Raw genomic sequence first — 57,324 nt, 5'->3', positions numbered from 1 at the left:
CCACCGCCGCCGCGGCCTCCCGCGCCGCCTCCAGGGTCTCCGCCACGGCCGCCGCCACGATCTGGCCGTGGTGCGCCACCTCGGGGGACTGCAGGACGAGCATGTGGCCGCCCGCGCCCAGGAGCTCCCCGGAATCGGCGAAGTCCGCGCGCAGCCGGGGTGCGTTGGTGTGGTCGAGCACCGCCAGGGCGCCGGGGACGGCGAGCGCCGCCTCCGCGTCGACGCCGGTGACCCGGCCCCGGCCGACGGTGGCTCCGACCGGCCAGACGTACGCGGCGCCGGACACCGGGAACTCGTAGGCGTACCGGGCCGCGCCGGTGACCTTGTCCAGGCCGTCCACGCGCACCAGGGGAGTGCCGATCGCCGGGGTGTGCGCCGCCGGAGCGCGGTCCGCCCGGGGCGCGGCCGGCGCGGCCGGGGCCGTCGTCCGCCCGGTGGCCGGTGTTCCGGCCGGTGCGGTGGCGCCGGCCCCGGCGGCCCGGGTCCCGGCGGTGGTGTCCGTCGTCATGACTGCTCCTCCCCGTGGCCGCCGGCGGCGGGATCCGCGCCGGTGACGAGATCGCGCACCGTGGCCGCGACCAGATCGGTGATCAGGCCGAGTTTGAAGGCGTTGCCGGGCAGCGGCCGGGCGTCCGCGAGTTCGGCTCCGGCGGCCGCGCGCAGCAGCGCGTCCTCCGGGCGGTGCCCGAGCAGCCGTTCCTCGGCGGCCCGCGCGCGCCAGGGCCGCGGGGCGACGCCGCCGAGGGCGATCGCCACCCGGTCCAGCGTCCCGTCGTCCGCCCGCCGCACCGACACCCCCACGCTCACCAGGGCGAAGGCGTACGACCAGCGGTCGCGCACCTTGCGGAAGCGCATCACGGCGCCGGGCGGCGGCGCGGGCAGCTCCACGGCGGTGATCAGCTCGCCGGGCGCCAGCACGGTCTCCCGGTGCGGGGTCCGGCCCGGCGGCAGATACAGCTCCTCGACCGGCACCGCGCGCTCCGCGCCGCCGGGGGAGCGCAGATGGACGGTCGCGTCGAGCGCGGCCAGCGCCACCGCCATGTCGGAGGGATGGCTCGCCACGCAGTGCTCGGACGTGCCGAGCACCGCCAGCTCGCGGTGCGCGCCGGCGACCGCCGGGCAACCGGATCCCGGCTCACGCTTGTTGCAGGGCTTGGTGACGTCCTGGAAGTAGCCGCACCGGGTGCGCTGCAGCAGGTTCCCGGCAACCGTGGCGGCCGTCCGCAGCTGCCCGGAGGCGCCCGCGAGCAGCGCCTGTGACAGCAGCGGGAAGCGCCACCGGATGCCCGCGTCCCCGGCCAGGACGCTGTTGCGCACCGCCCCGCCGATGAGCACCGAGCCGTCGGAGCGGTGTTCGACGCGGTCGTAGGGCAGCCGGGAGACGTCGACGACGAGGCCGGGCCGGGCCACGCCGAGCTTCATGAGATCGACGAGATTGGTGCCGCCGCCCAGATAGACCGCGTCGGGGCGGTCCGCCACCAGGGCCGCGGCCTCATCGGCGTCGGTGGCCCGTACATAGGCGAACTCCTTCATCGCGGGCTCCTCCGGGACGGCGCGGCGGATCCGGCGGGGCCGGCGGATCCGGCCGGCGTGGCGGGGCCGTGCTCACCCCGGTCCGCTCCCGCGGCCTCCAGGACGGCGGCCACGATGCCCTGATAGGCGCCGCAGCGGCAGAGGTTGCCGCTCATGCGTTCGCGGACCTCCTCGGGCGTCAGCCCGGCGGTGCCGGCCACGCCCGCCACCGGGTCCCCGGTCACCCGGCTGGGCCAGCCGCGGGCGGCCTCGCCGAGGGCGCCGATGGCGGAGCAGATCTGGCCGGGGGTGCAGTAGCCGCACTGGAGGCCGTCGTGAGCGAGGAAGGCCCGCTGGACCGGGTGGAGGCCGTCCGCCGCGGCCGTTCCGTCCGCCGCGGCCGTTCCGTCCGCCGCGGCCACCCCGTCCGTCCCGTCGGCCGTTCCCGCCGTTCCCGTACCGGCCGCCGTTCCCGCGCCCGCCGTCCCGTCGGCGAGAGCGGCCACACCCTCGATCGAGACGATGTCGCGCCCCTCGGTGGTCACGGTGAGTGTGAGGCAGCTGTTGATCCGCTCTCCGCCGACCAGGACCGTGCAGGCGCCGCACTGTCCGTGGTCACACCCCTTCTTCGCGCCGGTCAGGCGCAGTTCTTCGCGCAGCGTGTCGAGCAGCGTGGAACGGTTGTCCACGGTCAGATGGTGCTCCTCCCCGTTGACGCGCAGCGTGATCTCGCTGGTCGAGGCGGTATGTAAGAGGCTCATACATGGCAATGTATCATCCTCTTACATTGCGGGAGCCGGGCCTCGGGAACCGGGTCGGGCGCCGGGTTGCGGCAACCGGATGGGAGATCGCGCGTGCGGGACGTACTGGAGGACCTGGAGCGCTGGTGGCGGGCCGGGGAACCGGTCGGGATGGCCACCGTCGTGGGCACGTGGCGCTCGTCGCCCCGGCAGCCGGGCGCGACCATGCTGGTCGGCCCCGGCGGCACGGCGGCCGGGAGCGTGTCGGGCGGGTGCGTGGAGGCGGCGGTGCACGAACTCGCGGCCGAAGTGGCGGCCGGGGCCCCGCCGTTGCTCCAGTCCTACGGGGTCGCCGACGACGACGCCTTCGCGGTCGGGCTGACCTGCGGCGGTACGGTCGAACTCTTCGTCGAGCGCGTCGACCGGACGACGTTCCCGGAGCTCGGAGAGGCGGCGCGGGCCATCCGGGCGGGGGAGCCGGTGGCCGTGGTCACCTGCGTGGCGGCGCACCGCACCGGCGGCGGTGACGCCGGCAGCGACGGCAGTGGAGGTGACGGCAGCGGAGGTGCCGGCGGTCGTGGTCCCGACGGCAGTGGCCGCGGTGCCCACGGCGGCGCCCGGCCGCGAGGGGAGAACCGGGGCCCGGACCCGGAGGGCCGCCTCGGCCGGCATCTGGTGGTCGGGCCCGACCGCGCCGCCGGCTCCCTCGGCAGCCCGGCCCTGGACGCCGCCGTCACCGCCGACGCCCGCGCGATGCTGGCCGCCGGGCGCGGCGGCACCCTGGGTTACGGCTACGACGGGCGGTGCCCCGGCGAGGAGCTGCGGTTCTTCGTGGCCGTCCACGCCGCGCCTCCCCGGCTGATCGTGTTCGGCGCCGTCGACTTCGCCGCGGCCCTGGCCCGGATCGGGGCGTTCCTCGGCCACCGCGTGACCGTCTGCGACGCCCGGCCCGTCTTCGCCACCCGCCGCCGCTTCCCGGACGCGCACGAGGTGGTGGTCGACTGGCCGGACCGCTATCTGCGCGCCGAGGCGGCGGCCGGACGGACCGACGGGCGGACCGCCGTCTGCGTCCTCACCCACGACCCCAAGTTCGACGTCCCGGTGCTCGCCGTCGCGCTCCGCCTGCCGCTCGCGTACGTCGGCGCGATGGGCTCCCGCCGCACCCATCTCGACCGCCTGGACCGGCTGCGCGCGGCCGGGCTCGCCGAGCCCGAACTCGCCCGGCTGGCCTCGCCCATCGGTCTCGACCTGGGCGCGCGGACCCCGGAGGAGACCGCCGTGAGCATCGCCGCCGAGATCGTCGCCGATCGCACGGGCGCCACCGGAAGCCGCCTCTCCGGCCTGACGGGCAGCATCCACGCCCCGGAACCCGCCCCCGGCCCCGCCCCGGAGCCCGCGTCCGCCTCCGCCCCCGAACCGGTGCCCGCCCCCGCCGCCGTGCCCGTCACTACGCCGCAGGGGCAGCCGGGCCCCGGGGGCAGGCCGCGGGCCTGAGGGGATCCGCCGCCCGGACCGAGGGTGTCGGTCCCCGCGCCCCGGACCGGTTGACCGGCCCCCGCGCCCCGGCCGCGCGGCGTGCGAGGGCGCGCGGCGCCGGCGGCGCGGAGTTACCCACGGTTTCCAGACGAATTCCGTTCGCACACCATGTGACGACCGTGTGTGCGCGGGCAACATCTTGGTGCTACCGCCCGGCCGGGTGCAGACGTTCGATAGGGTCGGCGCCGCCGACTCTCCGAAGTTCCGTTTTTGCCTCGGAGGGTCGCCAACTTGCCTCCTTGGGGGCAATGTTGACGTTTTTCTTCCGAAGGCCGGACCCGGAGCAGGGGGAGCGTGGGGAGCGTGACCGCCATGCCAGGGCGCCCGCCGCCGTCTCCGGCGGCCGGTGCCCCGTGTCCGCCGTCCCGTTCACCCGTTCAAGGACGTCAATGATCGAATCCCACCTCTTACCGGAGCTCTTCCTCGGTGGCGGCCTGGCCGCCACCCTGGCGGCGCTGGTGCATCAGACCCGTGGCAGACAGCGTCTGAAACAGGCCAAAGCAGCCGTGGAAGAGCAGAGCGAACGGGCCCGGCAGCGGGCCGAGCTGGAGCGGTACGCCAACCGGGCGGCGGAGTCCGAGGCCCGGCACCTCGTCGAACGGCGGCTGCCCGCCGTGGTCGACGTCGAAGCGCGCGGACACCCGGGTGTCGTCGTCCCCGGCCTGCTGGAGCCCGACCTCAAGGGCACCCCCGTCGACAGCGCGTACAGCGCGGCGGAAGACCTGGTGCGCGAGGCCGTGGCGATCACCCGGGAGAGCATCGGCCGGGACGCGCGCGCCGGGGTGCGGGGGATCGCCGACGAGGCGCAGACCTACCTCGTCCGGCTGCAGATGAAGATCGACGAGGAACTGGACAAGTATCCGGCCGCCGGCGCCTACCACCAGAGCCTCACGGACATCGACCACTTCGCGACCCGCGCCCTGCACACCCTGCAGCGGCTGCGGATCCTCGCCGGCTCCTGGCCCGGCGTCCAGCGCGCCAACTGCACCTTCCGCGAGATCGTCGAGAGCGCCCGGGGCCGGATCGACGCCTACGACCGGGTCTCCTTCACCTATCTCCCGCGCACCGCCGAGCTGTTCGTCGAGGGCCGGGTGGTCGAGCCGGTCACCGTCGCCCTCACGGAGCTGCTGAACAACGCCACCTCCTACTCCAGCGACCAGGTCACGGTCTATGTCCAGGAGGTGCAGAGCGGCTACAGCATCGTGGTCGAGGACACCGGCCTCGGCATGAACGTCTTCCAGCGGGAGGAGGCGGAGCGGCTGCTGCGGCAGAGCACCGTCATGGATGTCACGAACCTGCGGGACGAGCGGCAGCTCGGGTTCGCGATCGTGGGCCGCCTCGCGGGCGACTACGGATTCCGCGCCGACGTCGGGGCCCCCTCCGCGGGCGGCGGGGTCAAGGCAGTGATCCTGGTGCCCGGCGCGCTGATGGGGGACGCCCCGGACGACACCGGGGCGGTGCGCATCGGCCCGGACGCCGGGTCCGCCGGACGCGCCGCGGCAGCCGTCCGCCCGGAGACTCCCGGCCCGGCCGCCCCGGACCCGGTCCCCGTGCCGTCCCCGGCCCCCGTGGACGGCCGCGGCACCCCGGCCGAGCCCCCGCTGTCCACCGAGTCCGGCCTGCCGAAACGGCGCCGCCGCGGCCGCACCCGGACACCGGAGGGCCCCTCCCAGGAGGCGGCCTCCGACACCACCGACCCCGACACCCTCGCTGCCGGCTTCGACCAGATGCGACGCGCACTCAGCGCCGGATACGCCGCGCCCGACACCGGAGGAACCCCCACCGATGACTGAGCACACCGCCGACACCGTGGACATGACCTGGGCCCTCAACGAACTCGCCCGGGAACGCGGGATCGTGAACGTCCTGCTGTTCACCTCCGACGGCCTGCTGCTGGCCGCCTCCGACGGGCTCTCCCGGGAGGACGCCGAGCGCGCCTGCGCCGCCTTCTCCGGGATGAAGGCGCTCAACCAGGACCTCTCCGGCTTCTGCGGCCTGAACGACGGCGACGCCGACGGCGACGGCCGGCTGACCTGGCGGCACATCGTCAGCGACATGAAGGACCACACCGTCCTCGTCTTCGCCGCCGGCCGGCGCACCGGCGTCGGGGTCTCGGTGCGGGGCGACTCCATGAGCCAGGAGGTGGCGGTGGCCATCACCGCCACCATGAAGATGATCAGAGGGCTCCGCCCGGTCCTGGAAGCCCGGGAACGGCCGGCCCCGGCCCGGACCTCATGACGCCCCCCGCGCACCGCCGCCGGGGGATGGTGCGGTCGTACACCGTCACCGGCGGCCGCGCCACCCCCTCCCGTACCAGCCTCGACGAGGCGACCCTGCTCATCGCCGACCACAAGATGCCCCTGACCGGTCTGAGTTCCCACGCGCACCGGGTGATGGACCTCTGTCTGCCCGGAGTGCTCTCCGTCGCGGAGGTCGGCCACCACCTGCAACTCCCGGGCGCGGTCACCAAGGTGATCGTCTCCGGGCTGGTGGACAGCGGCCACCTGGTCGCCCGCTCACCCGTTCCCGCCGCTCAGCAGCACGACATGGCACTGCTGGAGAGGATCCTGGATGCACTCCACGCGCTCTGACCGCTATCTGCCCGCCGACGCACAGTCGGTGAAGATCGTCATTCTCGGGCCCTTCGCCGTAGGCAAGACCACCTACGTCGGCTCCGTGTCGGAGATCCGGCCGATGCGCACCGAGGAGCAGATGACCCGGGCCGGTGAACTCGTGGACGACCTCCGCGGGATGGAGGGCAAGGACACCACCACCGTCGCCATGGACTTCGGCCGCCTCACCCTCACCGAGGACATCGTCCTCTACCTCTTCGGCGCCCCCGGCCAGCCCCGCTTCCGCGCCATGGTGCGCTCGCTGATGGAGGGCGCGCTGGGCGGACTCGTCCTGGCCGACACCCGCCGGCTCGACCAGAGCTTCGACTCCATCGACCTGCTGGAGGACACCGGGCTGCCCTACACCGTCGCCGTCAACGAGTTCGACGGAGCGCCGGACTACAGCGACGCCGAACTGCGCGACGCCCTCAGCATGGACGAGGACACCCCGCTCGTCCGGCTGGACGCCCGCTTCCGCGACTCCGCCAAGCAGGGCCTCATCTCCCTCGTCACCCAGATCCTCCGCCGCCCCAGCCTGGAGCCCGCCCGATGAACCGGCCGTCAACCCCCCGCTGCCCCGTGCTGCACGGCGCGGACTTCGCGGCCCGCCCGCAGGACGCCTACGACGCCCTGCGGGAGACCGCCCCGGTCGCCTGGGCCGAGATCGCCGACGGGGTGCACGCCCTGGTCGTGACCGGCCACCGCGCCGCGATCGACTTGCTCAACGACACCGAGACGTACGCCAAGGACTCCCGCGCCTGGGCGGCGCTGCAGCAGGGGCAGGTCCCGCCGGACAGCCCCGTCCTCGCCCTGATGGCCTGGCGTCCCAGCCTGCTCTACGCGGACGGGGAACGGCACGAACGCCTCCGCCGGGCCATGGACGACTGCCTCGCCCGGATCAGCCCGCACCAGCTGCGGGAGACCACCCGCGCCCACGCCGCCGCGCTCGTGGCCCACTTCGCCCCCGAGGGGCGGGCGGACCTGATGACCCAGTTCGCGGACATGGTGCCGCTGTTCGTCTTCGCCGACATCCTCGGCTGCCCGCCGGAGTTCTCCAACCGGATGGTCACCGCCTGCCAGGGCATGATCAACGCCGGGCCGGAGGCGGGACGGGCCGCGGCCGACCTGGCGGCCTGCCTGGCGGAACTGCGGGAGTTCCGCAAACTGCGCCCGGGGCAGGACTTCACCTCCTGGCTGCTCGCCCACCCCAGCGGCCTGACCGACGACGAGATCCTGCACCAGCTCGTCGTGGCCGTCGGCGCGGGCACCATCCCCACCGCCGCCTGGATCGCGCACGGCCTGCGGCTCCTGCTCAGCGACGACCGCTACGCCGGCGACCTCACCGGCGGCGCCGTCACCGTCGCCCGCGCCCTGGAGAAGGCCCTGTGGACCCATTCCCCCATGGCCAACTTCTCGGCGCACTACGCCCGTTACCCCACCCAGCTGCACGGGGTGCCGATCCCGCCGGGCGTGCCCATCCTCATCAGCCACGCCGCCGCCAACACGGACCCGGCCCTGGCCGGCCTCGGCTACGAGAACCGCTCCCACCTGGCGTGGTCCGCCGGACCGCACCGCTGCCCGGCCGCCGGCCAGGCCACGGTCATCGCGCGGACCGCCATCGAGACCGTCCTCGACCGGCTCTGGGACCTGGAGCTGACCGAGGACTCCGTGCCCAACCGGCACGGGCCGTTCCACCAGTGCCCCGCCTCGATGCACGTCACCTTCCGGCCTCAGCAGGAAGACGTACCACTCCCTGCCGCCGCATTCTCAGGAGGTACCGCGTGACCAGCACCCCCGTCAGCACCCCGGCCGCCGACACCACCCCCGCCGCCACGGCCGGCCCCGCGGCCCGCGCCGAACCCGCCGCACCCGTCACCCTCGACACCAGCGGCCGCCGGCTCTACGCCCAGACCGACGAGCTGCGCGCCGCCGGGCCGGCCACCCCGGTCCTGCTGCCCGGCGGCCTCACCGCCTGGTCCGTCACCCGCGGGGAGACCGCCAAGCACCTGCTGTCCCACCCCCATATATCCAAGGACGCCCGCAAGAGCTGGCCCAGCCACCGGCCCGGCTCCCACCCCTGGCTGACCTCCTGGGTGGACGTCGTCTCCATGTTCACCAGCGACGGGGACGACCACAAACGGCTGCGCTCCCTCGTCGGCAAGGCGTTCACCCCGCGCCGGATCGAGGCCATGCGCCCGGCCGTGGAGGCGATCGTCACCGCTCTCCTGGACGATCTGGAGGCGCTGGACCCGGGCGAGCACCCCGTGGTGGACCTCCGCGCCCGCTTCTCCTACCCGGTGCCCACCCGGGTGATCTGCGACCTCTTCGGGGTGCCCGCGGAGCAGCGCCCCGAGATGCTCCGCGTCATCGACGCCGTGCTCGACACCAGCGCCACCACCGAGCAGGCCATGGCCACCCGCCGCGACCTGTTCGCCGCCATGCACACCCTCATCGAGAGCAAGCGCACCGCGCGCGCCGAGGACATGACCGCCCTCCTCCTCGCCGCCCACGAGGAGGACGGCGACCAGCTCAGCGAGGAGGAGCTGGTCAGCACGCTGATCCTGATGATCGGCGCCGGCAGCGAGACCGCCGTCTCCCTCATCGACCACGCCGTCGAGGCGATGCTGACCCACCCGGAGCAGCTCGCCACCGTGCTCGCCGAGCCGGACCGCTGGGATGATGTGATCGAGGAGAGCCTGCGCCTGCACCCTCCGATCATGAATATGCCGCTGCGCTACGCCACCGCGGACATCGACCTCGGCGAGGGCGTCGTCCTCCGCCCCGGCGACCTCGTGCTGATCGGGTTCGGCGCCCACGGGCGCGATCCGGAACTCCACGCGGAGCGGGACGCGTTCGACATCGACCGGGCGGACAAGCAGCACCTGGCCTTCGGCCACGGCATCCACTTCTGCCTCGGCGCGCCTCTGGCCCGGCTGGAGGGGCGGATCGCGCTGACCGCGCTGTTCGAGCGCTTCCCCGGACTGAGCCTGGCGTGCGGGCCGGACGATCTGCGACCGCAGCCCTCCTTCATCGGCAACGACTACCGGGAACTCCCGGTCCGCCTGCGGGCCGCCGGGGACGAGGCGCCCGCGGCGAGCTGAGCCCGCCGCTCCGTACCACCGGCCCCCGGCCCCGTCCGGGGGCCGGTCAGTGCTCGTGCCCCGGGTCGTGGCCGGGATCGTGGCCGGGGATGGTGCCGTCCTCCTCCGTCACCAGGAAGAGGCCCGCCATCCCCGTGTCCGCGTGGCTCTGGACGTGGCAGTGGTACATCCAGGCCCCGGCGCCCACACCCTCACCCGCGATCACCTGGAAGCCGAAGGAGTCCGCCGGCCCGGTGATCTTGTTGTCGACGACGGGGGTGTGGTCGTCGGGGCCTGCGAGCAGCCCGGTGCGGTTGTCGGCCCAGCGGTGCCCGTGCAGATGGAACGTGTGGTAGTACTCGCCGTGCGTGATCGAGATGAACTCGACCCGCTCGCCGAGCTTCGCGGTGACGTCGTACGGGTCGTCGGCGGCGCGGTTGTTGACCGTCATGTCGTTGAAGACGATGGTGAACTGCTTGTCCGGCAGGACGTCCCCCGCGCGGCGCACGACCAGCGGGCCGTAGAGGCCCTTGCGGACACCGGCCGTGCCGTGGACGGTGCCGACCGCGTGGTCGTGGTAGTGCCAGTAGCCGGCGCTGCCGGGGTCCCAGGTGCCGTCCGCGCGGCGGCGGGGTTCATGGGTGCGCCAGGTGTACGTGCGCCGCTCGCCCGGCGCCACGGTGCTCCTGCTCAGCGGGGAGCCGTCGCTGCCGAACTCGTAGTCCACACCGTGCGGGTGGAGGCTCAGGGTGACGTCCGCCAGATTCACCAGCTCGATGTGCAGGGTGTCGCCCTCGGTCATCTCCAGCAGCGGACCGGGGACCGTGGTCTCGCCCGGCTTCAGGCCGTATCCCAGCCGGCCGCCGGAGAGATTCTCCGCGTAGAGGGTGAGATGCCGGACCTCGCCGCCCGCCTTCGCGGTGGCCGCGCTCCGGGCTCCGGCCGTGCGCCGTAACGACGTTGGTCCGCTGGCCGCGGCCGCGGCGGGGGAGAGGGCCGCCGGAGCCGCCAGGGCGGCCGCGGCCACCCCGCCGGTGAACGACCGCCGTGAGAAGAAGCGCCGCGCCGTGCCGCCGCCTGCCTCGGTCATGGGTCTCCCATCCCCCGCGGGCCGCCGCCCCGGGTCGTGTGTGGTCTTCTGCGGGTCGTCCGGGGACCGGTCCGGTGGTCGTCGCGCCCGTCCGGGAAGGACCGCCCGGCCCGGTGCCGCGAAGGCCGCGGGGCCGGGAGGACTGCGGGGCCGGGAGGGCTGGGACGGCATCAAGGTAACGGCCGCCGGGGCGTTCTTCCAGTGCCTGGACAAAGTTTGTTGATGTACGGTCATTTGTATTGGCGGACCGTCAAAAGCCCTCTAGCTTCGAGACATTGCTGCGATCGCAGAGGGGTGTGAGAGCTATGCGGGCCAATCCGCAGCCGGGACCCTCGGCAAGACGAGGGCGCACCAGGGGCCGCGCGTGGACGACAACAGCGCTGGCCGCCGGAATGACCGTGACCATGCTGGGAGGGCCCCCGGGGGCGGCGGCCGCTCCCCCCGATCCGCGGCCCGCACCGGCGACGCCGCTGCCGCCGGCCGTCACCGCGGCGGACTCCTTGTCCGCGGCCCCCTTACCCGGGGGCTCGGCCGCCGGGGACGTCCGCGTACTCGTCTTCCACGACTCCGGCGGGCAGCCCTCGGGCAGGACGGCGGCCGGGATCGAGGCCCTGGAGGACACCGGCCGCCAGGGCCCGGTCGAGGAGCGCTTCACCGTCGACGCCACCGACGACCCGGCCGTCTTCACCACGCGGAAACTCCGCCAGTACAACGCGGTCGTCTTCCTCTCCACTCCCGGTGACGTCCTCAACCACGCCCAGGAGGACGGCTTCCGGGCCTACGTCGAGTCCGGCGGCGGCTTCCTCGGGATCCACGACGCGGCCCGCACCGAGCCGGACTCCTCCTGGTTCACCGGCCTCATCGGCACCCGGCCCGCCGGCGACGGCGCCGCCGGGGTGCAGCGCGCCACCGTCGAGACCGGCGACCGCGGCCACCCGGCCACCGCGGAGCTTCCGCGGGAGTGGTCCCGCAAGGACCACTGGCTCAGCTGGAAACCCAACCCCTCCGGCGAGGTGCACACCGTCGCGCGGGTCCGTGAGCGCACCTACGACCCCGGCGCGGACGCCCTCGGCTGGGACCACCCCGTCTCCTGGTGCCGCGACTACCGCGGCGGCCGCTCCTTCTACACCGGCATGGGCGGCACCGAGGCCGCGTTCGCCGAGGAGCGGCTGCGCGCTCATCTGCGCGGCGCCCTGCTGTGGACCACCCGTCTCGCCCGCGCCGACTGCCGGGCCACCATCGCCGCCCACTACGAGGCCACCCGCCTCACCGAGCCCAACACCCCCGGGCAGGCCGACCGGATCGGCGAGCCGCACGGCCTCGTCACCGCCGAGGACGGCCGGGTGTTCCACATCGGCCGCGGCGGCGGCGCGAACGGCGACCCCGTCGTGACCGACTGGAACGACCCGGACGTCGGCCTCGGCATGGGCACCGTCCACGTTTGGGACCCGCGCACCGGGAAGAGCCGGCTCGCGGGCGTCGTCGAGGTCTTCGGCAACAAGGGCGGCGGCGGGGAACTCGTCAAGAACGAGGAGGGCCTGCTCGGGATCGAACTCGACCCGGACTTCGCGGAGAACGGCTGGATCTACCTCCACTACACCCCGCACGCGGAGATCGACCGCGAGAACCACCTGGCGCGGCGCCGGGTCTCCCGCTTCACCCTGGACCACGCCACCAACCGCTTCGACCCCGCCTCCGAGAAGGTCCTCCTCTCCTGGGAGGTGCAGATCCACAGTTGCTGCCACGCGGGCGGCGGCATGGCCTGGGACTCCGGGGAGAACCTCTACATCGCCACCGGCGACACCAACTCCTCGCAGTTCAGCGACGGTTACTCGGGCAACAACCCGGAGCCGGCCTTCCGCGGCGTCTCCTTCGCCGACGCCCGCCGCACCGCCGGCAACACCAACAACCTCAACGGCAAGATCCTCCGCATCCACCCCGAGGACGACGGCACCTACACCGTCCCCGAGGGCAATCTCTTCACCGGCGAGGAGGAGGGCGGCGGCAAGACCCGCCCGGAGATCTACGTGATGGGCGTGCGGAACCCCTCCCGCATCTCCGTCGACCGGGAGACGGACACCCTCTTCGCGGGCTGGGTCGGCCCCGACGCCGGTGCGCCCAGCCCCGTGTGGGGTCCGGCCAAGTACGACACCTTCGCCGCCATCACCCGGGCCGGCAACCACGGCTGGCCGTACTGCATGGGCAACAAACAGCCCTACCGCGACCGCAACCTCCCCGACCCCTCCCAGCCGCTCGGCTGGTACGACTGCGACCACCTCAAGAACGAATCCCCCCACAACGACGGCCTGGTGGACCTCCCGCCGGCCCGCTCCAACACCATCTGGTACTCGCCCCAGGGCGGCGCCCCGGACTTCCCGCGCGACGGCGACGGCATCCCCAGCTACGAGGCGGAGGAGGCCCGCTATCTGCTGCCCTGGCTCAAGGGCGGCTCCCAGGCGGCCATGAACGGCCCCGTCTACCGGCACGACGCGGGCAGTGACAGCTCCGTCAAGTGGCCGGAGTACTGGGACGGCAAGTGGTTCGTCGGCGACTTCTACGACGGCGACCAGCCGCGGCACGCCGTCGCCCTGGACCCGGACACCGCGGACAAGGGCGGCCTGCCCGTCCACGCCGAGAGCCTGGACGGCATCATCCCGGCCGGCCCGGACGGCATCCGCAACCTGATGGACTGGAAGTTCGGGCCGGACGGCGCCCTTTACGTCCTCGACTACGGCCGGGGATTCTTCACCTCCACCGACGAGTCGGCGCTGTGGCGCGTCACCTACCGGGGCGGGCCGCCCACGCCGCTCCCCGGCGACCTGGTGACCGGCGACGCCGCGGCCCGGGACGGGAGCGACGGATGAACGGCGGAAGAGGGGCGCGCGCGTCCCGGCGGCTCACCGGATCACGCGGCCTGCTCACCGCCCTGGTGGTGACCCTGCTGGCGGCTCTCGGCCTGACCGCGCCGCCCGCCGCGTACGGACAGGGCGGGGCGTACGGTGAGGACGGCGCGCGCCCCGCCACGGCCGCCGACCAGGTGCTGACCTGGACCGCCGGAAACCCCACCGACCGCTATCTGACGGCGCCCACCGAGGCGGTGGCCGGCCCGGCGACCATCGTCTTCAGGAACAGCGAGGCCACCGGCAACACGACCGGCATGCCGCACACCCTCACCTTCGACACCTCCGACCCCTCGCGCTACAACGCCGACGTCGATCTCAACCTCCTGGCCAACCCGGCCGACGGCAACGGCGGCCGGCACACCGCCGAGGTGACCCTCACCCCCGGCACCTACCGCTACTACTGCACCCTCCCCGGGCACGGCGCCATGCAGGGCACCCTCGTCGGGCGCCGGTGGCGGTCGATGCGGTGGGTGCGCACCGGCTGGTGTACCGGGCGGCGGACCGGGCGGGGAACGTATCGGCGGAGCGGTCGGTGGAGGGCGCCGGTGGCGGTCGATGCGGTGGGTGCGCACCGGCTGGTGTACCGGGCGGCGGACCGGGCGGGGAACGTATCGGCGGAGCGGTCGGTGGAGTTCACCGTGGTCGCGCCGCCGGAGGACGACACGACGCCGCCGGAGACCTCCCACGAGATCAGCGGTGAGCGGGACGCCGACGGCGCCTACCTCGGCTCCGCCACCGTGACGATCAGCGCCTCCGACTCCGGCTCGGGCGTGGAGCGCGTGCAGTACTCCCTGAACGGCGGTCCGTATCTGGCCTACACCGCACCGGTGACCGTCGCCCGGGCCGGCGCCCACCTCCTCCGCCATCGCGCCACCGACAAGGCCGGCAACACCTCGGCCGCGAAGACGGCGCACCTCACGGTCGTGGAGGAGGACACCACCGAGCCCGACTGCCCCGAAGCCGACAACCGGCGCACCGTCATCATCGGCACCGTCGACACCGGAGTCCCCAACCGCGTCACCGGCAACGGCTGCACGATCAACGAGCTGATCGAGGACGAGCGGGGGTGGGACGGCGAGAACGACTTCCTCCGCCATGTCGCCGCCGTCGCCGACGGCCTGCGCGAGGAGGGCGTCGTCGACGAGCGCGAGCACGGCCTCCTCACCCGGGCCGCCCGCGAGTCCGCCATCGGCACCCCCGGCCACACCGGCGGCTACCGCACCCTGTTCGACGGATCGGCGGAGTCCTTCGCCGACTGGGAGCACGTCGGCGGCGGCGCCTTCGGCCTGACCGGCGGCGGTGCGATGACCAGCAGCACCACGCGCGACGGCCTCGGCATGCTCTGGTACCCGGGCCGCCGGTTCGGGGACTTCTCCCTGAAGCTGCGGTTCCGCGACGACGCGCCGGGCTCCGGCCGCGCCAACAGCGGGGTGTTCGTCCGCTTCCCCGATCCGCACTGGCACCCGGGCGAGTCCCGCCCCGAGTGGGTCGCCATCAAGTACGGCCACGAGAACCAGATCCTGGACCGCGCGGACGGCGACCTGTACAAGACGGGGTCCGTCTACGGCTTCGACAAGGTGAACCTCGACGGCGCCGGCGTGGAGGAGAAGGGCGTCTGGAACGACTACGAGATCCGGGTGGTGGACCAGCGCTACTGGATCTTCCGCAACGGCGTGCTGCTCAACGTCTTCGACAACGACCCGGGCCTGGTCTTCAACCCGCCCCGGACGGACGACCCGGGCACCGCCGGCCGGCAGTACGCCGACGGCTTCATCGGCCTGCAGACCCACGGCACGAGCGACGTGATCTCGTTCCGCGACATCCGGATCCAGGAGCTGTAGCGGTCCCGGAGGCGGAAGCGCGACCGGCCGCCCCGGCACGGGAGTCCCGTGCCGGGGCGGCCGCTGATCGGGCCCGGTTCAGGCGCGGATCAGCTGTGGGGGCAGTTGCCGCGGAACTCCTCGATCTGCAGGCTCGGCCGGGGCAGCGGGCAGAGGAACTGCTCGTAGCGGGTGTCGTTGTCGACGAACCGCTTCAGCCAGGAGATGGAGTACTTCGCGATCTCCGTGTTCGAGACGTTCGGACTGAAGTGGTTGGCGTTGTTGAGCTCCATGTAGGCCCGGTTCGTGGAGGACCGCAGGCTCTCGTAGAACGGCTCGGCGTGCGAGCGGACGGAGGCGATGGAGTCGCCGTCCGCGCCGATGATGAAGGTCGGGACGGTGACCTCGCCCCAGGTCTTGTCGAGATTCCACGGGGTCAGCGGAATCGACGCCTTGAGCGACGGCCGGTCGCTCGCGGCCTCCAGCGCACCGCCGCCGCCCATGGAGTGGCCCATGACGGCGAGCCGGCTGCGGTCGATGCGGCTGCGGACGGCGCTGTCCTCGACGAGGTAGTCGAGAGCGGCCAGCAGCTGGTCACCGCGCTGGCCGGGCTGGTCCAGCCGGGTGTTGGTGTCGATGGTGAAGACGACGAAGCCCTGGGAGGCGAGCCGCGGCCCGTACCAGGCCATGCTGCCCTCGTCGGCGGTGTACCCGGGCGCGATGGCGACCGCGCCGAAGGTGCCGTCCGAGGTGGTGGTGGGGTAGTAGATCGTGCCGCCGCCGAAGCCGACGACGAGCGAGGAGACGTTCCGCTCGGACACCGAGTACGGGCCGCGGCTCGCCTCGATGCTGCTTTCGGTCGGGGCCGGGCCCCGCTCGTACGGGTTGGCCGCGGCGGCCTGGACGGTGGTCTCCGGGGCGGCCTGGGCGGTCGGCATCAGCGCGACGCCGGTCCCGGTGAGGGCCAGGGCCAGTCCGGCCAGGCTCAGCCGGAAGGCGCGGGAACGGGGCTTGCGGCGGTGCCGGCCGGTCTCGGGGGCGGAGGTGTCGTGGTGCAGCGGCTCCATGAGCGTGTACTCCCTGAAGTCAAGGGGGGTGTGGGGTGTGGGGGAACGTGGGTCATCGTTCAACCGACACGCGTCCGTCACATCGGTGAAATCACCGGTCTTCGTCGCGTCTTGGAGCCGTGCCCTCTGAATTCCCAGGTCACGGAGGTGGTTTGACATGTCTCCTTCGCCGGAACGATGCGTGCCCGCCCGGTGAACCGCGATCATGGCGGGGTGTCCTCACTCCCGAACCCTCCACGGAACGCGCCCCCGGAGCCCCGGATGGTGGTGTGCGGCGACGACGCGCTCGCCCACCGGCTCGCCGCCGAACTCTCCGGGATGTACCAGGAGCCCGTGACGCTCGTCCTGCCGCCCACCGGGGAGGGACGCCGCCCGCTGGCCGGCATCCCGGGCCGCCGGGAGCCCGTGGCGCCCGTACGGGTCGTCGAGGCCCGCTCCCTGGAGGACGAGGTGCTGGCCGGGGCCGGGGTCGCCACGGCGCAGGCGCTGGCCCTCGTCCACGACGACGACGAGACCAACATCCACGCCGCCCTCCGCGCCCGCCGGCTCAACCCCCGGGTGCGGCTCGTCATCCGCCTCTACAACCGCAAACTGGGCCGGCACCTGGAGGAACTCCTCGACCGCTCCGTGGAGATCGCCGCCCCCGACCTGGACCGGGCGGCCGTCGACGCCTCCACCACGGTGCTCTCCGACGCCGACACCGCCGCACCCGCCCTGGCCGCGGCCGCCATCGTCGGCACCAGCAAGGTCGTCCACGCCGACGGGCTGATCCTGCGCGCCGCCGAGCGCCCGCCCGCGGCCCGCGGGGCGGAGGACGCGCGGCCCGCCCTGTGCACCCTCGCGCTGTACTCCGCCACCGACAGCCCGGACGCGGGGGAGGGGTCGGAGGACAGCGGCGACGAGGGCCCGCGGCTGCTGCCGGACGACGACCTCGCGGCGGGTTCCCCCGAGCGCGGGCGGGTGGTCCTGGAGACGGTCAGCCACGACGGCGCGCAGCCCGCGCCGCGCCGCCTGGGCCGGACCCCGCCGCTGAGCACCCTGTTCTCCCGCCGGATGCGGCTGTCGCTGCTCGGCCTGGTGACCGCGGTCGGGGCGCTCGCGGTGGCATCCGTCCTGCTGACCGGCGACGACCCGCTGCACGCCGCCTATCTGTCGCTGCTCGACCTCATCGCCATCGGCGACCCCGCCGAGGGGGAGGAACCCGCCCGGCAGATCCTCCAGCTCCTCTCCGGCATGGTCGGGCTGCTGCTGCTCCCCGTCCTGGTGGCCGCCGTGCTCGAAGGGCTCGGCACCTTCCGGTCGGCGAGCTCGCTGCGCCGGCCGCCGCGCGGGCTCTCCGGGCACGTGGTGCTGCTCGGACTGGGCAAGATCGGCACCCGGGTGCTGACCCAGCTGCACGAGATGGGCGTCCCCGTGGTCTGCGTGGAACACGATCCCGACGCCCGCGGCGTGGCGCTCGCCCGGCGGTACCGGGTGCCCACGGTCATCGGGGACGTCACGGAGGAGGGCGTGCTGGAGGCGGCCAAGGTGCACCGCAGCAGCGCCCTGCTGGCCCTCACCAGCCACGACAGCACCAATCTGGAGGCCGTGCTGTACGCCCGCGGGGTCTCGGACCGGCTGCGGGTGGTGCTGCGGCTGTACGACGACCGGTTCGCCGCGGCCGTCTACCGCACGCTCCGCGACTCCCACCCCGGGGCGACGACCCGCAGCCGCAGCGTGACCTCGCTGGCGGCGCCGGCCTTCGCCGGGGCGATGATGGGCCGCCAGGTGCTGGGGGCGATACCGGTGGAGCGGCGGGTGCTGCTGTTCGCGGCGGTGGAGGTGAAGGACTGCCCGGCCCTGGAGGGCCGCACGGTCCGGGAGGCGTTCCGGCCCGGCAGCCGGCGGGTGCTCGCCCTGGACGTGGCCGCGCCCGCCCACCGCCGTCCCGATCTCGCGGCCCTGCCGCCGGGCTGGCAGACCGTGGAGCGGGAACTGCTGTGGCAGCCGCACCCCGGCTATGTGCTGCGACCGGAGGACCGCGTGGTGCTGGCCGTCACCCGGCAGGGCCTCGCCGAACTGCTGGGCCGGCACCCGCGGTCCGCCGGGAACTGCCCGGAGGACGGCCCCGGGGACGGCCCGGCCCCCGCGGCCCGGAGCTGAGCCGGGGACACACGGGGCCCGTGCACGGTGAGGGCCCGTCCGCGGCCACCGTGCGGTGGTGCGGACGGGCCCTCGGGGCTCACGGCGACGGGGCGCCGCGCTCGTGGATCAGAGCTTGGCGGGCGTCTCGCCGACGCCGTCCCCACCGGTGCCGTTCCCCCCGGTCCCGGACGCGCCGGCACGGCGCTCGCGGAGGTGCTGGAGGAAGGAGGCAAGCTCCCGCTTGACGATGGGCGCCAGCAGGTAGAGGCCGATGATGTTGATGACGGCGGCCAGGAAGAGCATCGCGTCGGCCATGTCGATCAGCGCGCCGAGGGTGAGCAGCGAGCCCGCGGCGACGATCACGCTGAAGAGCACCTTGTAGATGTTCTCGCTGGTGCGGCTCCGGCCGAAGAGGTACGTCCAGCACTTCAGGCCGTAGTAGCTCCAGGTGATGATCGTGGAGAAGGCGAAGAGCAGCACCGCCACGGTCAGGATGTACGGGAACCACGGCAGGACGGTCTCGAAGGCGTCGGACGTCAGCGTCACGCCGTCGCCGGGGCCCTCGCCGGCGGCGGCCGCCTCGCGGGCCTTCTCCCAGCTCGGGGTGGAGGCGATGACGATGGTCAGCGCGGTCATCGTGCAGATGACGACGGTGTCGATGAACGGCTCCAGCAGCGCGACCAGGCCCTCGGTCACCGGGTGCCGGGTCTTCACGGCGGAGTGCGCGATCGGCGCGGAGCCGATGCCGGCCTCGTTGGAGAACGCGGCCCGCTGGAAGCCGACGATCAGCACACCGATCGCACCGCCCGCGACGCCCGTGGGGTTGAAGGCGCCGGTGATGATGCTGTTCACGGCGTCCGGGAGGGCCGGGATGTTGACGCCGATGACGATGAGGCAGGCGGTGACGTAGATCCCGGCCATGGCCGGGACCAGCCGGCTGGTGACATTGGCGATCGACTTGATGCCGCCGAGGAGGACCAGGGCGACCAGGGCGGCGAGCAGCACACCGAAGAGGAGGGCGCCGGCGGAGTTGCCGAAGATGCCGTCCTCACCACCGGTGACGGACTTGAGCTGGGTGAAGCTCTGGTTGGCCTGGAAGAGGTTGCCGCCGAAGAAGGTGAAGAAGAGCAGGGAGATCGCGACACCCACGGCGAGCACCTTGCCGACACCGCTCATGCCGCGCTCGGCGAGGCCCTTGCGCAGATAGTGCATCGGGCCGCCGGAGACGGTGCCGTCCTCGTGGATGTCCCGGTACTTCACGCCCAGCGTGCACTCGACGAACTTGGTGGCCATGCCGAGCAGACCGGCGACGATCATCCAGAAGGTGGCCCCCGGCCCGCCGATGGTGACGGCGACGGCCACACCGGCGATGTTGCCGAGGCCCACCGTGCCGGAGACCGCGGCGGTGAGCGCCTGGAAATGGCTCACCTCACCGGGGTCGTCCTTGTCCTCGTACTTGCCCCGCACCAGATCGACGGCGAGCTTGGCGCGGCGGGCCTGGACGAAGCCGAAGTAGACCGAGAAGACGATGCCCGCGACGACCAGCCAGCCCACGATCCAGGGGAAGGGGGTGGGGAAGACGCCGAAGTCGGTTTCGTAGAAGACCCACTTGACCAGGAATGCGGCTACGGGATCGAAGACGCCGTTGACGGCTTCCTCGATCGTCGAGGTGACGGAGTTGCTTGCCATGAAGGGAACCTCTGGCTGGTGTGGTGCTGAGGACGAGGGCTCATCATCCGGCGGTCGCCGATGATGCGCTGATAAGACGGATTGGGAGTTCCTATCACGGAGAGCGACCGCACCGGTGTGACGTAGCTCACTGGGGCGCGACGGCACGGCAGTCTTTATGTGTCTGTAACCGGACAAAGGTGCGGGATAGATTCGCTATACAGGAACCACGACCCGGTGAGCGGTGCGAGGTCGCGACGCACCGTTACATGATCGCAATGCACGGCCCGGCCCCCCGCCGCCCCGTCCGGACGGTGGAGGACCGGGCCGTACGCCGCCGCGAGCCCGTCCGCGCCGCGGGCGCGCCGGGAGGGTCCCTCAGCGGGTCACGACGTGCCGTTCGTCCGGGACGCAGTGCGTCATGGTGAGGCCCGAGACGTCGCGCGGCGGGTTCTTGCCGAGATCGGCCAGCCGCCGCTGGTCCTCCTCGGTCAGCTGCTGGCCCGGCAGCGGCTGGAGATGGGCCACCTCCGGGGTGTCGATCCCCAGCCCCTCGCCGACCCGCAGCCCCAGGTCGTTCTCCACCAGCAGGAAGTGCCAGAGCATGCGCTCCTGCACCGGGCGGTCGCACTGGGAGAGCAGGGTGACGAAGTTCCGCACCAGGTCGTCGCGCTCCCACTCCTCCAGCAGCAGATAGCGCTGCCCGGCCTGGAGGTAGTCGTTGGTGCGGGGGATGCGCTTGCGGGTCAGCTTGCCGCTGATCTCCGGGCCCTGGTCGTCATGGGTCGGGAAGGCGGCCTCCTGCAACCCGCCCAGCACCGACGGCTCGTAGTTGATGTGCGTGTTCTCCGCACCGCCGTCGATGTGGTACGTCATCTGGCCGTCGCGCTGGTTGGTGCGCACCGGGGCGTTCTTGGCCTGGTTCACCGGCACCTGCAGGTAGTTGGGACCCACCCGGTAGCGCTGGGTGTCGCTGTAGGAGAAGGTCCGGCCGACCAGCATCTTGTCGTCCGAGAAGTCCAGCCCGTCGACGAGCACGCCGGTGCCGAACGAGATCTGCTCGTTCTCGGCGAAGTAGTTCGCCGGCATCCGGTTGAGCACCATCCGGCCCACCGGCTTGGGCGGGAAGTCCTGCTCGGGCCAGGTCTTGGTGTCGTCCAGCGGGTCGAAGTCCAGCTCCGGGTGCTCGTGGTCGTCCATCATCTGGACGAGCAGCTCCCACTCCGGGTGGTCGCCGCGGGCCACGGCCTCGTAGAGGTCCTTCGTCGCGTGGCCGGTGGCCTCCGCCTGCACGTTGGCGGCGTCCTCCTCCGTCATGCTGCGCACACCCTGCTTGGGCATCCAGGTGTACTTCACCAGCTTGGTGCCGCCGTGGGCGTCCACCCACTTGTACGTGTTGACGCCGAAGCCCTGCATGTGGCGGTAGTCCGCCGGGATGCCGCGCGGGCTGAACAGATTGACCAGCATGTGCATCGATTCCGGCGTCTGGCTCATGAAATCGAAGATGCGGTTCGGCTGCTGCTCGAAGGTGATCGGGTCGGGTTTGAGCGCGTGGATCACGTCGGGGAACTTGATCGCGTCGCGGATGAAGAAGACCGCGAGGTTGTTGCCCACCAGGTCCCAGTTGCCGTCCTCGGTGTAGAACTTCACCGCGAAGCCGCGCGGGTCCCGGGCGCACTCCGAGGAGTCCCGGCCGCCGATGACGGTGGAGAAGCGGACCGCGACATCGGTGCGCTTGCCGCGCTCCTGGAAGAGCTTGGCGCGGGTGTAGCGGTCGATCGGCTCGTCGCCCCAGGCGCCATACGCCTCGAAGTAGCCGTAGGCGGTGACGCCGCGGGCGTGGACGACGCGCTCGGGGATGCGCTCCCGGTCGAAGTGGCTGATCTTCTCCAGGAACTGGTAGTTCTCCAGGGTGGCCGGTCCGCGCGGACCGACGGTGCGCTGGTTCTGGTTGTCGTAGACCGGGTGCCCCTGCCGGTTGGTGAGCACCGGCCTCTCGTCCCCCCGGCCGGCGCCCTTCTTCTCCACGTCCGTCACGGTGCTGGGCTCCTTCGCTCGTCGGTGCGCCGCGCCGCGCCGGATCGCCGCGAGCGGCTGCGTGTGCGTACCCCGATGAGCGGGGGGCCTAACAGCAGACGGGAGGGCGATCCTCCGGTTCCACCACGAGGACGTCGCCGTAATTGCAGATGTACTTGCAGTGACGGGTGATCCGGGGCGAGGATGGTCCGCCGGGCGATCCGCCCCCTCAACCGCCCCTCGGACGCTGCGGAGCGCGCGATGACAGCACATCGGCCACGGCGGAGCGGCCTTGACCCCGCCGGCTTACCGCACGCGGACCGGGGCCGCGCCGATGTGCCGCGCGGAGTCCCCTCCACCGCCGATCCGCTGCCGGACACGGGGACGGCCGGCGGGGCGGGGACGGTGGGGACGAGGCCGGGCACACCCGGGCGGACCGCCGGCGAGGCCGACCGCGAGTGGGACCCCTTCACCCGGCTGCTCCTGCTGCTGGAGGTCTCCGGCCGCCGCTCCTGGCTGGAAGGCCTCGGCTCCTCCGACCACAACTGACCGGCCGCCGGGGTCGGCCCGGCTCCGGCCGCTCGAGCGCCCCGGTGGCCGGGGGCCGGGCGGTGGAGTAAGCCGGGGAGACGGGGTACCTGCGACACAAGCGCACCGGCGGGTTCCGTGCACCGGTGCGCCGTCCGCCGCGTACCAGGAGGAGTCACCACCATGGCCATCGCCACCGTCAACCCGGCCACCGGCGAGACGCTGAAGACCTTCGATCCCCTCGCCGACGCGGAGATCGGCGAGCGGATCGAGCGGGCCGTCCGGGCCTTCCACACCCACCGCCTCACCGGCTTCGGCGGGCGCGCCGAACCGATGAACCGGGCGGCCGACCTGCTGGAGGCGGAGCAGGAGGACATCGCCCGGACCATGACCACCGAGATGGGCAAGACGCTGGCCGCCTCCCGCGCCGAGGCCGCCAAGTGTGTCAAGGCGATGCGCTGGTACGCCCGCAACGCCGAGGGGCTGCTGGCGGACGAGGAGCCGGCGGCCGCCGACGTCGAGGACTCGGGAGCCGTCCGCGCCCACGTCCGCTACCGCCCCCTCGGCGTCGTCCTCGCCGTCATGCCGTGGAACTTCCCGCTCTGGCAGGTGATCCGCTTCGCGGCACCCGCCCTGATGGCGGGGAACACGGCCCTTCTCAAGCACGCCTCCAACGTGCCGCAGACCGCGCTCTACCTGGAGGACCTCTTCCGCCGTGCGGGCTTCCCGGAGGGCTGCTTCCAGACGCTGCTGGTCGGGTCCGGCGCCGTCGAGGGCGTTCTGCGCGATCCGCGCGTCGCCGCGGCGACCCTCACCGGCAGCGAGCCCGCGGGCCGTTCCGTGGCCGCGGTCGCGGGGGACTGCGTGAAGAAGACGGTCCTGGAGCTGGGCGGCAGCGACCCGTTCGTCGTCATGCCGTCGGCCGACATCCCGGAGGCGGCGAGGACCGCCGTGACCGCGCGGGTGCAGAACAACGGCCAGTCCTGCATCGCCGCCAAGCGGTTCATCGTGCACACGGACGTCTACGACGACTTCGTGGCCCGCTTCACCGCCGCGATGCGGGAACTGACGGTGGGCGACCCGATGGACGAGTCCACCGATGTCGGCCCGCTCGCGAGCGAGAGCGGCCGGGCGGATCTGGAGGAGCTGGTCGAGGACGCGCGGGCGGGCGGGGCGAGTGTGCTGTGCGGCGGCCGGCGGCCGGAAGGGCTGCCGGACGGCTGGTTCTACGAGCCCACGGTGCTGGCGGACGTCACCCCCGGGATGCGCATCCACCGCGAGGAGGCGTTCGGGCCGGTGGCCTCCGTCTACCGGGTCTCCGGCACGGACCAGGCGGTGCAGCTGGCCAACGACACCCCGTTCGGGCTCAGTTCCAACGTGTGGACCCGGAACCCGGAGGAACAGCGGCGCTTCGTCCGCGATCTGGAGGCGGGAGCCGTCTACATCAACGGCATGACGGCCTCGCATCCCGCGATGCCCTTCGGCGGCGTCAAACGGTCCGGCTACGGGCGCGAGCTGGCCGGGCACGGCATCCGCGAGTTCTGCAACGCCACCACGGTCTGGTACGGGCCGTCGCGCGCCGAGACCGGAGCCGGCGCCGCGGAGTGAGAGGCCCGGGAGGCGCGGAGTGAGAGTTCCGGGAGGTGCCCGGGAGACGCCCGCCCGGGGCCACCGGCGCCCGGGATGCGCCCGAATGGGGGCAGCGGCCGGGGTGAACGGCCCCGGGCCGGGTACGCGTCCCCCGTCCCCGGCGGCGGGCCGCCGCCGGGGAGCACCTGCCGGACCACGAACTGGGAGACCTCGATGACGAGTCCGCACCCCGACCCCGTACCCCCGGCGCCGACCCCGCCGCCCGGGCCCGGCCCGCACCCCGTACCCGACCCGGTGCCGCCGGCCCCGACACCGCCGCCCGGCCCCGGCCCCGGACCGGCCCCCGGGCCGACGCCCGGGCCGACCCCGGGGCCCACGCCCGTCCCGGAGCCGGACCCCATCCCTCCGGTCCCGCCCGGTCCCAACCATCCCGAGCCCACACCGGAGCCGCAGCCCAGTCCCAGCCCGGTCGGCGGAACGGCGGAGAACTGACCGATGGATCTGCTCGACGCCTTCGACACCGCCTGGCTGGAGTTCGACCGCCGGGTGCACCGGATCCGCGAGGACCAGTGGGACGACCCCACGCCCTGCACCGAGTGGACGGTGCGGGACCTGGTGAACCACCTGACGGGTGAACACCTGTGGGCCCCCTGGCTGCTGCGCGGAGCCACCCTCGCCGAGGTCGGCGACCGCTTCGACGGGGACGTGGTCGGCGACGACCCGATCGCGGCCTGGGAGCGGGCCGCCGCGGAGTCGCACGCCGCCTTCCACCGGCCCGGCGCGCTGGACGGCGGGGTCAACACCAGCGGCGGGGAGACCCCGACCACCGACTACGGATGGCAGATGACCACGGATCTCACCGTGCACGCCTGGGATCTGGCCCGGGGCATCGGGGACGACGACACCCTCGGCGACGATCTCGCCGGGACGGTGTACGACCGGGTCGAGCCGGCGGCCGCCGGCTGGCAGGGCTCCGGGCTCTTCGCCGCGCCGGTGCCCGTGCCCGACGGGGCCCGGGCCCAGGACCGGCTCGTCGCCCTGCTCGGCCGGAAGCCGTAACGCGCGGCGGGCGCGGGCCGCGTACGGCCCCGGCCGCGCCGGCCCGCGCCGGCGCCGGTCTCCGCTTCGGGGCCGGATCACCCCCGTCCGCCGCCGCTCCGGTGCCGCCCCCGTCCGGGTGCCGTCCCGGCCCCGTCCCGCCACGGCCCCGGTACAAGCCCCGGCGCCGGTCCCTCCGACCCGCTGTGAGGGACCGGCGCCGGCCCATGCCCGGAGGCCGGGGGCTCACCCCGGTCCGCCGTCGCCCCGGTTCCGCCCCCGCGGGCCCCAGTACCCGTCCGCGAAGGCCGCCCGCCGGGCCCGCCGGCGGCGCAGCAGCGGCCGCAGGGCCCAGGCCAGCGCGGCGCAGAGGACGGCCGCCGCCCCGGCGTACGGCAGCAGCCGTCCGGCACCGGACGCGGTGTCCTCCGGCACGCCGGCGGTGCCGGCGCTCCGTACGGCCGCCTGCGGCCCGTGCAGCGGCTCGGCGGTGCGGGCCGGTGCCGGGTTGAGGGTGCCGACCGAGGGGGCGTCGTCGGCGATGGAGAAGCCCCAGTCCAGGAGTGAGCGGGCCTCCTCGTAGACGGCGTGGGGGACGCCGGACCGGGGGTTCATGACGGTGACCACCAGCGTGCGGCCGTCCCGTCGCGCGGCCGCGGCCAGGGTGTTCCCCGCGTGGGTGGTGTAGCCGTTCTTCACGCCGATGAGCCCCGGGTAGGGCTCCACCCCCGGTCCGCCGCTCAGCAGCCGGTTGGTGTTCTGGACCGCGTAGGTGCCCAGCGGCCGGCCCCGCTCGTCGCGGCCGGTGGGGAAGCGCGTGGTGGCCAGGCCCGCGTAGCGCGCGAAGTACGGCTGCGCGAGTCCGGCCCGGGCGAGGAGGCTCAGGTCGTACGCCGAGGACACCTGGCCCGGGGCGTCATAGCCGTCCGGCGAGACCACCCGGGTGTCGTGCGCGCCCAGCATCCGCGCCCGGGCCCGCATCTGGCGGACGGTGTTCGCCACCGAGCCGTTCATCGCGGCGAGGACGTGCACCGCGTCATTGCCGGAGGCGAGGAAGACTCCGCGCCAGAGGTCGGCGACCGTGTAGCGGTGGCCCGGCCGGAGCCCGACCATGCTGCTGCCGGCGCCCACGGCACGCAGGTCCGCCTGCCGCACGGTGCGCAGCTCGTCCTGGGGGAAGCGCGGCAGCAGGGTGAGGGCGAACAGCATCTTGAGGGTGCTGGCGGGCGGCAGTCGGAGATGGGCGTTCTTCGCGGCCAGCACCCGGCCGGTGCGGGCGTCGGAGACCATCCACGACCGGGCGGACAGGTTCCGGGGCAGGGTCTTCGCCGCGGGGCCGGTCGGCAGGCGGAGGCCGGGGGCGGACAGCGGCCGTGCGTCGCGGACCGCGGAGCGGGGGCCGTACCGGCCGTCCCGCCGCTCGTCCGCGGACGCCGCGGGCAGGGTGCAGCCGGCGAGGAGGGCGAGGAGGACGGTGGCCGCGGCACCGGTCCGCAGAGTGATTCCGGGGGACTTGTCCATGTCTGCACCGTAGGAACGGTTCGCCGGATCTGCCGCGTGTTCCTGCTCCATCCGGGCAGCGCCTCTGACGTGCGACCAACTCTGTTGGTGAGCAATGCTTTTGACGGCACGGCGGTCCTGATCGCGCGCCGTCCGGGCGCCGTGAACCGAGCCCGCCTCCGCCGTCCGCGCGGCCCCGGCGGCGCGGACGGCGGAGGCGGGCCGGGGAGGTCCCGGCCGGCGGCGGTTCGGGGAGGACCGGTGCGGCCGCCGTCGGCCCGTCGGCCCGTCAGCCCGCCTGCGCGACCGGGACGACGAACACGACCCCGCGGCCGGCCGCGGTGCCGGTGCGCTGCTCGCCCGGCGACATCAGGACGCCCGGCTCACCCCCGCAGTCGGCGGCCGGGTAGAGCTGGGCGGCCAGCTCGGTGTCGTTGCGGAACGCCGTGGGCACGACGCCGTCGAGGGGGTAGCAGATGCCGACCCGGGGGGTGCCGATCTGCTGCTCCGGCTGCTTCTCCCCGTAGGCGAAGGACAGCGGGGCGGGCAGCTCGGAGGGTACGGAGGCGGACGGCTTGTCGCTCCCGTGGGCGGCCGAAGTGTCCTCGGACGACGCCATCTTGGCGCCCACGAGTACCGCCGCGATGATTCCCGCCGCCGCCGCGACGGACAGATATCTGGTCAAGACGCGCATGGGTCCTCCAGGGCCGGTTCAACACGTTCTCGTGATGCACCTTGGCCCCCGGTGAAGCACCGCCCCGTCAGGCATACCGATAAGTAACCCGATAAGCCTATTAATTGGGTCCGCGGGTCCACGGCTCCTGGGCCGCCCGGGGGAGCACCGGCCGCGAACGGCCGGTGGCCAAGGGATGCGGCCGGTCACCCCGCGCAGCACAGTGGGCGCATGGACAAGCTTTCGCTGAGGGCAGCGGCCGAGGACCAGCTCGGGGCGGCGTACCGGGAGGAGGGCGGCCGCGCCGCCGTCACCGTCTTCCCCGGGCGCGGCCGCCGGCTGCGGCAGACCGTCATCGCGCTGCGCGGGGGAGCGGGGCCCACCGAGCACGACAGCCCGGGCGAGGCGACCGTGCTCGTGCTGACCGGGCGGGTCCGGGTGAGCACCGGCCCCGGCGACGTCACGGAGGGGACCAACGGCGATCTGATCCTGCTCCCGGAGACCCGCCACGAGCTGGAGGTGCTGGAGGACTCCGTCCTCCTGCTCAGCGTGGCCGGAGGCTGAGCCGCCGCCGCCGAAGTTTCTGCCGCGGACATTGAACACACGGGCGGTCACCGTCCGTACCTCCTGCCGTCAGAGGCGCACACCCGCGCCGGACGGGAATGCGGATCGCAGGAGTAAAGATGAGGAAGTGGCAGAGCGCCTCGATCGCGGTGACGGCGGCAGCGGTGATGCTGTTGACGGCCTGTGGCCAGGAGCCGGGCGGCGCCGGTGCGAACGCGGCGCAGCCGGCGGGACAGGCGGAAGCCGCCGTCCCGCAGGACCCGGGAGGTGGTTACGGAGGAAACGGCAGCGCCGGCGCGGCACAGAAGGCCAAGCCCGCGGGGCAGCTGACGATCGGCGACAGCGAGGAACTCGGCCCGGTCCTGACCGACAGCGCGGGCTTCACCCTGTACCGCTTCGACAAGGACACCGCGAACCCGCCGAAGTCCACCTGCGAGGGCGACTGCGTCAAGGCGTGGCCGCCGGTCCCGGCCGCGGACGTCTCCTCGACCAGCGGCATCGACGCCGCCCTGCTGGGCGAGGTCACCCGGCCGGACGGAACCAAGCAGCTGACCGTGGACGGCTGGCCGATGTACCGCTACGCCAAGGACACCGAGCCGTGGCAGACCAACGGCCAGGGCGTGGGCGGCACCTGGCACGCGGCGGCCCCCGACGGCAAGAAGGCGCAGCCGGGCAGCGAGACGGGCGGTGAGCCCGCGGGCAGCGCGCCCGCCGGCGGTTCCGGGGCCGGTGCGGACCTGCCCGCCATCTCGGCGGTCAAGGACGCGAAGCTCGGTGAGATCCTGCGCGATGCCGAGGGCCGCACGCTCTACCGGTTCACCAAGGACAGCGCCTGGCCGATGAAGTCCAACTGCGTCGGCAAGTGCGAGGAGCTGTGGAAGCCCGCCCGGCCGGTCGACCTCAAGGACGTCGAGGACGTCAACCCCAAGCTGCTGACCACCTTCAAGCGTGCGGACGGCAGCAAGCAGCTGTCCATCGACTGCTGGCCGCTGTACTGGTACACGGGTGACGAGAAGCCGGGCGACACCAACGGCCAGGGCGTCGGCGGCACCTGGTTCACCGTGGCGCCCAGCGGCAAGCTGATCAAGGACTGACGGCCCGCTCCGGCTGCGCCACCCGCCCGGGCACGCCACCCGCCCCGCCCTTCCGGGCCCCTCGCGCCCCGCCGGACTCTCCGGCGGGGCGCCGGCCGTCACGGAGGCGTCACCGAGACGTAAACGCTCGGGCACCTCACCGGTCGTGCATCGGGACGAGAAGTGCCACAGTGGCCTTGGAGGTCGTACCTGCGAAGCCGGCGCACCGCCGACGGCGGTCGACCGCGTCGGGAGGCCACATGGTGGAACGAGACGCGGCCCCACGTGCGGGGCCGCCGGGCGGCGACAGCCGCCTGCCCCCCGGCACCGCCGAGAATCTGGCGCTGAACCGCATCGGCCTCTTCGAGTGGGACCTCGAGAGCGGCCGCATGCAGATGGACCGGGTGGCCCTGGACCTCTTCGACCTCCGGCCGGAGGAATACCCGGGCGATGCCGAATCGCTCATCAACCGGCTCACCCAGGAGGAGTCCGACCGCCTCGACGCCGTCGTGGACGACGCCGTGGCGAAGGGCCGGGAGGCCCACGGCACCTACTTCCGCATCCGCCGGCGCGACGGCTCGCTGCGCTGGGCCCACGGCCAGGGCCACTTCCTGGAGGACGGCCCAGGGCAGCGGAAGCGCATCGTCGGCATCATCCGCGACGCGACCCACGAACTGACGGACGCCGTCGAACGCGGCGCCGTGCAAGTCGGACACCGCCCGCCGGGCATCGGGGTCGAGATGACCTCCGCCGCCCTCAGCCGCGCCCTGAGCGTCCGGGACGTCATCGCGGTCCTGGAACGCGTCGGCGGCCCCGGCCTGGGCCCGAAGAGCCCCGTCACCCTGATGCTGGGGCTGGTGGAGGACGACGAGCTCCATCTGGTCACCCGGGGCCGGATCAGCGTCGCGCCCGCGCCGGAGCACTCGAAGATCGACGACGAGAACCCGATGTGCGAGGTGGTGCGCACCGGCGAACTCCGGCTGATCGGCTCCCGCCGGGAGTACGCCGAACGCTATCCGCGGGTGTGGCCGAACCTGGAACCGGTGGAGTTCGGCTCGGCCGCCTATCTCCCGCTCGTCGCCCAGTCGCAGACGCTGGGCGTGCTCGGCATCCTCTTCCGCGAGGAGGTGCCCTTCACCCCCGAGGACCGCGGCACCTACATCGGTTTCAGCACCACCCTCGCCCAGAGCATCCAGCGGGCCAAGCTCTTCGACCACGAGCACGAGGTCGCCGAGAGCCTGCAGCAGACCATGCTGCCGCGGATCCCGGCCGTCCCGGGCGCCGAGGTGGCCGTCCGCTACCGCGCGGCCCGCCTCCGCCGCGAGCTGGGCGGCGACTGGTACGACCTGATCCCGCTGCCCGGCGGGAAGGTCGGCGCGGTCGTCGGGGACGTCACCGGGCACGACATCAAAGCGGCCGCCGTGATGGGCCAGCTGCGCATCGCCCTCCGGGCCTACGCGGCCGAGGGGCACTCGGCGGCCACGGTCATGGCCCGGGCCTCCGTCTTCCTCGGCGAACTGGGCAGCGACCGCTTCGCCACCTGCCTCTACGTCGAGGCCGACCCGCTCGCGGGCGAGCTGCGGATCGTACGGGCCGGACATCTCGACCCGCTGCTGCGGCAGGCCGACGGCACCTGCCGCCCCCTCCCGGTGGCCGGCGGGCTGCCGCTCGGGCTGTCGGCCGAGTTCGACGCCTTGGAGTACCCGGTGACGCCGGTGGAACTGGGCGCGGACGAGATGCTGGTGCTGTACACCGACGGGCTCATCGAGAAGCCGGGCACCGATCTGGACGAGGGGCGCCGGGAGCTGATCAAGGCCGTGACCAACGGGCCGTACGACGTGGAGGAGCTCGCCGACCACCTGCCCCGCGTCCTCGGCGAGCGGATCGGCGACGACGACACGGCCCTGCTGCTGATGCGCCGGCTGGGAGCCCCGGCACCGCACCTCCGGCGCCGGCTCCACCAGCACGTCGCCCCCGCGGACCCGGAATCCCTGGCCACCGCCCGCCACATGCTCCGCGAAGCGGTCCGTGCCTGGGGCGTGACCGACCGGGCGGACGACATCGAACTCGTCGCGGACGAGCTGATCACCAACTCCCTGCTGCACACCGACGGCGGTGCCGTGGTCACCGTCCTCATGCTGCCCGGGCCCGAGAGCCGGCTCCGCCTGGAGGTACAGGACCGCTCCAGCGGCTGGCCGCGCCGCCGCCAGCCCGGTGACGCGGGGACCTCCGGGCGCGGGCTGCTGCTGGTCGACATGCTGACCGACGTCTGGGGCGTGGAGTCCCGCGGGCCGGGCAAGGCCGTCTGGTGCGAGTTCGGCACCGCGGCGGGACACTGACCGGCGAGCGCCCCGGGTCCGGGCAGCCCTCCGGACCGGCGAGCGCGCCCGGACAAGCGAGCGTGCCCGGACCGGCCACCGCCCCATGGACCGGCCACCGCTCCCGGACCGGCGAGCGTCCCCGGACGGGCCGCCCCCCGAACCGGTCACCGCCCCCCGAACCGGTCACCGCCCCGTGGACCGGCCACCGCTCCTGGTCCGGCGAGCGTCCCCGGACGGGCCACCCCCCGAACCGGTCACCGTCCCGTGGACTGGCCACCGCTCCTGGTCCGGCGAGCGTCCCCGGACGGGCCACCCCCCGAACCGGTCACCGCCCCGTGGACCGGCCACCGCTCCTGGTCCGGCGAGCGTCCCCGGACGGGCCACCCCCCGAACCGGTCACCGCCCCATGGACCGGCCAGCGCCCCCGGACTGGCGAGCGCGTCTGAACCGGTCACCGCCCCATGGACCGGCCACCGTTCCCGGACCGGCGAGCGTCCCCGGACCGGCGAGCGTCCCCGGACCGGCCACCGCCCCATGGACCGGCCAGCGTCCCCGGACCGGCCGCAGCGCCGGTCACGGTTGCCCCGGGGCCCGCGTCCGTCCGGGGCGGGCGGGCGCCCGTGAGCTTGCACGGGCGCGCCCGCCCCGGGCCGCTCCCGCGGGGGCGGGTCAGAGTTTGCGGAAGGTGCGGGCGTCGTCGGCCGCCGACAGCACCAGGTCGAGATCCGCCCCCGCGGAGGCCGTGACCACGGCCGCGACCGCGCCCTCGACGAACGGCGCGTCCGCGATCCGTACGCCCTCGGGCAGCGCGTCCGGTCCCGTGTCGGCCAGCAGCGTCTTGAGGGTGAGCACCGCGCTGCCCATGTCGCAGAGCACCACGACCCCCGCGCCCTCGTCGGCCCGTGCGACCGCCCGGCGGACGAGCTCCGAGCTGGTGCCGATCCCCCCGGCCTCCGCGCCGCCCGCGGGGACGACCGGCGAGGGGTCCCCGGCACCCACCAGATCCCGGGCCAAGTCGGCGGTGGATTGCGCCACTTCACGGCTGTGCGAGACGAGCACCACCCCGACCCGGCCCGGGCCGCGGCCGGCGCCCGCCCGAGCGGCCCCGGCGCCGCTCCCGGTTCCGGCCTCGGCTCCGGTTCCGGTTCCAGCCCCGGCCCCTGCCCCGGTTCCGACTCCGGCCCCGGTTCCGGCCTCGGCTCCGCTCCCGCTCCTGGTTCCGGTTCCGGCTTCAGAATCGGCTTCAGCCCCGGCCCCGGCCTCAGTTCCGGTTCCGGCCTCGGCCGCTGCCCCGACCTCGGTTCCGGCCTGGGCCCCGGCCCCGGCTCCGCTTTCGGCCCGGGCTCCGGGCTCGGCCTCGGTGCCGGCCCCGGTGCCGGACCCGGCGCCGGTCTGCCCGCCGGTTCCTGTGCCCGCACCCGTGGCGGTTCCGGTGGTGGCCCCGGCCTCCGGGGCGGGGCCGGTGGCCGCCTCGTGCAGGGCGGTGAAGAGCAGGGCCGTGGAGGTCGCGCCCGGATCCTGGTGGCCGATGCTCCGCTCGCCCAGATAGCTGGCCCTGCCGCGACGGGCCCGCATCGGGATCGTCGCCTCGGCCCCCTCCCGGGCGGCGCGGGCGGCCGCCGCCAGCGCGCCGGGCAGCGGCGTGCCCTCGGCGAGCGCCCGCTGGTACGCCTCCGCAGCCGGGGCGAGGGCGTCGACCATGGTCTTGTCCCCCGGGCCGGAGTCGCCGAGCCTCCGCACTCCGGCCACCGCGGCCGCCAGCGCCTCACCCAGCGCCTGCGGCGATACGGTCTCGTCCCCGCCGAGTGCCTTCGCGGCGCGGCGCAGCACTGTTCCGTAGAGCGGGCCGGACGCGCCGCCGACCTTGCCGATCAGATGGGTGCCGAATTCCTTGAGCAGGGCGCCCGGTGTCGTGGCGGCCGTGTACGCCTCGGAGGTCGAGGCGGAGTCGAAACCGCGCCGCATGTTGGAGCCGTGGTCGGCGTCTCCGATGGCCGAGTCGAGATCGGTGAGGTGGTCCGCCTCGCGCCGGATCGCGGCGGCGGTGAGGTCCAGCCAGCGGCGGAAGAAGGCGGTGTCGAGAACGGGGGCGGGGGAGTCCGGGGACGCGGTCATGAGTGGAAGGAACTCCTCGGTTCGCGGCGGCTGGTGCGGACCGGGGAGCCCGGCCCGTACGGAACCCGTCCAGTCTGGGGGCCGCGGGCCCGCCCGTCGACGGCGTTGATCGGCTTGTCGGCGCGCGTGTCGCGGCGCGCGCCGCCGTCGCGCGCCGCGCGGGTCCGCGAACGCGCCGCTTTCCGCGGCTGCTCCCCGGTACCGCTTTCGGCACCCGGCACCCGGCACCCGACGCCCGGCTCCCGGCACCCGACGCCCGGCTCCCCTCGCCGGCCCGAGCCCTCGCCGTTCGTCCGTCCGGCCGGCGTCATCCGCGGCGGCGGTCTTCGACGGGGTGGGCTTCCGCCCACCCGCCGGACCGGGGCGGATGAGGCAGCCGGTTCCGGTGAGGACCGTTGCCTTGCGCCGGGCGCGTTGGCGGCACCCGGCGCAGGTGCACCGCCGCGCCGGGTGAGGACCAGGCCCGTCCCGGCCGGCAGCCCGGTGCGCTCGGCGCCTCCTGGTGGAGAAGGTCCCACGGGTCGAGGCCGAGCTCCTGCACGGACCATCGGCGCCACGCTCACCCGTACGGCACCAGGCCGGCGGGGAGCGTCATACCGGCGGCCGGGCGGGCGCCGTGACGGGGCGCCCGCCGCAACGGGCGACACAGGACTGACGAACTGGCGGGCGGACACGTCGCCAAGGGTTGACGGAGTCGGGCGGGCGCATGGTGCCGGGCGCGCACCGACAGCAGTCAATTCCTCGTACCCGCAAGGGAGTTCACGATCCCGACGGTGCGGCTTTCGTCACGGCTCGCCACGCCGCCGGCGCCGGGTGTCCGCACAGGAGCGCGCACGCCGCGGCCGAGACCCGCGTACGACGCGTCCACCGGGGCGCGGGCGTCACGGGGCTCCGGCGGGAACGGTACGGGGACACGGCGGAGGCGATCGGGCTGCCGCGCGCCGGAGTGACCGGCGCGGGCGGTATGTGCTGCGTACGGTGCGGGCGGACGGTCCGGACGCATGGCCCGGGCGGTGCCCGGAGGGTCAGGCCCGGTGCCGCATCGGGGGCAGGCGGAACGGGCGCGAGCCGGGTCCGCCGATGTGCGAGAAGGGCTGGGTCCGCCAGTCCAGGCTCTGAGGGAGCGTCAGCAGCAGTGCGGCGTCCTGCTCCTGGGCGTCCAGCGAGTCGTCGGCCGGGGTCGCCTCGGTGATGTTCCGGCCGGTGCCCGGGCAGACGGTGAGACCGAAGGGATTCCACGGGCTCGGGCAGAGCGCGTGCTCCGGAAGGACCTCCTCGTCGGCGAGGAGCGCGATGGGCCGCGCACAGTCCGGGCAGGTCACCCGGAACATCTCGTAGGTCTCGTGGGTACTGTCCTCGTCGCCGTCGTCGGCCGCTTCGAAGTCCTGCGGCTCGAAGTCGGCGGCGACGGCGGTGGTTCGGTCGCGGTTGCCGCGACCAGGGCGCTTCAGGCTGCGCATATGTTCGTCTCTCCCCCTCGATGGGACGGTGAGGCACTGTGGCCTCGACCACAGCAGACTTTTCCCGCGCCCCGGCACGGGTAATCGCGGCACTTCCGCGGACCCGGCACCAATGGTGTGGTCTTCGTCACACGGGGCGGGCGCGGGTGGCTGACCTGCGGCGCAACGCCCCTGCGCACAGCGGGAGTCGGGGTTGCCGAACGCGGACGGGAACACCACGGGCGCACGCCGGGGCGCCGGCCCGCCCGCCTTTCCGGGCCGCGGCGTACGGGAGTCCGGGACGCCGCGCCGCCTCCCGTATGCCGGGAGGCCCGAACCGGGGCCGGTGAACCTTCCCGGCAGCGGAGCCGGCGCCGTGGCCGGGCATCGTGCCGCCGAGCGCGGGCGTGCGGCGGCCCGGGCCGCGCGGCTGCCACCGCACGCGTGCCCGAAAGCCGTGTGTCTCGCGGGGGCGGTGACGCTGTAGGTTCTAGCGCTGTGGAGGAACTGGACCGGCAGATCGTGGAACTGCTCGTCAAGGACGGGCGCATGAGCTACACCGACCTGGGCAAGGCCACCGGCCTGTCCACCTCGGCGGTGCACCAGCGCGTCCGCCGGCTGGAGCAGCGGGGGGTGATCCGCGGCTACACGGCGGTCGTCGACCCCGAGGCCGTCGGGCTGCCGCTCACCGCGTTCATCTCCGTGAAGCCCTTCGACCCCAGCGCGCCCGACGACATCGCCGACCGGCTCGCGGGCGTACCGGAGCTGGAGGCCTGCCACAGTGTGGCGGGGGACGAGAACTACATCCTCAAGGTCCGGGTCGCGACCCCCCTGGAACTCGAGCACCTGCTCAGCAGGATCCGCTCGCTGGCCGGGGTGTCCACCCGCACCACCGTCGTCCTCTCCACTCCGTACGAGGCGCGCCCGCCCCGGATCTGACCCCCGGGGCGCGCCGGGCGCCGCCGTGGGGCGACACTGGGAGCCGATTCCGCCCCGACGCGACCATCCGGTGAGGCAGCCCCAGTGAACGACCGCTCCCCCCTCCAGGCCGGCCGAGCCGGCCGGGCCGACGACGACCGCACCGTGCTGCTGCGCGGAGGGACGGTCCACAGCCCCGCCGATCCGTTCGCGACCGCGATGGTCGTCGAGCGCGGCCGGGTCGCCTGGGTCGGCTCCGAGGGGGCGGCGGACGCCTTCGCCGACGGCGTCGACGAGGTCGTCCGGCTCGACGGGGCCCTCGTCACCCCGGCCTTCACCGACGCCCACGTCCACCTCACCGCCACCGGGCTCGCCCTGACCGGGCTCGACCTCTCCGGCGCCCGCGGCCTCACCGAGGCGCTCGACCTCGTGCGCGCCCACGCCGCCGCCCGCCCCGGCGACCGGGTCCTGCTCGGCCACGGCTGGGACGCCGCCGCCTGGCCCGAGGGCCGGCCCCCGTCCCGTACGGAACTCGAGGCGGCGACCGGTGGCCGGCCGCTCTACCTCAGCCGCGTGGACGCCCACTCGGCCGTCGTCACCGGCGCCCTGCTCGACCGGGTCCCCGGCGTCACCGGCCTCGCCGGCTTCCGGGACGACGCGCCGCTCACCGAGGACGCGCACCACGCGGTGCGGCGCGCCGCCCTCGCCGCCGTCACCCCCGGCTCCCGCGCCGACGCCCAGCGCGCCGCCCGCGCCCACGCCGCCTCCCGGGGCATCGGCTCGCTCCACGAGTGCGCCGGGCCCGACATCTCCGGCGAGGACGACTTCACCGCGCTGCTCGGCCTCGCCGCCGCCGAGCCCGGCCCGCGCGTCGTCGGCTACTGGGCCGAACCCGTCGCGAACGCGAAGGGAGCCGAGAGGATCCGGAGCCTGGGGGCCGCCGGCGCGGCCGGTGACCTCTTCGTCGACGGCTCCCTCGGCTCCCACACCGCGCACCTCCACGAGCCGTACGCCGACGCCCCGCACACGGGTGCCGCCCACCTCACCGAGGCCGAGGTCGCCGCCCATGTCACGGCCTGTACCGAGGCCGGACTCCAGGCCGGCTTCCACGCCATCGGCGACGCCGCGCTGAGCACCGTCGTCGCGGGGATGCGGGCCGCCGCCGCGAAACTCGGGCTCGACCGGGTGCGGGCCGCACGGCACCGCGTCGAGCACGCCGAGATGCTCACCCCAGAGACGATCGCCGCCTTCGCCGAACTGGCCCTCACCGCCTCCGTGCAGCCCGCGTTCGACGCCGCCTGGGGCGGCGAGGACGGCATGTACGCGCGGCGGCTCGGCGCCGGACGGGCCCGGACCCTCAACCCGTACGCCGCGCTGCTGCGCGCCGGGGTGCCGCTCGCGTTCGGCTCCGACAGCCCCGTCACCCCGTTCGATCCGTGGGGCACCGTGCGGGCCGCCGCCTTCCACCGCACTCCCGGGCACCGCATCACCGTGCGCGGGGCCTTCACCGCCCACACCCGGGGCGGCTGGCGGGCGGCCGGACGCGACGACGCCGGAGTCCTGGTCCCCGGGGCGCCCGCCGACTACGCGGTGTGGGAGAGCGGCGAACTCGTCGTCCAGACCCCGGACGAGCGCGTGGCGGCCTGGTCCACCGACCCCCGCTCCGGCACCCCCGGCCTGCCCGAACTCCTGCCCGGCGGACCGCTGCCGGTGTGCCTGCGGACGGTCGTGGGCGGGCGTACGGTCTACACCCGCCCGAACGAGTGATGTGCCGGGGTGCCGTCCGGGTGCCGCGCGGCGAGGCGGCCCGGGCCGGTCTTTCCGCCACTACCTGCGGATCTTCCCCGCTGACCTGCTGGGTTGTCATAACGACGCAAGTCGGACGAGTGTTGACAGCAAGCGGTCGGCGGCCGGTAGGTTCGGCCGCGTCCACCACAGGACGTCCGACCGGGGAATCTCCGCGCAGTCGTCGAGCGCCGCTGGGCCACGGGTGGTGCACCGGCACGGTGTGCCGCCACTGGGAGCCAGGTCCAGCCACCGCGCCACGGGGACGGGGGAGGATTCCGGCCGGTCGGCAGGTGCGACCCGGGTGGGGCCCGGACGCTCAGTAGACAACGGCTTCGGTCGGCCCGCAGCCAGCGGGTCCCGGGTCGGCCCGAAGGGCACCGGGCCCCGCCGTAGCGCCTCCCGCTGGGGCCCCGCCGTTCCGGCGGCCGGATCCGTCCCGGCTCTCCGCCCATGGGTCCGCGAGGCGCTTGCTCTCCCACAGCCCGTCCGGGCACCGCCGCCCCACGGCTCCGCCGCCCCGCGCCCCTCACGCAACGGGGCCTGGCGGCACTCGGCTCCGCGGTCCCGCCCCGGCCCTTTCGAGGCTCCCCGCCCCGGTGGCCTGGCGGCTCCCCGCCCGGCCGGCCGCCGTGGTCTTGCGGTTCCGTGCCGTGGTGCCGTGGTCCGGACGCTCGTCAGCCCCTCGGCCCCGGCCGTGGATCCGCGCTTTCGTGGTGCCGGCCGGGCCGTCAGGGGGTCCCGCGCCCTCCGGCCGGGATCCGGGCGCCTCGCGGCTCCGCACCCCCGTCCACCTCCCCGCGCACATCACGGGCGCCGGCCCGCGCGATGCCCGCGGGCCCCGGACCCGGCCGGGAAGAACCCGCAGGACTCCGCCTTTCGGGGGACGGCGGGGTACCGTCACCTCATCACCGCACGACCTGCAGGAAGGCACGCCACCGTGCATTCGGGCCCCGCCACAGACACGGACCGCCCCTCCGGGGACCGCCCGCCCGCCGAGGGCGCGGCGGATTCCGGCCGGGCCGGCGCCGGGCGCCGGCCCGGTGCGGGGCCGGCGCCGGAGCCCGGTGCGGCGTCGGAAGCGGAGACCGCGGGGCAGGCCGCCGGGGCCGGTGCGCCGTCCGGGGCCGGGTCCGCCCCGGCCGTCGCGGAGAGCGGCCCCGCGTCCGGTGCGGAGCCGGGCCGGACGGGCGCCGGGAGCGCCGCCGCGGACGGCGGAGACGCCGCCGCTCCGGCCAGGGCGGGGCGGCTGCGCCGGGCGGGGCGGCTGGTGCGGCGCGAGGCGCCCCGGAGCGCGCTCGCCGCCGTGAGCGGGCTCGGACTGGCCCTCGCCTTCCCGCCGTACGACCTGTGGCCCCTCGCCCTGCTCGCCGTCGCCGCGCTGGGTCTGCTGACGCGTGGCCGCACCGCGCGCCAGGGGGCCTGGACCGGGTTCGCCTTCGGACTGCCCTTCTTCTTCCTGCTGCTGCGCTGGCTCCATGTGATCGGCTACGACGCCGTGTTCGGGCTCTCTGTCATCGAGGCGCTGTTCCTGAGCGCGCTCGGAGCGGGGCTCGCGCTGACTTCCCGGCTGCCGTGGTGGCCGCTGTGGGCGGCCTGCCTGTGGGTCGCCGAGGAGTGGGCGCGGGACCGGCTGCCGTTCGGCGGTTTTCCCTGGGGACGGCTCGCGTTCGGCGTCACCGGCTCGCCCTATCTGCCGCTGGCCGCGCTCGGCGGCGCGGTGCTCGTCACCTTCGCCGTCGCCCTGAGCGGCGCCCTGCTCGGCTCGGCCGCCCTGGCGCTCGCGCGCGGGCTGCGGACCGGGCCGCGCGCCCGTCCGGACGAGACCGGCGCGGAGAGCCGGGACGGCGCGGCCGGTTCGGAGAGCCAGGACGGCCCGGAGGGCACGGTCGGCACGGAGAACCAGGACGGTCCGGACAGCACGGCAGGTGCGCGGCCGGATCCGCGCACCGGCCCTTCGGGCCGCCGAGTCCGCCCGGCCGGCCGGACCGGGCTCCCGCGGGCCGTCCCGCCCGCCGCGCTGGCCCTCGCCGCGGCGCTGGCCGGCTACGCGGTGCCGGTGCCCACCGAGCCCGACGACACCGCCCGGATCGCCGTCGTCCAGGGGAACGTCCAGCAGCCCGGCATGGACTTCCTGGGCCGCCCCATGCTGATCCTCAACAATCACGTCGAAGCCACCCTCGACCTGGCCCGGGATGTCGAGGCCGGCCGGGAGGAGCGCCCCGACCTCGTCATCTGGCCGGAGAACGCCTCCGATCTCGACCCCTTCCGCTACCCGGAGGCGGGTGCCCGGATGGACGAGGCGGCCCGCGCCGTCGGCGTGCCCATCCTCGTCGGCGCCCTCGTCGACCACCCGACCAAGGAGGGCTACGTCGAGAACCAGGGCATCGTCTGGGATCCGCAGAGCGGCCCCGGCGCCTCGTACACCAAGCAGCACCCGGTGCCGTTCGGCGAGTACGTGCCCTTCCGCGACCAGCTCAGCAAGGTCATCACCCGGCTCCAGCGGGTGCCGCGCGACTTCTACCCCGGCGAGACCACCGGCGTCCTGCAGACCGGCCCGGCGCGGCTCGGCGATGTCATCTGCTTCGAGGTCGCGTATGACGAGATCGTCCGCGACACGGTCAACGCCGGGGCCCGCGCGCTCGTCATCCAGACCAACAACGCCACCTACGGCCGCACCGGGCAGCCCGAGCAGCAGCTCGTGATGTCCCGGCTGCGCGCCGTCGAGCACGGCCGCGCCGTCGTCACCGCCGCCACCAGCGGCATCAGTGCCGTGGTGCGGCCGGACGGTGTGATCGACCAGCGCACCGAGGAGTTCACGCGTGACGTGATCACCGCGGACCTGCCGCTGCGCGACGACACGACCGTCGCCGACCGGATGGGAGCGGCGCCCGAATGGGTGCTCGCTATCGTGGGCCTCCTGTCCTGCGCCGCCGCGATCGCGCTCGGCCGGCGGGGACGTACGGACCGGAGGGGATAGCAGTGGCAGACGGCGGACAGCGGCGATACGGCCCGCTCGGCACGGTTCTGGTGATCATTCCGACCTACAACGAGGCCGGCAACATCAAGCCGATCGTGAGCCGGGTGCGGTCCGCCGTCCCCGAGGCCCATGTCCTCGTCGCCGACGACAACAGCCCCGACGGCACCGGCAAGCTCGCCGACGAGCTCGCCGCCGGGGACGAGCACGTCCACGTGCTGCACCGGAAGGGCAAGGAGGGCCTGGGCGCCGCCTATCTCGCCGGCTTCCGCTGGGGGATCGAGCAGGGGTACGGCGTCCTGGTCGAGATGGACGCCGACGGCTCGCACCAGCCCGAGGAACTGCCCCGGCTGCTCACCGCCCTCAAGGGCGCCGATCTGGTGCTCGGCTCCCGCTGGGTGGCCGGCGGCCGGATCGTCAACTGGCCCCGCTCCCGCCAGCTGATCTCGCGCGGCGGCAGCGTCTACTCCCGGCTGCTGCTGGACGTCCCGGTGCACGACGTCACCGGCGGCTACCGCGCGTTCCGCGCCGAGACGCTCAAGGGGCTCGGCATGGACGACGTGGCCTCGCAGGGCTACTGCTTCCAGGTCGACCTGGCCTGGCGGGCGGTGAAGGCCGGCTTCCACGTCGTCGAGGTGCCCATCACCTTCGTCGAGCGGGAGATCGGCGACAGCAAGATGAGCCGCGACATCTTCGTCGAGGCGCTGTGGCGGGTCACCGCCTGGGGCGTCGGTTCGCGGGCGCAGCGCGTCCTGGACCGCGTGGGCGGCCGCGGGGCCCGCCGGCGGGAGGGCTGAGGCCGCCGGGCCCGTCCGGCGCGTGCCACGGCACCGGCCCCCGGCTCCAGCCCCCGGGCGCGCCGCGCCGGGAGCTCCGAGTCAGGTTTTCGCCCGGACCGCAGGGGCATTCGGGGTGCATGGTACAAATCGGCTACACCATGCTGACCGAGCAGGCCGGGCCGCGTGAACTCGTCGGGCATGTGGTCCGTGCCGAGGAGGCGGGGTTCGACTTCTCCGTCACCTCCGACCACTACTTCCCCTGGCTGAAGAGCCAGGGCCACTCCCCGCACGCGTGGACGGTGCTCGGGGCCGCCGCCCAGGCGACCTCCCGCATCCCGCTGATGACCTACGTCACCTGCCCGACGATGCGCTACCACCCGGCGGTCGTCGCGCAGAAGGCGGCGACCCTGCACCTCCTCTCCGAAGGCCGGTTCCGGCTGGGCCTGGGAGCGGGGGAGAACCTCAACGAGCACATCACCGGCGGCGGTTGGCCCGCGGCGGACGTGCGGCACGAGATGCTCGAAGAAGCCGTGGACATCATCCGCGCGCTCTTCGCGGGCGGTTACGTCAACCACCGCGGCACCCACTTCGACGTGGAGTCCGCCAAGGTCTGGGACCTCCCGGACGAGCCCCCGCCCATCGGCATCGCCGTCTCGGGCGACCAGTCCTGCGAACTCGCGGGCCGCCTCGCGGACTTGGTGATCGCCGTCGAACCGAAGCCGGAACTGCTCGACGCCTTCGACCGGTACGGCGGCGCGGGCAAGCCCCGCGTGGGACAGGTGCCGGTCTGCTACGACCCCGACCGGGAGACTGCGGTGCGCCGGGCCCACGAGCAGTTCCGCTGGTTCGCCGGCGGCTGGAAGGTCAACGCCGAACTGCCCGGGCCGGCCTCCTTCGAGGCGGCCACGCAGTTCGTCCGCCCGGAGGACGTGGCCGCGTCCATCCCGTGCGGTGACGACGTCTCCGCCTTCGTGGAAGCCGTACGGCCCTTCGCGGAGGCCGGGTTCACCGAGGTGGCCCTGGTGCAGATCGGCGGCGAGAGCCAGCACGCCTTCCTCGACTGGTCGGAGAAGACCCTGCTGCCCGCACTGCGCGAGGCGCTCTGACCCACTTCCGCAACGGAACTCCCGGCCGGGTCCTTCTTCCGGCCGGGAGTCCCGTGTCGTTTGCGGTTGTGTCGTTCGGTTGAGTCGTCTCGGCCGGGGCCGACCGGCGTATGGGTCCGACGGCCTGTCAGCCCGGCGTTTCCTCGGGCTCGGCCTTGTCGTCCTCCGCGGGGCGCTCGTCGCGCCGCCGCGCACCCGCCTCGTCCGGGTCGGGCAGATTCTCCCGTGAGGAGTCGGCCGACTCGGCCGGAATCTTTCCCTCCCACTTGTCGGCGGCCGCGTCGCGGCTGCCGACCTGCTGGTCGGGCAGGTCCCGGGGGACGGCGTGGCCGCCCGCCCCGGGTTGTTCGGAGCGTCGTTCCGCCATGTCCGGGTCCTCTCTCTCGTGCCGGATCCAGTCCTGGATCCCCTGGATCCTGTTCCGCGCGGGTACCCGCGCCGGTACCGGTCATGCGGTGTGACGGCGGCCCGGGCTCCTCGCCGGCCCGTCCCGTTCCGGCCTTCAGGCCGCGGTACGGGCGCGCCGGCGCGCCCGCTCGCGGCGCCGGTGCATCGGACGCCGTTCGTCCTCGGAGGTGCCGCCCCAGACCCCCGAGGTCTGGCCGGTCTCCAGGGCCCAGTCGAGGCACGCGTCCATGACCGGGCAACTCCCGCACACCGCCTTGGCCGCCTGCTCCTGGCGCAGGGCCGGGCCCGAGGTGCCGACGGGAAAGAACAGGTCTGGGTCGGTATCGCGGCACGCCGCGTTCAGACGCCAGTCCATGAGTGCCACTCCGTTCGGTTCGTAGGAGGTTCTGATCGGATGCGCTCTGTGTCGGTCCTTCTGCGCGTACCCGATGCCGGACCCCCAACGCGTCCGTCCCGCCGCCCGGCTCGCGCGATCCGCCAGGCACACTGGAGGCATGACGACCGGCGTACCGCACCGACAGGAACCGCCCCCGGGCCGAGGCCCCGGATCGACCGCCGCCCGGCCCCGGCGCTCGCGGCTCCGGACCTTCGCACCCCTGGCCGTGGCCGCCTGGGTGGTGCTGGAGATCTGGCTGCTGACCCTGGTCGCCGACGCCTTCGGGCCGCTCGGCGTCGTGCTGCTCCTCCTCGCGGGCCTGGTGTTCGGCGCGTACGCCGTGAAGCGGGCCGGCCGGCGCGCCTGGCAGGGGCTCACGGAGAACCTGCAGCGCGGCACCGCGCCGGGGACGCCGCAGGCCGAGGGGAGCAGGGCGAGCGGCAACACCCTGCCCATGCTCGGCGGGTTGCTGCTGATGCTGCCGGGGCCGGTGTCCGATGTGGCGGGCCTGCTCTGCCTCTTCCCGCCGACCCGGGCGCTGCTGCGCCGCTCCGCCGAGCGCTCGCTGAGCCGGCGGATGTCCGCGGCGGGGCGGGGCGGTCTCGGCGAAGCCTTCCAGCAGGCCAGGATGCACCGGCCCGACGGCAAGGTCGTCCAGGGCGAGGTCATCCGCCGCGAGGGCGGGGAGGACGGAACCGGGGGAAGCACCGGACGCCGGGACGGCCCCGGGCGCGAAGGAGACGGGGAGGGGCGCGACGAGGACACGGATGGCCGGGGCGGCCAACCCCCGCTGCCCCGCTGACCGCTGAGCGGCGCCGCCCGGCCCGCACAACGCGGCGCACGGCACACGAAGGACCCGGACCACCATGCGATGGTGGTCCGGGTCCTTCGTCTCTGTACCGCTGTACCTCTGCCGCGCGGGCCGTGCCGCCGTTGTCAGGCGGACTTGCGGTTGTCCCGGGGATGCACGGCGATGTTCATCGCACCGGAGCGCAGGACCGCCAGCCGCTCGGCCAGCACCTCCTCCAACTCCTCACGGGTACGCCGCTCCATGAGCATGTCCCAGTGCGTCCGCGCGGGCTTGCCCTTCTTCTCCTCAGGGCCTTCGCCGTCCACGAGCAGGGCCTGGGCCCCGCACACCTTGCATTCCCACTCCTGCGGAATCTCCGCCTCAACCGAGAACGGCATCTCGAATCGATGGCCGTTCTGGCATGCGTACTCCACCGCCTGGCGCGGTGCCAGATCGATGCCGCGGTCGGTCTCGTAGCTGGTCACCACAAGTCGCGTGCCGCGGAGAGCTCGCTCACTCATGAATTGTGCCTCCCGGGCTTGTCGCCCACAGGACAGATGTCGCTGTCGTCGTCATCCGGTCAACGTCCGGTCGGCGGTAAAGATTCCCGTTGCGGGACATGCGTCGCCCGTCGTGCCGCCCCTTGTTGTACCCACCATGGCCCGGTTTGTCACATCTGGCAGGAGATGTCACCCAGTGTTTCTCCTGGTTCAGCTTGCAGTAACGGTCCGCCCTCGTGGGCAAAGGCGTACACTACCGGTCCACCGCCGCCCGCGTTAAATCCGGTCCGGTACCGGGTTCCCCGCGGCCGCCACCGCACGCCGTACGGGCAGCCGCGCCAGCAGCAAAAATCCGAGCGCGAAGAAGAGCACCAGCGAGATGATCGCGTCCCGGTAGCTCCCCGTCAGCTGATACGTCACACCGAACAGCAGCGGGCCCAGCCAGCTTGTTCCCCGGTCGCTCATCTCGTACGCCGAGAAGTACTCGGCCTCCTTGCCGCGCGGCACCAGATGGGAGAAGAGGGACCGCGACAGCGCCTGGCTGCCGCCCATCACGAGCCCGATCGCCCCCGCCAGCGCGAAGAACCACACCGGCGCGCCCGCGGGCAGGAAGTACCCGGCGGCGACCGTCAGGGTCCAGGCCCCGAGCGAGCCGAGGATGGTCCGCTTGGTGCCGTACCGGGCGGCCAGCCGGCCCATGCCGAGGGCCCCGAAAACGGCGAGGACCTGCACCAGCAGGATGGCGAGGATCAGCGTCGTCTGGTCCAGGCCCAACTCCTCCGATCCGTACACCGACGCCTGCGAGATGACCGTCTGCACACCGTCGTTGTAGAGGAGATAGGCGACGAGGAAGAGCAGGGTCAGCGGATGCCGCCGCATGTCCCGGAGGGTGTCGCGGAGTTGGCGCCAGCTCTGCCCCACCGAACCCGTCCGCGCGGGGCCGCCGCCCCCGGCGGCGCCGGTCGTGGCGGGGAGGCCGGCCGCCGGGGGCCGGTCGCGGAGCCGGCGCAGCGGGACGATCGCGAACAGGCCCCACCACAGCCCGGCCGAGGCCAGGCAGATCCGTACCGCCATGCCCTCGGAGATCCCGAGCGAGGCATGGCCCGTGTACAGCGCGAGATCGGCCAGCAGGACGAGCGCGCCGGAGGCGTAGCCGAAGGCCCAGCCCTTCGAGGAGACGGCGTCCCGCTCCCCGGGCCCGGCGATCTGCGGCAGGAAGGCGTTGTAGACCACCATGGCCACCGAGAACGAGGCGTTGGCCATGACCAGCAGGAAGCCGCCCAGCAGATAGCGGTCGCCGGAGAGGAAGAACATGCCGGTGGTCGCCGCCGCGCCCGTGTAGGCGAAGAGGGCCAGCATCGGCTTCTTCCGGCCGGTGCGGTCCGCGATCGCCCCGGCCAGCGGCATCACCAGCACCGAGACCAGCACCGACAGCGACACCGCGTACGCGAAGTAGGAGCCCGCCCGCACCGGTATGCCCAGCGGGTGCACATAGCCGCTCGCGTCGGCCGCGGCCCGGGCGACCGCCGTCAGATACGGGCCGAGGAACACGGTGACGACGCTGGTGGAGAAGACCGAGACCGCCCAGTCGTAGACGTACCAGCCGCGCTGCTCCCGCTTGCGCTCGGCCGCCGCGGCGGGGCTGTCCGGCACGCTCGCCGGAGGGGCGCCGCCCGCCGTGCCGGCGCCTGCCGCCCCGCCGCCCGCCGTGCCGGGGAGCGCGGTGATGTCCGCGTCCCCGGTCCCGCCCGTGGTCTCCGCGCTCATGCGGCCCCCTTGCCCCTGCCCGTCGCCGCGGGGGTCGCGCCGCCGGGGCCCGCCCGGGTCAGGCCCAGGCGCCTCGTTCGGTCAGCACCGTGCGCAGCGTCTCGATGTGATCGGTCATGATGCCATCCACCCCGAGGTCCAGGAGCGCCGCCATCCGTCCGGCGTCGTTGACCGTCCAGACGTGCACCTGCAGGCCCAGGGCGTGCGCGGCCCGTACGAAGGCCCGGTCCACCACCCGCAGCCGCCCGTGCCACTCCGGCACCTGGACGCAGACGGCGCTGGGGCGGGAACGGGCCGGCAGCCGGTACGACCGCAGCCGCAGACCGAGGACGCCCCGGGTGCCGAGCGAGGTCGCCAGGCGCGGGCCGCCCAGGTGCTGGGCGCGGGCCACCCGCGCCTCGGAGAAGGAGCCGACGCACACCCGGTCCCAGGCGCCGGTCCGGCGCACCAGGGCGATCAGCGGGTCCAGGGCCGCCCCGGCCTTCACGTCCACGTTCCAGCGGGCCTCCGGGAACTCCTCCAGCAGCTCCTCGAAGAGCGGCAGCGGCTCCGTTCCGGCCACCCGCGCCCGCCGCACCCGCGACCACGGCTGCCCGGCTATCGCGCCGCGGGCGTCGGTGACCCGGTCCAGGGTCGCGTCGTGGAAGGCGACCAGCGCGCCGTCCGAGGTGGCGTGCACATCCGTCTCCAGATAGCGGTAGCCCGCGGCCACCGCCCGCCGGAAGGCGGCCGCGGTGTTCTCCAGGCCGTCCGCCGCACCGCCGCGGTGGGCGAAGGCCAGGGTGGCCGGGTGGTCGAGGAAGGGATGGCGCACGGCCGGGTTCGGTGTCACGGCGGCAGTATCGCCGCCGGTCGCCGGGCCGCGGACACCGGGCGTCCCGGCTGCCGTGCGGGGAGGCCTCAGCCGGCCTCGCGGCAGCCGGTCTCCGGATCAACGACCGGTGAGCTCCCCGGCCGCGGCGTGCCGGTCGGGCCCGTCCCGCCGGCCGTCCCCCGGCTTCCTGTGCCGGTCGTTCCGGTCGTCCCGGTCGCCGGGCCTGCCGTGTCCGTCGTCTCCCCGGGCACCACGACGGGCCCCGGGACCGTGAACACCCGCAGGAAGAACTGCGCCAGCGGGCCGATGGCCAGCGCGTACGCCACCGTGCCCACGCCGACCGAGCCGCCGAGCGCGAACCCCGTGGCCAGGACGGCCAGTTCGATGCCGGTGCGGATCAGCCGCAGCGAGCGGCCGGTGCGCCGGTGCAGCCCCGTCATCAGCCCGTCACGGGGGCCGGGGCCGAAGCGGGCCGCGATGTAGAGACCGGTCGCCACCCCGTTGAGGACGATCGCGGCGGCCAGCAGCGGGATCCGCACCGCCATCGCCCGGACGTCCGGTGCGAGGGCGAGCGTGGCGTCCATCGCCAGCCCGATCACCACCACGTTCGAGACGGTGCCGAGGCCCGGCCGCTGCCGCAGCGGCACCCAGAACAGGAGCACCGCCGCCCCGGTGAGGATCAGGACCGTCCCGATCGACAGCCCGGTGCGCTCGGCGACCCCCTGGTGGAAGACGTCCCACGGGTCGAGGCCGAGCTCCGCGCGGACCATCAGCGCCACGCTCACCCCGTACAGCACCAGGCCGGCATAGAGCTGGACAAGCCGCCGGGTCAGCCGGCGATCCCCCGTCGTGGACACGTGGACTCCCTGATGGTGGTGGGCGAGTGGTGACACTGGCCTGGCGCGTGGCAGTCTGTGGCGTGGGACCTTCGCGGTTCCACGGCCAATTCCGGGAAGGTGGACCGCAAAGATGAGCCAGTGGACCTCGGCGGTGGGGGCCGCACAGCTCGCCCGGCTGCTCCGCTCCCAGAACCACGGAGGCAACGGCGGGGCGGCCCCGGCCGGCCGCCGGGCCCCGGTCTACCGCACCCTCGCCGACGGCGTGCGGCTCCTCATCCACGAGGGCCGGGTCCCGGTCGCCGCCCGGCTGCCCGCCGAACGGGAACTGGCCGCGGCGCTCTCCCTCAGCCGCACCACCGTGGCCTCCGCCTACGAGGCTCTGCGCGCCGAGGGTTTCCTGGAATCACGGCGCGGCGCCGGGAGCTGGACGGCCGTCCCCGCGGGCAGCCCGCTGCCGACCCGTGGCCTCGACCCCTTGCCGCCGGACGCCGCCGAGACGATGATCGACCTCGGCTGCGCGGCCCTGCCCGCCCCCGAGCCCTGGCTGACCCGCTCCGTCGAGGGGGCCCTCGGCGAACTGGCGCCCTACGCCCACACCCACGGCGACTACCCGGCAGGCCTGCCCGAGCTGCGTCGGGTCCTCGCCGACCGCTACACCGCACGCGGCATCCCGACCATGCCCGAGCAGATCATGGTCACCACCGGTGCCATGGGCGCGGTCGCCGCCATCACCCATCTGTTCGCGGGGCGGGGGGAGCGGGTGGCCGTCGAATCGCCCAGCTACGCCAACGTGCTGCAGCTGATGCGCGAAGCGGGCGCCCGGCTCGTCCCCGTCGCGATGGCCGACGGGCTGGCGGGCTGGGACCTGCCCGCCTGGCGCGGGGTCCTGCGCGACGCCGCTCCGCGCCTGGCCTACGTGGTGGCCGATTTCCACAACCCCACCGGGGCGGTCGCGAGCGAGGAGCAGCGGCGGCAGCTGGTGGCCGCGGCCCGCTCGGCGGGCACGGTGCTCGTCGTGGACGAGACGATGGCGGATCTGCGCCTGGACGCGGACTTCGCACTGCCGCGCCCCGTCGCCTCGTTCGACCCGGCGGGCAGCACCGTCGTCACCGTCGGCTCGGCCAGCAAGGCGTTCTGGGCCGGGATGCGCATCGGCTGGGTGCGCGCGGCGCCGGAGATCATCCGGTCCCTGGTCGCCGCCCGCGCCTACGCCGACCTCGGCTCGCCCGTGCTGGAGCAGCTCTCCGTCAGCTGGCTGATGCGCGGCGGCGGCTGGGACGAGGCCGTGGAGATCCGCTGCCGGCAGGCCCGGGAGAACCGGGACGCGCTGGTCGCCGCGGTGCGGCGGCACCTGCCCGAATGGGAGTTCTCCGTGCCGCACGGCGGGCTCACCCTGTGGGCCCGTACCGGCGGCCTGTCCGGCTCGCGCATCGCGGAGGCGGGGGTGCCGCTGGGGGTCAGGGTGCCCTCCGGGCCGCGGTTCGGCGTGGACGGGGCCTTCGAGGGCTACGTCCGGCTGCCGTTCACGGTGGGCGGCGCGGTGGCCGACACGGCCGCGGCCCGCCTCGCGCAGGCGGCCCGGCTGGTGGAGACGGGGGCGACCGGCGCGGCCGCCGCGGCGGACTCGCGGAGCCTGGTGGCCTGACGGCCGGCCCCGGGCGGCCGGGGCGCCGCCGGCCCGCGGCCGCCGTGCCGGCCGCGGCCGCCCGCCCGCGCCGGTCCGGTCACGCCCCCGTGACGGACGACGGCTCCGGGAGCAGGGCCAGCACGGCCAGCCGGTCGGCCTCCGCGCAGTCCTCGTCGTACGGGTCCGGGGTCGCCGGGACCTGCAGCCGGTGCACCGGGCCGTGGCCGAGCCGCGCGTAGCCCCGCCCGGGCGGGACGTCCGGCGGTGGTGTGGTCTCCGGGGGAGCGCCGAGCGCCGCCGCGATCTCCTCGGGCGCGGCCGGGCCGAGCACCACCCGGGCCCGGGTGTGCGTCCGTACCGTCCCGTCCAGGGAGTCGACGCCGTCGAGGTGGTCGGCCACGACGACCGTCACCTGCGCGGCCCGGCCGTGCCGCAGCGGCACGTGCAGCAGTTCCTGCGGGTCGGGACGCCCCTCCGAGGCGGCCAGTTGGCTGAGCGCGGCCGGGCGGTCGACGAGGATCCACAGCCGGCGCCGGACGTCCTCCGGGACCGGGTCGCCGGTCCGGCGGGCCTCGTGCACGCGGAGCAGCCGCCGCTCCGTCTCGTGCGCCGCCCACTCCAGGACGGCCAGGGCGCCGCTGAGACCGCATTCGACGGCCGGGACGCCGCGCCGGCCGGCCAGGCAGGCGTACTCGCCGCCGCCGCTGCCGTCGACCACCAGGACGTCGCCGTCGCGCAGCGCCTGCAGGGCGATGGAGCGGAGCAGGGTCGTGGTGCCGCTGCCCGGCCGGCCGAGGACGATCAGATGCGGCTCGGCGGAGCGCGGGCCCGTCCGCCACAGCACCGGGGGGACGTCCGCCGCGTCCTCCAGCGCGTCGCCGCGGACGGCGGGCAGGGTGCGCCGGACGCTCTCCGGACCGGTGAAGCCGAGCACCGTCTCGCCCGGTGCCGTGACGAAGGGCTGGGCGCGGATGTCGTCGGGGAGGGGCGGGAGGACGGTCGCGGTGAGGACGTTGCCCTCCTCGTCCCAGTCGAAGAGGTACTCGCGCCCGCGTCCGCACTTCGCGAGCAGCACCTGTTCGATCCGGGCCCGGAATCCGGGCTCGCCGTCGGTGAAGTACGGCGGGTAGCGCAGTTCGAGCAGGACGGGGCGGCCCGTGTCGTCGAAGGCGTGGTCCAGGAAGACGGCCTCCCAGTCGCCGCCGTGCGCGTAGAGGGGATCGGGGTCGTCCTCCGCGCGGAAGTAGGGGACCAGCGCCTCGTACAGGGCCCGGAGCCGCTCCGCCTCCGCCTCGGCCGGGCCGTCCTCCCCGGCCCGGTCGCCGCGCCCTGCCCAGGCGGCCGCCGCCATCATCGCCGCCACGGCGAGCAGCGGCCCGTGCGGGGCCAGGGCCACGGCCGTCACCCCGGCGGCGGCCAGCAGGAGAGCCGGGCCGCGCCGGTCGCGCGGGGTCCGCGCCCACCGGTGCCGGCCGGCGGCGGTCAGCCGGCGCAGTCCCCGGCCGATGACGATCAGGGGGTGCAGCACGTCCGCCGTGTTCTCGGCGGCCGCGCGCAGCAGTTCCCTCCCGCGGTGGAACGGAGCGCTCCCGGCGCTCGGTACGGGGACGCGGGGGAGGGGGCGCCGGGCCACGTTCGCTCTCCTGGGGGTCGTGCCGCTGACGCGGGCGGGCCGCCGCGGCCGGAGCGGCCACCCGCCCGCGTCTCAGAACCGGATGTTGTCCAGCAGGCTGGCGAGGCTGGCGCCGCCCGCCTTGATGCTCGGCGCGAGCGCCGTGCCGGCCAGATAGAAACCGAAGAGGGCGCAGACCACCGCGTGGGAGATCTTGAGCCCGTCCTTCCGGGTGAAGAGGAAGACGATGACACCGAGCAGGACGACGCCCGAGATGGACAGAATCATGGTGTTCTCCTGGCTGTGGGGACGGTTACCACGAGTGCTTCCAGATTCACATCAAGTGTCCGGCCCGGCGAAGGCGCAAAGGAGTGAAGACGCCGCCGCCTCCCCGGCCGGACCCGCCCGCCGCACGGGCCGGACCGGCGTCGTCCCGCGGCGGCCGTGTCCTCCGCGGCCGGGGCCGTGATCAGCCCAGTAGGGTGGCGGATCACTCGTACGGGCGTGGGCCCGGGAAGAGGGAGCGACGGATGAACGACCCCGGAGCGGGCGAGCCGGCCGGCGAGGCAGGGCCGGGACCGGTGGACGACGAGGTGATCGAGCTCGCGGGCCGGATCTTCGACCTGGCGCGCGCCGGTGACGCGGAACGGCTCGCCGCCTATCTCGACGCGGGGGTGCCCGCGAACCTCACCAACGACAAGGGCGACACCCTGGTCATGCTGGCCGCCTACCACGGCCACACGGCCGCGGTGGAGGCCCTGCTCGCCCGGGGTGCCGACCCGGACCGCGCCAACGACCGGGGCCAGACCCCGCTGGCCGGTGCGGTGTTCAAGGGCGAGGACGGCGTGGTGCGCGCCCTGCTGGCGGGCGGCGCCGACCCGGCCCTCGGCACCCCCTCGGCGGTCGACACGGCCCGGATGTTCGCCAAGACGGAACTGCTGAAGATGTTCGGCGCCACCTGACCGGCCCGACTGGCCTGACCGCCCCACCGGCCCACCGGCCGGGGCCGCCCGGGTTCCACGGCCGGTGACCTCCGTCAGCCGGCATCGCCGGATCCGGCGGCGTCAGCGCTCTCCGCCGCCCCCGCTGCCCGCCGCCCTCCGCCGCCGGTTTCCACGGCCGGGCCCCGCACGGCGCACGGAAAAGCCCCGAGGGGTACGCCGCCGCTCTCGGTACCATCGACAGCCGGCCGGGAAGAGCGGCGCGCGGAGATTCCGCCGCCCATGGCGGGGGAGGGGAGTGGCGGTGCTGGACGAGGTGACCGCGCTCCGCTACGTCATGCCCCTGCGGGCCGGCGGCTCCGTCCCCGGCGTCGTTGAGACCGACGATCTCGGGACCTACGTCGTCAAGTTCACCGGCGCCGCCCAGGGGCGCAAGGCGCTGGTCGCCGAAGTGCTCGTCGGTGAACTCGGCCGCCGGCTGGGCCTGCCGGTGCCGCGGCTCGTCCGGGTCCGGTTCGACCCGGCCGTCGCCGCCGGGGAGCCCGACCGGGAGATCCAGGACCTGCTGCGCTCCAGCGCCGGGCTCAACCTCGGCATGGACCTGCTCCCCGGCGCCCGCGACTGGACCCCGGCGGAGCTCGTCCCCGGCCCGGCCGAGGCGGGGCGGATCGTCTGGTTCGACGCCCTCACGGGCAACGTCGACCGGACCTGGAACAGCCCCAACCTGATGGTCTGGCACGGGCGGCTGTGGCTCATCGACCACGGTGCCGCCCTCGTCTTCCACCACCGCTGGGACCGGGCCCCGGAGCACGTCGCCAAGCGCTACCCGTTCACGGGCCACGCGCTCGGCCCGTACGCCCCTGACGTCGCCGCGGCCGGCGCGGAGCTGGCGCCGCTGGTCACCGCGGACCTGCTGCGCGAGGTGGCCGCGCTCGTCCCCGACGCCTGGCTGGCGGACGAGCCCGGCTTCGCCTCGCCCGCGGAGCTGCGCGAGGCCTATGTGACGCATCTCGCGGCCCGCGCGGCCCGCGCCGCGGAGTGGTTCCCCGAGGACTTCGCCACCCCCGAACAACTGCGCCGCGCGGAGGCCGACCGCGCCGCCGCCACCCGCGCCGGCCGCCCCGCCTGGCTCCGCCACATCCCCGGCTGAGACCATCCGCACGCCCCGCCGGGGCATCCCCTCCGCATCCCCTCCGCCCGACGGGGCAGAGCTCTGACAGCGGGGCGCGCGCGACGATCACTGCTCCCCGCACACGGCCGACGAGGACGCGCCCCGGCACGGGCGCGCCGGAGGAGGGGACCCATGCCGCTGACCGATCTGCCGCTGGACCAGCTGCGCACCTACCGCGCCGGGACATCCGAGCCCGCGGACTTCGACGCCTTCTGGGCCGGCACCGTCGCCACGGCACGCGGCGCGGCGGGCGGCGGCACGGCCGAGTACCGGCCCGTCGAGGAGCCCCTCCTCACCGCCGTGGAGGTCTTCGACGTGCGGTTCCCCGGCTGGGGCGGCCAGCCGGTCGCCGCCTGGCTGCTGCTGCCGCGCGGAGCGCGCGAGGCGGGCGGACGGCTGCCCGCCGTCGTCCAGTACCTCGGATACGGGGGCGGCCGCGGGCTGCCTCTCGAACACCTGGTGTACAGCGCCGCCGGGTACGCCCACCTCGTCGTGGACAGCCGGGGCCAGGGCCACGACACCCCCGATCCCGACCCGGTGCCCGGCACCCAGTACGTCGGCGGCTTCATGACGCGCGGCATCGACGACCCCGAACACCACTACTACCGGCGGCTGATGACGGACTGCGTCCGCGCCGTCGACATGCTGCGCGAGCACCCAGTCGTGGACCCGGACCGCGTCGTCGTGGCCGGTGTCAGCCAGGGTGGCGGGCTGGCGCTGGCCACCGCGGCCCTCGCCGGGGACGCGGTGGCCGCGGCGCTCGTGGACGTCCCGTTCCTGTGCCACTTCCGGCGGGGCGCGGAGCTCGCGGCCTTCGGCCCGTACCCGGAACTGGCCGACTACCTCGGCCGGCACAAGCGCGTCGACCCCGAGCGGGTCTTCGGCACCCTCGACTACTTCGACGGCGTCCACTTCGCTCCCCGGGCCGGCGCGCCCGCGCTGTTCAGCGTCGGGCTGATGGACCCGGTCTGCCCGCCCTCCACGGTCTACGCCGCCCACAACGCGTACAAGGGCGACCGGGAGATGCGGGTGTGGCACTTCGCCGACCACGCCGGCGGCGGCGCCTCCCAGACGGAGGAGCAGCTGCGCTGGCTCGCCGACCGCGGACTGGCCCCCTGACCGGCCGGGCGCCGGGACTCCGGCATCCGGGCGCCGCGCCGGACCGCGCCGCCGCGCGGCACTTCACCACGCCGCCACGCGGTACCGCCGTGCCGCGCCGCGCGGTACCCCCGCCTCGGTGCCCGGGATGGCGTCCCGCCCGGTGGCGCAGCCGGTCATGTATCCGCAACGCGCGGGTTGCCCCGCCGCGTCGGGGGGCTCGGTGCCGCCCGGCCCCTGACGGCAGGCCGGCCGGGTGCGGTGCGGGAGCCGAGTCCCGGCCTCGCGCCCCGGCGCGCTGCCTGCAGAAACGCATCGGGCGGGACGGCTCGCACGACGAGGCGGGACACGGCCGTGCCCGGTCCCGGTGTCCGATCCGTACAAGACCCCGGGGCGGCCCCGTGCCTACGGTGCGCGCATGACACCTCGTTTCGACGCCGTGAGCCTGGTCGTGGCCGATCTGGCCGCCTCCCTCGCCTTCTACCGCCGCCTCGGCCTGGACATCCCCGGGGACACCGGCGCGGGCCCGCACGCGGAAGCCGTCGTGCCCGGCGGCCCGCGGCTGCTCTGGGACACCGCCGAGAGCGTCCGGTCCTTCGACTCGGACTGGACACCGCCGAGCGGCGGCCACGCGATCGCCCTGGCCTTCGCCTGCGACACACCGGAGGAGGTCGACGCGGTGTACGCGGACTTCGCCGCGGCCGGCCACGGCGGCCTCCCGCCCTGGGACGCCGCCTGGGGCCAGCGCTACGCCACCCTGACCGACCCGGACGGCAATACGGTCGACCTCTTCGCCCCAATCCCCGCCACCAAGGGCTGACCCCACGGAGCCGCAGGGGCCGCCCGCGACCCGGCCGCCGCCTCTTCCCCGGGCGGGACGAACGCCACGGGGGACGGGCGCCAGGCGGGATGGGTGCCACGGGAACGGGTGCCATGCGGGGCGGGCACGGGGATGGGTGCCAGGCGGGGCGGAGGCCATGCGGGACGGGCGCCACGCGGGACAGCGCCATGGAGGGGCGAGACCGCCCGATGGTGCCCGGTGCCCGGTGCCCGGAGCCCCGTCCGGCCTCCCCGCCGAGTCCGCGCGGAGCGGTCGGCAGCCCCGGAAGGCGGCCCGCGCCCCGTCAGCCGGACGGCGGCGGGGCCAGGAGCCGTGTCGGCGGCAGACCCGTCAACGTCCGGACGTCGCGGGTGAGATGGGCCTGGTCGGTGTAGCCCGCGAGCACGGCCGTCTCCGCCAGGGGACGGCCGGCCCGGGCCAGGTCCAGGGCCCGGTTCATCCGCAGGATCCGCGCCAGCGTCTTCGGCCCGTAGCCGAAGGCGGCCAGGGAGAGCCGGTGCAGACCCCGCGCGCCGAGCCCCGTCCGTCCGGCGACCTCGGCCACGGGCAGCCCCGCGCGCAGTCCCGCGACGACCGCCGCGCGGCGCGGATCGGCCGGGTCCGCGCCGCGCAGCGCCTCCGCCGCGGCCCGCTCCAGTACCCCCGCCGGGTCGGCCGCCTCCGCCGCGCGCTCGGCCAGCCGCCGTATCTCCGCCGCCGGGCGGAGCGCGGCCAGCGGGAGCCGCCGGTCCCTCAACTCCCGGGCGGGTACGCGGAAGACGTCCGGCCCGGTGCCGGGCGGGAACCGCAGGGCGGTGTAGCGGGTGCCGGGCCGGGCGGCCGGCAGATGGGCCCGGGTGTCGGGCCCGGCGACCACCAGCTCCGTGCCGTCCCAGATTAGATCGGTGCAGCCGTCGGGCAGCACCCGCTGCTGCCGGACCCCCGCCGTGAGGGACCAGACGACGGCCGGAACGCGCGCGGAACGTCTCTCCTCGTACACCGGGCCAGCCTCCCACGGGGCCGGCCCCGCACGCGGATGGCGGAGCCCGTCACCCGCACGGCGGCGAGGCGCCGCGACGCGCCGTGCTTCCCCCGGCACCCCCTGTCACCTGCGCCGATACGGCAGACGCGGGACCCCCGGCTGCTCCATTGGCGGGACCGTGAACGCCGCCGCGCGGCGCGCGCTTGACGGCCCGTCGGGCTTGCATGGTGCCGACGGCGCGGAGCCCGAGCGGACGCGGGTCCGCCTCCCGCCGGAAGGAGCACTCACATGCGCATCATCTCCCGCCTTCTCGCCACCACCGCTCTGACCGCGATAGCCCTGGGGGGTGCCGCCACGGCATCGCAGGCCGACGGACACCCGGACTCCCGGATGAGGATCAGCCCGCACATGCCGAAGGCGGGGTCCCATGTGGTCATCAGCGTGAAGAGCGGGTGCGAGGACCGCCGGATGACCGCCAAGTCCTTCGGGCTCGCCCATGAGGTCACCCTCCACCGGCAGGGCCACCGCTCCTTCGCCGGCAGCGGCAAGGTCAAGGCCGACGCCAAGCCCGGCCGCACCTACTGGGTGCGGGCGCACTGCCGGAGCAGCGGAGACGCGGTCGTGGGCCACTTCACGGTGGGCCACCACGCGTGGCGCGGTTCCCACGCCGGTGAGGGCGGCAGCTCCGGCGGCAACGCCGGCACGGCCGTGGCCGGCACCGGGCTGGTGGCGCTGGCCGCAGGCGGCTCCGTCCTGGCGCTGCGCCGCCGCCGCGACGACACGGCCTGACGCCGTGCCGCGCCGGCGCGGGCCCTGACCGGCCGGCGGTTCCCGCGGTACGGCCCGTGGTACGTCCCCGCTCCGCCGCGGGGGCGTACCACCCGGCCGTCCCCTTCCGCCCCGGCCCCCGTTATGTTTTTCGCGGTCCTGCAAGAGGGCCGCTGGCCTCCGGGCCCGGCATGACTGTGTCCCCCTGTCGATGGGATGACCTGGGGGGTGGTGTCA

Annotated in this window: 47 protein-coding genes and 2 pseudogenes (1 of these 49 only partly in view); 28 read left to right on the top strand and 21 right to left on the bottom strand. The window is 74.6% G+C overall.

Going from position 1 to position 57,324, the window contains the following annotated elements; genetic code table 11:
- The 3 genes in view from IF83_RS0126150 to IF83_RS30685 are tightly spaced (each overlapping or abutting the next) and all read right to left on the bottom strand, a layout consistent with a single transcriptional unit that may run on beyond the window.
- A protein-coding gene (locus IF83_RS0126150) for a xanthine dehydrogenase family protein molybdopterin-binding subunit (RefSeq protein ID WP_078843884.1) crosses the window boundary here: on the bottom strand, positions 1–508 show its 5' portion. 1,772 nt of this gene lie to the left of the window's left edge; the window shows 508 of its 2,280 coding nt (coding positions 1–508); its start codon is at positions 506–508; the stop codon falls past the left edge of the window.
- Entirely contained in the window at positions 505–1,533 is a 1,029-nt protein-coding gene (locus IF83_RS0126145; protein WP_030548242.1) for an FAD binding domain-containing protein, read from the bottom strand. Before IF83_RS0126145 ends, IF83_RS0126150 begins: the two co-directional genes overlap by 4 nt.
- A complete protein-coding gene (locus IF83_RS30685) occupies positions 1,530–2,273 on the bottom strand; it encodes a 2Fe-2S iron-sulfur cluster-binding protein (protein ID WP_037681412.1) in 744 nt (247 codons plus the stop codon). The genes IF83_RS0126145 and IF83_RS30685 overlap by 4 nt, the downstream gene beginning before the upstream one ends.
- 93 nt (positions 2,274–2,366) lie before the next feature.
- On the opposite strand from IF83_RS30685, the gene IF83_RS30680 reads away from it, so the two are divergent.
- The 7 genes from IF83_RS30680 (at position 2,367) to IF83_RS0126100 (ending at position 9,501) form a co-directional block, all read left to right on the top strand.
- Complete coding sequence (locus IF83_RS30680; RefSeq protein ID WP_244177213.1) at positions 2,367–3,746, top strand: XdhC family protein; 1,380 nt, start codon at positions 2,367–2,369, stop codon at positions 3,744–3,746.
- A 431-nt stretch (positions 3,747–4,177) separates the two neighbouring features.
- Complete coding sequence (locus tag IF83_RS0126125; protein ID WP_051723426.1) at positions 4,178–5,581, top strand: histidine kinase; 1,404 nt, start codon at positions 4,178–4,180, stop codon at positions 5,579–5,581.
- Positions 5,574–6,026 (top strand): roadblock/LC7 domain-containing protein, encoded by a 453-nt coding sequence (locus IF83_RS0126120; RefSeq protein ID WP_030548236.1) that lies wholly within the window; start codon positions 5,574–5,576, stop codon positions 6,024–6,026. The genes IF83_RS0126125 and IF83_RS0126120 overlap by 8 nt, the downstream gene beginning before the upstream one ends.
- A complete protein-coding gene (locus IF83_RS0126115) occupies positions 6,023–6,379 on the top strand; it encodes a DUF742 domain-containing protein (protein WP_030548234.1) in 357 nt (118 codons plus the stop codon). The genes IF83_RS0126120 and IF83_RS0126115 overlap by 4 nt, the downstream gene beginning before the upstream one ends.
- Positions 6,360–6,953, top strand: coding sequence for a GTP-binding protein (locus IF83_RS0126110; protein WP_030548232.1), 594 nt, complete (start codon positions 6,360–6,362; stop codon positions 6,951–6,953). The genes IF83_RS0126115 and IF83_RS0126110 overlap by 20 nt, the downstream gene beginning before the upstream one ends.
- Complete coding sequence (locus tag IF83_RS0126105; protein ID WP_037681409.1) at positions 6,950–8,185, top strand: cytochrome P450 family protein; 1,236 nt, start codon at positions 6,950–6,952, stop codon at positions 8,183–8,185. The genes IF83_RS0126110 and IF83_RS0126105 overlap by 4 nt, the downstream gene beginning before the upstream one ends.
- Before the next feature lie 134 nt (positions 8,186–8,319).
- Entirely contained in the window at positions 8,320–9,501 is a 1,182-nt protein-coding gene (locus IF83_RS0126100) for a cytochrome P450 family protein (protein WP_051723437.1), read from the top strand.
- A 46-nt stretch (positions 9,502–9,547) separates the two neighbouring features.
- Here IF83_RS0126100 and IF83_RS0126095 read toward each other — a convergent pair whose 3' ends face one another.
- On the bottom strand, positions 9,548–10,570 hold the full coding sequence (locus IF83_RS0126095; RefSeq protein ID WP_030548226.1) for a multicopper oxidase domain-containing protein: 1,023 nt from the start codon (positions 10,568–10,570) through the stop codon (positions 9,548–9,550).
- 305 nt (positions 10,571–10,875) lie between these two features.
- On the opposite strand from IF83_RS0126095, the gene IF83_RS0126090 reads away from it, so the two are divergent.
- Together IF83_RS0126090 and IF83_RS30675 are read left to right on the top strand one after the other, a co-directional pair.
- Positions 10,876–13,434: a ThuA domain-containing protein gene (locus tag IF83_RS0126090; RefSeq protein WP_030548224.1), complete on the top strand. Its 2,559-nt coding sequence runs from the start codon at positions 10,876–10,878 to the stop codon at positions 13,432–13,434.
- Positions 13,435–13,526: 92 nt separating this feature from the next.
- Positions 13,527–15,314: pseudogene (locus IF83_RS30675) on the top strand (OmpL47-type beta-barrel domain-containing protein).
- 89 nt (positions 15,315–15,403) lie between these two features.
- Here the strand turns inward: IF83_RS30675 and bdeA are convergent.
- On the bottom strand, positions 15,404–16,360 hold the full coding sequence (gene bdeA / locus IF83_RS0126080; protein WP_030548222.1) for a bis(hydroxyethyl) terephthalate hydrolase: 957 nt from the start codon (positions 16,358–16,360) through the stop codon (positions 15,404–15,406).
- A gap of 261 nt (positions 16,361–16,621) precedes the next feature.
- Here bdeA and IF83_RS0126075 point away from each other — a divergent pair, with 261 nt between their 5' ends.
- Positions 16,622–18,502 (top strand): NAD-binding protein, encoded by a 1,881-nt coding sequence (locus IF83_RS0126075; protein ID WP_051723424.1) that lies wholly within the window; start codon positions 16,622–16,624, stop codon positions 18,500–18,502.
- 108 nt (positions 18,503–18,610) lie between these two features.
- On the opposite strand, the gene IF83_RS0126070 is transcribed toward IF83_RS0126075, so the two are convergent.
- Both IF83_RS0126070 and IF83_RS0126065 read right to left on the bottom strand, forming a co-directional pair.
- A complete protein-coding gene (locus tag IF83_RS0126070; protein WP_030548218.1) occupies positions 18,611–20,173 on the bottom strand; it encodes an alanine/glycine:cation symporter family protein in 1,563 nt (520 codons plus the stop codon).
- A 357-nt stretch (positions 20,174–20,530) separates the two neighbouring features.
- Positions 20,531–22,189, bottom strand: a complete 1,659-nt coding sequence (locus tag IF83_RS0126065) for a catalase (protein ID WP_030548216.1) — start codon at positions 22,187–22,189, stop codon at positions 20,531–20,533.
- Between the two features lie 240 nt (positions 22,190–22,429).
- Here IF83_RS0126065 and IF83_RS33885 point away from each other — a divergent pair, with 240 nt between their 5' ends.
- The 3 genes from IF83_RS33885 to IF83_RS0126050 all read left to right on the top strand — a co-directional run bounded on the left by IF83_RS33885 (position 22,430) and on the right by IF83_RS0126050 (position 25,345).
- Positions 22,430–22,717 carry a hypothetical protein gene (locus IF83_RS33885; RefSeq protein WP_158711107.1) on the top strand — a complete coding sequence of 96 codons (288 nt, stop codon included), beginning with the start codon at positions 22,430–22,432 and terminating at the stop codon, positions 22,715–22,717.
- 162 nt (positions 22,718–22,879) lie between these two features.
- A complete protein-coding gene (locus IF83_RS0126055) occupies positions 22,880–24,304 on the top strand; it encodes an NADP-dependent succinic semialdehyde dehydrogenase (RefSeq protein WP_030548212.1) in 1,425 nt (474 codons plus the stop codon).
- Positions 24,305–24,781: 477 nt separating this feature from the next.
- A complete protein-coding gene (locus IF83_RS0126050) occupies positions 24,782–25,345 on the top strand; it encodes a TIGR03086 family metal-binding protein (protein WP_030548211.1) in 564 nt (187 codons plus the stop codon).
- Between the two features lie 225 nt (positions 25,346–25,570).
- On the opposite strand, the gene IF83_RS0126045 is transcribed toward IF83_RS0126050, so the two are convergent.
- Positions 25,571–26,845, bottom strand: a complete 1,275-nt coding sequence (locus tag IF83_RS0126045) for a D-alanyl-D-alanine carboxypeptidase family protein (RefSeq protein WP_078843881.1) — start codon at positions 26,843–26,845, stop codon at positions 25,571–25,573.
- Positions 26,846–27,113: 268 nt separating this feature from the next.
- The gene (locus tag IF83_RS0126040) at positions 27,114–27,518 is read right to left on the bottom strand and encodes a hypothetical protein (protein ID WP_030548209.1); all 405 of its coding nucleotides are present in this window, start codon (positions 27,516–27,518) and stop codon (positions 27,114–27,116) included.
- Positions 27,519–27,728: 210 nt separating this feature from the next.
- Between IF83_RS0126040 and IF83_RS0126035 the strand changes: the two genes are divergently transcribed.
- The 3 genes from IF83_RS0126035 (at position 27,729) to IF83_RS0126025 (ending at position 31,473) form a co-directional block, all read left to right on the top strand.
- Positions 27,729–28,061 carry a cupin domain-containing protein gene (locus tag IF83_RS0126035; protein ID WP_030548208.1) on the top strand — a complete coding sequence of 111 codons (333 nt, stop codon included), beginning with the start codon at positions 27,729–27,731 and terminating at the stop codon, positions 28,059–28,061.
- Positions 28,062–28,180: 119 nt separating this feature from the next.
- The gene (locus IF83_RS0126030; RefSeq protein WP_030548207.1) at positions 28,181–29,155 is read left to right on the top strand and encodes an SCO0930 family lipoprotein; all 975 of its coding nucleotides are present in this window, start codon (positions 28,181–28,183) and stop codon (positions 29,153–29,155) included.
- 239 nt (positions 29,156–29,394) lie between these two features.
- Positions 29,395–31,473, top strand: a complete 2,079-nt coding sequence (locus IF83_RS0126025) for a SpoIIE family protein phosphatase (protein WP_078843880.1) — start codon at positions 29,395–29,397, stop codon at positions 31,471–31,473.
- A 651-nt stretch (positions 31,474–32,124) separates the two neighbouring features.
- Here IF83_RS0126025 and IF83_RS35085 read toward each other — a convergent pair.
- The 3 genes and pseudogenes from IF83_RS35085 to IF83_RS0126015 form a co-directional block, all read right to left on the bottom strand.
- Positions 32,125–32,514, bottom strand: coding sequence for a PTS-dependent dihydroxyacetone kinase phosphotransferase subunit DhaM (locus IF83_RS35085; protein ID WP_279617234.1), 390 nt, complete (start codon positions 32,512–32,514; stop codon positions 32,125–32,127).
- Positions 32,515–32,913: 399 nt separating this feature from the next.
- Positions 32,914–33,570: pseudogene (gene dhaL, locus IF83_RS35080) on the bottom strand (dihydroxyacetone kinase subunit DhaL); the annotation flags it as partial.
- Between the two features lie 1,025 nt (positions 33,571–34,595).
- Positions 34,596–35,030 carry a hypothetical protein gene (locus IF83_RS0126015; RefSeq protein WP_030548202.1) on the bottom strand — a complete coding sequence of 145 codons (435 nt, stop codon included), beginning with the start codon at positions 35,028–35,030 and terminating at the stop codon, positions 34,596–34,598.
- Positions 35,031–35,507: 477 nt separating this feature from the next.
- Between IF83_RS0126015 and IF83_RS0126010 the strand changes: the two genes are divergently transcribed.
- The 5 genes from IF83_RS0126010 (at position 35,508) to IF83_RS0125990 (ending at position 42,574) form a co-directional block, all read left to right on the top strand.
- Complete coding sequence (locus IF83_RS0126010) at positions 35,508–35,948, top strand: Lrp/AsnC family transcriptional regulator (protein WP_030548200.1); 441 nt, start codon at positions 35,508–35,510, stop codon at positions 35,946–35,948.
- Between the two features lie 198 nt (positions 35,949–36,146).
- Entirely contained in the window at positions 36,147–37,694 is a 1,548-nt protein-coding gene (locus IF83_RS0126005) for an amidohydrolase (RefSeq protein ID WP_107046883.1), read from the top strand.
- Positions 37,695–39,018: 1,324 nt separating this feature from the next.
- On the top strand, positions 39,019–40,692 hold the full coding sequence (gene lnt, locus IF83_RS0126000) for an apolipoprotein N-acyltransferase (protein WP_394297378.1): 1,674 nt from the start codon (positions 39,019–39,021) through the stop codon (positions 40,690–40,692).
- Positions 40,693–40,694: 2 nt separating this feature from the next.
- Positions 40,695–41,486: a polyprenol monophosphomannose synthase gene (locus tag IF83_RS0125995; RefSeq protein ID WP_030548190.1), complete on the top strand. Its 792-nt coding sequence runs from the start codon at positions 40,695–40,697 to the stop codon at positions 41,484–41,486.
- A 119-nt stretch (positions 41,487–41,605) separates the two neighbouring features.
- On the top strand, positions 41,606–42,574 hold the full coding sequence (locus tag IF83_RS0125990; RefSeq protein WP_030548188.1) for an LLM class F420-dependent oxidoreductase: 969 nt from the start codon (positions 41,606–41,608) through the stop codon (positions 42,572–42,574).
- Positions 42,575–42,701: 127 nt separating this feature from the next.
- On the opposite strand, the gene IF83_RS0125985 is transcribed toward IF83_RS0125990, so the two are convergent.
- Positions 42,702–42,941: a hypothetical protein gene (locus IF83_RS0125985; protein WP_051723422.1), complete on the bottom strand. Its 240-nt coding sequence runs from the start codon at positions 42,939–42,941 to the stop codon at positions 42,702–42,704.
- 135 nt (positions 42,942–43,076) lie between these two features.
- Positions 43,077–43,337: a WhiB family transcriptional regulator gene (locus tag IF83_RS0125980; protein ID WP_030548185.1), complete on the bottom strand. Its 261-nt coding sequence runs from the start codon at positions 43,335–43,337 to the stop codon at positions 43,077–43,079.
- 139 nt (positions 43,338–43,476) lie between these two features.
- On the opposite strand from IF83_RS0125980, the gene fxsA reads away from it, so the two are divergent.
- Positions 43,477–44,160, top strand: coding sequence for an FxsA family membrane protein (gene fxsA, locus IF83_RS0125975; protein WP_078843877.1), 684 nt, complete (start codon positions 43,477–43,479; stop codon positions 44,158–44,160).
- Positions 44,161–44,294: 134 nt separating this feature from the next.
- Here the strand turns inward: fxsA and IF83_RS0125970 are convergent, their stop codons facing one another.
- The 4 genes from IF83_RS0125970 to yczE all read right to left on the bottom strand — a co-directional run bounded on the left by IF83_RS0125970 (position 44,295) and on the right by yczE (position 48,086).
- Positions 44,295–44,669 (bottom strand): RNA polymerase-binding protein RbpA, encoded by a 375-nt coding sequence (locus IF83_RS0125970; protein WP_030548181.1) that lies wholly within the window; start codon positions 44,667–44,669, stop codon positions 44,295–44,297.
- Positions 44,670–44,924: 255 nt separating this feature from the next.
- The gene (locus IF83_RS0125965) at positions 44,925–46,415 is read right to left on the bottom strand and encodes an MFS transporter (RefSeq protein WP_078843876.1); all 1,491 of its coding nucleotides are present in this window, start codon (positions 46,413–46,415) and stop codon (positions 44,925–44,927) included.
- 58 nt (positions 46,416–46,473) lie between these two features.
- Positions 46,474–47,247, bottom strand: coding sequence for a glycerophosphodiester phosphodiesterase family protein (locus IF83_RS0125960; protein WP_030548178.1), 774 nt, complete (start codon positions 47,245–47,247; stop codon positions 46,474–46,476).
- Between the two features lie 68 nt (positions 47,248–47,315).
- Positions 47,316–48,086 carry a membrane protein YczE gene (gene yczE, locus IF83_RS0125955; protein WP_244177211.1) on the bottom strand — a complete coding sequence of 257 codons (771 nt, stop codon included), beginning with the start codon at positions 48,084–48,086 and terminating at the stop codon, positions 47,316–47,318.
- 112 nt (positions 48,087–48,198) lie between these two features.
- On the opposite strand from yczE, the gene IF83_RS0125950 reads away from it, so the two are divergent.
- On the top strand, positions 48,199–49,713 hold the full coding sequence (locus IF83_RS0125950) for an SCO1417 family PLP biosynthesis transcription factor (protein ID WP_030548176.1): 1,515 nt from the start codon (positions 48,199–48,201) through the stop codon (positions 49,711–49,713).
- Positions 49,714–49,792: 79 nt separating this feature from the next.
- Here IF83_RS0125950 and IF83_RS0125945 read toward each other — a convergent pair whose 3' ends face one another.
- Complete coding sequence (locus IF83_RS0125945) at positions 49,793–51,328, bottom strand: ATP-binding protein (RefSeq protein WP_030548175.1); 1,536 nt, start codon at positions 51,326–51,328, stop codon at positions 49,793–49,795.
- A 72-nt stretch (positions 51,329–51,400) separates the two neighbouring features.
- On the bottom strand, positions 51,401–51,595 hold the full coding sequence (locus tag IF83_RS0125940) for a hypothetical protein (RefSeq protein WP_019708524.1): 195 nt from the start codon (positions 51,593–51,595) through the stop codon (positions 51,401–51,403).
- A gap of 242 nt (positions 51,596–51,837) precedes the next feature.
- Between IF83_RS0125940 and IF83_RS0125935 the strand changes: the two genes are divergently transcribed.
- The 4 genes from IF83_RS0125935 to IF83_RS0125915 all read left to right on the top strand — a co-directional run bounded on the left by IF83_RS0125935 (position 51,838) and on the right by IF83_RS0125915 (position 55,337).
- Entirely contained in the window at positions 51,838–52,269 is a 432-nt protein-coding gene (locus IF83_RS0125935) for an ankyrin repeat domain-containing protein (protein ID WP_051723420.1), read from the top strand.
- Positions 52,270–52,552: 283 nt separating this feature from the next.
- Entirely contained in the window at positions 52,553–53,398 is an 846-nt protein-coding gene (locus tag IF83_RS0125930) for a HipA family kinase (RefSeq protein WP_030548171.1), read from the top strand.
- A gap of 153 nt (positions 53,399–53,551) precedes the next feature.
- A complete protein-coding gene (locus IF83_RS0125925) occupies positions 53,552–54,538 on the top strand; it encodes an acetylxylan esterase (RefSeq protein ID WP_030548170.1) in 987 nt (328 codons plus the stop codon).
- A gap of 397 nt (positions 54,539–54,935) precedes the next feature.
- Positions 54,936–55,337, top strand: coding sequence for a VOC family protein (locus IF83_RS0125915; protein ID WP_030548169.1), 402 nt, complete (start codon positions 54,936–54,938; stop codon positions 55,335–55,337).
- A gap of 304 nt (positions 55,338–55,641) precedes the next feature.
- On the opposite strand, the gene IF83_RS0125910 is transcribed toward IF83_RS0125915, so the two are convergent.
- Complete coding sequence (locus IF83_RS0125910; protein ID WP_030548168.1) at positions 55,642–56,337, bottom strand: helix-turn-helix domain-containing protein; 696 nt, start codon at positions 56,335–56,337, stop codon at positions 55,642–55,644.
- Between the two features lie 270 nt (positions 56,338–56,607).
- Between IF83_RS0125910 and IF83_RS0125905 the strand changes: the two genes are divergently transcribed.
- On the top strand, positions 56,608–57,108 hold the full coding sequence (locus tag IF83_RS0125905) for a hypothetical protein (protein WP_030548167.1): 501 nt from the start codon (positions 56,608–56,610) through the stop codon (positions 57,106–57,108).
- The last annotated feature ends 216 nt before the right edge of the window (positions 57,109–57,324 follow it).

The organism is Streptomyces albus subsp. albus (genome assembly GCF_000719865.1).
GTDB lineage: Bacteria > Actinomycetota > Actinomycetes > Streptomycetales > Streptomycetaceae > Streptomyces > Streptomyces albus_E.
This window is presented reverse-complemented; position numbering and strand designations above follow the sequence as displayed.

Bases quoted from the DNA above. Each gene is read 5' to 3' on its own strand.
- IF83_RS0126145 (WP_030548242.1), bottom strand. From the start codon at position 1,533: ATGAAGGAGTTCGCCTATGTACGGGCCACCGACGCCGATGAGGCCGCG.
- IF83_RS30685 (WP_037681412.1), bottom strand. From the start codon at position 2,273: ATGAGCCTCTTACATACCGCCTCGACCAGCGAGATCACGCTGCGCGTC.
- IF83_RS0126125 (WP_051723426.1), top strand. From the start codon at position 4,178: ATGATCGAATCCCACCTCTTACCGGAGCTCTTCCTCGGTGGCGGCCTG.
- IF83_RS0126120 (WP_030548236.1), top strand. From the start codon at position 5,574: ATGACTGAGCACACCGCCGACACCGTGGACATGACCTGGGCCCTCAAC.
- IF83_RS0126115 (WP_030548234.1), top strand. From the start codon at position 6,023: ATGACGCCCCCCGCGCACCGCCGCCGGGGGATGGTGCGGTCGTACACC.
- IF83_RS0126110 (WP_030548232.1), top strand. From the start codon at position 6,360: ATGCACTCCACGCGCTCTGACCGCTATCTGCCCGCCGACGCACAGTCG.
- IF83_RS0126105 (WP_037681409.1), top strand. From the start codon at position 6,950: ATGAACCGGCCGTCAACCCCCCGCTGCCCCGTGCTGCACGGCGCGGAC.
- IF83_RS0126095 (WP_030548226.1), bottom strand. From the start codon at position 10,570: ATGACCGAGGCAGGCGGCGGCACGGCGCGGCGCTTCTTCTCACGGCGG.
- IF83_RS0126090 (WP_030548224.1), top strand. From the start codon at position 10,876: ATGCGGGCCAATCCGCAGCCGGGACCCTCGGCAAGACGAGGGCGCACC.
- bdeA (WP_030548222.1), bottom strand. From the start codon at position 16,360: ATGGAGCCGCTGCACCACGACACCTCCGCCCCCGAGACCGGCCGGCAC.
- IF83_RS0126075 (WP_051723424.1), top strand. From the start codon at position 16,622: ATGGTGGTGTGCGGCGACGACGCGCTCGCCCACCGGCTCGCCGCCGAA.
- IF83_RS0126070 (WP_030548218.1), bottom strand. From the start codon at position 20,173: ATGGCAAGCAACTCCGTCACCTCGACGATCGAGGAAGCCGTCAACGGC.
- IF83_RS33885 (WP_158711107.1), top strand. From the start codon at position 22,430: ATGACAGCACATCGGCCACGGCGGAGCGGCCTTGACCCCGCCGGCTTA.
- IF83_RS0126055 (WP_030548212.1), top strand. From the start codon at position 22,880: ATGGCCATCGCCACCGTCAACCCGGCCACCGGCGAGACGCTGAAGACC.
- IF83_RS0126050 (WP_030548211.1), top strand. From the start codon at position 24,782: ATGGATCTGCTCGACGCCTTCGACACCGCCTGGCTGGAGTTCGACCGC.
- IF83_RS0126045 (WP_078843881.1), bottom strand. From the start codon at position 26,845: ATGGACAAGTCCCCCGGAATCACTCTGCGGACCGGTGCCGCGGCCACC.
- IF83_RS0126040 (WP_030548209.1), bottom strand. From the start codon at position 27,518: ATGCGCGTCTTGACCAGATATCTGTCCGTCGCGGCGGCGGCGGGAATC.
- IF83_RS0126035 (WP_030548208.1), top strand. From the start codon at position 27,729: ATGGACAAGCTTTCGCTGAGGGCAGCGGCCGAGGACCAGCTCGGGGCG.
- IF83_RS0126030 (WP_030548207.1), top strand. From the start codon at position 28,181: ATGAGGAAGTGGCAGAGCGCCTCGATCGCGGTGACGGCGGCAGCGGTG.
- IF83_RS0126025 (WP_078843880.1), top strand. From the start codon at position 29,395: ATGGTGGAACGAGACGCGGCCCCACGTGCGGGGCCGCCGGGCGGCGAC.
- IF83_RS0126015 (WP_030548202.1), bottom strand. From the start codon at position 35,030: ATGCGCAGCCTGAAGCGCCCTGGTCGCGGCAACCGCGACCGAACCACC.
- IF83_RS0126005 (WP_107046883.1), top strand. From the start codon at position 36,147: ATGGTCGTCGAGCGCGGCCGGGTCGCCTGGGTCGGCTCCGAGGGGGCG.
- IF83_RS0125990 (WP_030548188.1), top strand. From the start codon at position 41,606: ATGGTACAAATCGGCTACACCATGCTGACCGAGCAGGCCGGGCCGCGT.
- IF83_RS0125985 (WP_051723422.1), bottom strand. From the start codon at position 42,941: ATGGCGGAACGACGCTCCGAACAACCCGGGGCGGGCGGCCACGCCGTC.
- IF83_RS0125980 (WP_030548185.1), bottom strand. From the start codon at position 43,337: ATGGACTGGCGTCTGAACGCGGCGTGCCGCGATACCGACCCAGACCTG.
- fxsA (WP_078843877.1), top strand. From the start codon at position 43,477: ATGACGACCGGCGTACCGCACCGACAGGAACCGCCCCCGGGCCGAGGC.
- IF83_RS0125970 (WP_030548181.1), bottom strand. From the start codon at position 44,669: ATGAGTGAGCGAGCTCTCCGCGGCACGCGACTTGTGGTGACCAGCTAC.
- IF83_RS0125965 (WP_078843876.1), bottom strand. From the start codon at position 46,415: ATGAGCGCGGAGACCACGGGCGGGACCGGGGACGCGGACATCACCGCG.
- IF83_RS0125950 (WP_030548176.1), top strand. From the start codon at position 48,199: ATGAGCCAGTGGACCTCGGCGGTGGGGGCCGCACAGCTCGCCCGGCTG.
- IF83_RS0125940 (WP_019708524.1), bottom strand. From the start codon at position 51,595: ATGATTCTGTCCATCTCGGGCGTCGTCCTGCTCGGTGTCATCGTCTTC.
- IF83_RS0125935 (WP_051723420.1), top strand. From the start codon at position 51,838: ATGAACGACCCCGGAGCGGGCGAGCCGGCCGGCGAGGCAGGGCCGGGA.
- IF83_RS0125925 (WP_030548170.1), top strand. From the start codon at position 53,552: ATGCCGCTGACCGATCTGCCGCTGGACCAGCTGCGCACCTACCGCGCC.
- IF83_RS0125915 (WP_030548169.1), top strand. From the start codon at position 54,936: ATGACACCTCGTTTCGACGCCGTGAGCCTGGTCGTGGCCGATCTGGCC.
- IF83_RS0125905 (WP_030548167.1), top strand. From the start codon at position 56,608: ATGCGCATCATCTCCCGCCTTCTCGCCACCACCGCTCTGACCGCGATA.